Below are 55,659 nucleotides of genomic sequence, written 5' to 3' on the forward strand. Positions count from 1 at the left end.
GGGTTTTTTGTTATGCTTCCTTTTCCCCCCGTTCCCCCAATCAAACCTCCCCCCCTCTGCGGCGCGGGGCCTGTTGTTTTTTTTGGGTTTTTCCCCAAAACACCCCAAAAAACCCCCACGGCTCCTGATTTTTACTATCTTGTTGCCACGCATTCTGCTCCACCTATGAAGAGATTATACGCCCTCCCCATGCTCCTGCTCCTGATTTACCTGGCCGGCTGCGCCGTGAAACAACCAGGCGCCACTGCAGGCAAGGGCGGGGTAACCGCTTTGGTGAACCCGTTCATTGGCACCGGCGGGCACGGCCATACGTATCCGGGGGCAACCGTGCCGTTTGGCATGGTGCAGTTGAGCCCGGACAACGGCACCCAGGGCTGGGACTGGTGCTCCGGCTACCATTACTCAGACAGCCTCATTGCAGGCTTCAGCCACACGCACCTGAGCGGGACGGGCATTGGCGACTACTGTGATATCTCAGTGATGCCGTATTATGCCTCGGCCGTGGGCCGAAAGGAGCGCCAGAAGTTCAGCCACCAGCAGGAGACAGCCACCGTAGGACTGTACCGGGTCAAGCTGGACAACCAGATAGAAGTAGCCCTGACCGCCACAGAACGGGCCGGGTTGCACCAGTACACCTTTCCCAGAGACTCTGTCAAAGCGGTCTCACTGGATCTGGGTTTCAGTATCAACTGGGACCGCCCCAGCCAGACCCGCATCACCCAGGTCAATGACACCCTGATCACCGGCCTGCGCAAGTCTACAGGGTGGGCCAACCAGCAGTGGGTGTACTTTGCGGCCGCCTTCTCCCAGCCTGTCCAGAAAGCAGTGCTGTACCAGGAGGGCTCGGCCGTTGCCGGGAAAGAGGTGAATGGCACCAGAACGCGGGCGGCCTTCTGGTTCGCCCCGGGCGAAAAACCGTTGCTGCTCAAGGTGGCCCTCTCCAGCGCCAGTGAGGCCGGGGCCTTACAGAACCTGCAGCAGGAGCTGCCTTCCTGGGATTTCAATGCTGTGGCGCAGGCCGCCAACACAAAATGGGAGCGGGAGCTGCAGAAAATCACCGCCACGTTTCTGCAGCCGGGGCAGGACACCATCTTTTATTCGGCGCTCTACCACACCAACCTGGCACCTACTCTGTTCTCAGACCTGAAGGGGCAGTACAAAGGCGGGAAAGACCAGGTTAGAACCGCCAACTTTAACCGCTACACCGTCTTCTCCCTCTGGGACACGTTCAGGGCGGCGCACCCGCTGTACACCATCACCCAGCCTCAGCGGGTGCCAGACATGGTGCGTTCACTGCTGGCGGGCTATCAGGAAATGGGGCTGTTGCCGGTCTGGGAGCTGGCTGCCAATGAAACCAACACCATGACCGGCTACCACGCCGTACCCGTTCTGGCAGATGCCCTGCTCAAAGGCCATGTACCCCAGGAAAACCAGGAAACCCTCTACCAGGCCATGCTGGCCAGCGCTGCCCAGAACATCAGAAGCACAGATGTCTACCGCACCTACGGCTTTATCCCCGCTGACAAAGGAGGCCAGTCTGTGACCAAGACGCTGGAGTACGCCTATGATGACTGGTGCATTGCGCAGGTGGCCCAAAAGCTGGGAAAGGTAAAAGATTACCAGGCCTTCTCCCAACGCGCAGCCGCCTACCAGAACTTGTTTGACCCCCAGACCCTGTTTATGCGCGGCAAAAACGCAGACGGCTCCTGGAAAACGCCGTTTGACCCCTTCTATTCTGAACACGGCGAGGAGGGCATGTACATTGAGGGCACCGCGTGGCAACACAGCTGGTTTGTACCGCATGATGTGCAGGGGCTGGTTAACTTGTTTGGGTCTGAGGCCAGGTTTGTGCAGCACCTGGATTCCACCTTCAAGGTTTCCTCTAAAATGACCGGTGCAAACGTGTCACCAGACATCTCGGGGTTGATAGGCCAATACGCCCACGGCAACGAGCCCAGCCACCACATTGCTTACCTGTACAACTACGCCGGTAAACCCTGGAAAACACAGGAAAAGGTGCGGGAGATCCTGCAGAAAATGTACTTCAACCACCCAGACGGCCTGTCTGGCAATGAAGACTGCGGTCAGATGAGTGCGTGGTACGTGTTCAGCGCCCTGGGCTTTTATCCCGTGAACCCAGCCGACGGGAAGTACGTGCTGGGGAGCCCGCTGGTGAAAGAGGCGCGCATTCAGGTGGGCCAGGGCAAAACCTTCCAGATCACCACTGAAAACAACAGCCTTGAGCATAAGTATGTGCAGCAGGTTTTTCTGAACCGGCAGCCGCTCCGGCGCACGTACATCACCCACCAGGAAGTGATGCAGGGCGGGCAGCTGAAATTTGTCATGGGGCCTTCGCCCAATAAAACCTGGGGAGCCTCGCCGGCAGCCTATCCGCCGTCTATGTCACCTAAGAAGTAGAAGGCTATTAACTCTGCCGTCTCTCTCCCGTAAACAGGTAACACAAGAATTGATGTTTCATTCTATAACCTGAGATACCATGGCAGAGGAAAATAAAAACCAAGACACGCCGCAGATGAGCGGCAGTGGCAGCAACAATAGCCAGGACGGAAACCGTGGAGACGGCACCTTCGCAGAACATAACTACGGCACCAAGGCAGACGGCGGCAACACCGCCAACTATGACAAAGACGGCAACCGTGACGTCAATGATGCCGGCGGCCGTCTGGATGATGGCCAGGCGCATGATGACAGGAACGGGGGCGGTGACATCTTAGGCCGCCAGGGCGGAGGCTACGGGGAACGCACCCAGATGCTGGGCAAGACCCCCAATGAGCACCAGGGCCAGTCAAAGCATGACGCAGAAAGCGACAAAGACACCGGGTATGGCACCCACGCCGGCGGCCTGGGAGACAGCCACAGCGGTTTCAAAGGCAACCACAACGGCAATGACGGCACCGGCGGCGGCAGAAGCAGCGGGCATGCCGGCCACGGCGGTGACCCTGATGATCAGAACTACTCCCCCGGCGCCAAAGGCGGCCGTGATGACAACGGTGACCCCAATGTGGCAGGCCGAGGTTCCAGAAACAGCCAATAAAGTAACTTGCAAGTAAAAAGAAGCGCCTGACTCACCTGGAGTCAGGCGCTTCTGTTTTCGGGCTGTTTTTAAGAAAACAGCCCGAAAACAGAAACTGCAGTTGTTAGATTTTCTGATCACCCCCCCCCTCTTGGGAGAGGCTCTGGGGAGGGGCTACGCTTTGGTGATTTCTCTCCTGCAGATGGTGGGAATTTCCATCGCCCCAGATTACGAAGAGCAGATGCTCCCCCTCCCGTTCCTGCCAAACTACAAGCTGCACTTTCCTTCTGCCCACGTTTGTCAGGTTGATCTTTGCTGCTCAACGTAACTAAAAGAATCAAGCCGCCCCTGACTCGCTGCCCCCGCGGTTCCATCGCTGCGGCGGCCATTGCTGACTTCCTCCGTCTGCCCGGGCCCCCGCTAAGCTCCCAGGCGCCTTCGGCTTTCCCTTCGCCCGCTCCCGCAGGTGAGGTGGGTTGCGTTTCGGGGCTGTTTTCCTGAAAACAGCCCCAAAACGCAAAGAGTAGCCTCTGCTATATGGCTGTGGTATAAAATGTTCTCTATGGCGCGGGAGGTACGTCTGTGCCTTCAAGGCAGGTACCTGTGCGCTATGCTGACAGCAAGTCCTCCTTTTCAAATGCCTGTTTCCTATGCCTGCCGCCTCTGCTGTGCCGCCTGTACGGGTGATCATTCCTGTTTTGGAGCCGTTTTTCTCAAAACAGCGCCAAAACAGCGTACAGCATCTGGGCCCGTTCTTCCGTAAAAGGCTGAAAAATGGTGAGGGAGAGGCCGGGCATGCCTGCCCCCTACCTCTGCTAACAAACACTGCTATGAATCCATTAGAAGAATATAACCAGAAACGCCACTTTGACCAGACCCCGGAGCCTGAGGGCAAAGAAGCCAGGCGAAAGGGCGCATTGCGTTTTGTGGTGCACCGGCACCAGGCCTCCCGGCTGCACTATGATTTCAGGCTGGAACTGGAGGGCGTGCTTAAAAGCTGGGCGGTACCCAAAGGGCCGTCATTGAACCCGGCAGACAAACGGCTGGCGGTTGAGGTAGAAGACCACCCCTACAGCTACCGCACCTTTGAGGGTGACATTCCTGAGGGAAACTATGGGGCCGGGCACGTAGAGATCTGGGACCAGGGCACGTTCCACGCCGTGGGCACCGCCAACCGCGCCAAGGGCGAGCAGCAGATGCTGCAAGAGCTCAAGGCCGGGGGCCTGCACTTTGTGCTGGAAGGCAAAAAGCTGCAGGGCGAGTTTACGCTGGTGAAAATGAAAGGCCGCCAGAAAGACGCGTGGCTCCTGCTCAAGAAAGACGATGCCCACGCCGTGCATGAGCCGTATGACGCGGAAGACTTCACAGACACCGCCGCCCCACAGAAAGCCCCCGCCCAACCCACTGCCAAAAAAAGCGCTTCGGCGGCCGCCGAAAAAAAAGGAGTAAAAGGAAAGCCAGCAGCCCTGCCGAAGCACATTTCCCCCATGACCGCCAAACTCACCAACGGCCCCTTTGATGACCCAGACTGGCTCTTTGAGGTGAAGTGGGACGGTTACCGCGCCGTGGCCGAAGTAGAAAACGGACAGGTGCAGCTTTACTCCCGCAACGGCAAGTCGTTCAATGCGAAATACAGACCGGTGGCAGAGGCGCTGGCGCAGCTGCCGCACCAGGCCGTGTTTGACGGCGAGCTGGTGGTGCTGGACAAGAAAAACAGGGCTGATTTCCAGGCGCTGCAGAATTACCAGAACACACCCTCAGAACATCTGTACTACTACATCTTTGACCTGCTGTACCTCAACGGCGAAGACCTGCGGGCGCTGCCCCTGCTGGAGCGGAAGGAAAAGCTGGCCCAGGTGCTCTCCAAAGCCAAAGACCCGCTGCGCTACAGTGACCACCGCGTAGGCAATGGCACCAAATTCTTCAAAGAGGCGCAGAAAAACCAGTGGGAAGGCATTATGGCCAAAGCCGCCCAGAGCAGATACTATGACGGCAAGCGGTCGCAGGAGTGGCTTAAGATCAAGACGCACCTGCGGCAGGAGGCCGTGATTGCCGGGTTCACAGAGCCGCAGGGCAGCCGCCAGCACCTGGGGGCGCTGGTGCTGGGCGTGTATGAGGGCAAAGAACTCAAGTACGTGGGCCAGGCCGGAAGCGGTTTCAACAAGAAAAGCCTGCAGGAACTGATAGAGAAGCTGGAGCCGCTGGTACAGGAAAAATCTCCGTTCAACCAGAAGGTGGCGCTGAACCGGAACGTGACGTGGGTAAAACCAGAACTGGTCTGTGAACTGTCATTTGCAGAGTGGACCACTGACGGGCAGATGCGCCAGGCCATCTTCAAAGGGCTGCGGGTTGACAAAAAGGCCCAAGAGGTGGTGCATGAACAGGCGGTCCCTCCGCAAGAGGATCAGCAGCGGGAGGCGCCTTCCCGTTCAGGGGCTGGAAAAGCCAAAACAGCCCCAAAGCAGAAGAAGGAAAAAGACACCACGGTGCTGGAGCTAAACGGGCAGCAGGTACCGGTTACACACCCAGACAAGCTCTATTGGCCAGAGGAAGGCATCACCAAGCTGGAGCTGGTGCAGTACTACCAGACCATGGCTGAGGTAATTCTGCCTTATCTGAAAGACCGGCCTGAGTCGCTGCTGCGCTTCCCCAACGGTATTACCAGACCCGGCTTCTTCCAGAAAGACGCGGGAGACCATGCACCAGCGTGGGTGCAGGTGGCTTCTATCAAAGCCGAGTCTACAGGCAAAGACGTAGACTACCTGGTCTGCCAGGATCAGGCAACGCTGGCCTACCTCAACAACCTGGGCTGCATTCAGCTCAACCCCTGGAACTCCCGCCTGCCGCACTTAGACAAGCCAGACTACCTGGTGCTGGACCTGGACCCCGGTGAGAACACTTATGACCAGGTGGTAGAGGTTGCGTTGGCGGCCAAGCAGGTGCTGGATGCGCTGGAGATGCCGGTATATGCCAAAACCTCTGGTGCCACAGGCATGCACCTGTACGTGCCGCTGGGGGCGAAGTGGCCGTTTGAGCAGGTAAAAGAACTGGCCCTGTTGCTGGCGCAGCAGGTGCAGGCAAAGCTCCCCACCCTCACCAGTCTGGAGCGCAGCCCCAAGGAAAGAAGAAACCAGGTGTACCTGGACTACTTGCAGAACGCCATTGCCCAGACCATTGCCGCACCGTATTGCGTTCGGCCAAGGCCCGGGGCCACCGTCTCCACCCCATTAAAGTGGGAGGAAGTGACAACCGGATTGCACCCATCACAGTTTACTATAAAGAACGTGCCGCAGCGCGTGCAACAGCTGGGCGATCTTTTCAAACCCGTGCTGGGCAAAGGAATTGACGTGGCGGCATACCTGAAGAAACTGAAAAAATAGAACCATGGAAAATAGAACCAAGAAAAACCTGCTTTTGGCCGGCGCTGGCCTGGGGGCCGTGTTAGCCCTGCGCTCCTTCTCCCGCAAAAAAAGGGAATTCGCGTTTAAAGACCGCACGGTGCTCATCACCGGGGGCAGCCGCGGGTTAGGGCTGGTGCTGGCCAGAATGTTTGCCGAACAGGGTGCCAATATTGCCATCTGCTCCCGCACAGAGCACCAGCTGGAGGCAGCCTGTGAGGAGCTGAGAAACGGCGGGGCCACAGTCTTGTCTTTCAACTGTGATGTGAGTGACCAGGCGCAGGTGAAGCGCATGATTGCTGAGATCAAAGACCGGCTGGGACCCGTGGAGGTGCTGGTCAACAATGCCGGCATTATTGCCGCCGGTCCGCTGGAGGAGATGACGGTAGAGGATTTTGAGCAGGCCATGAAGGTACACTACTGGGCCTCGCTCTATACCATGCTGGAGGTGATCCCAGAAATGAAAGCCCGCGGGGAAGGCCGTATTGTGAACATCGCCTCTATTGGCGGAAAGATCAGCGTGCCCCACCTGGTGCCCTACAGCGGCAGCAAGTTTGCGCTGGTGGGCATGTCTGAGGGGTTCCGGTCTGAGTTGCTGAAAGACGGCATCTACGTAACCACGGTAAACCCCGGGCTCATGCGCACGGGCAGCGCCCGCAACGCCTTTCTGAAAGGGCAGAACGAAAAGGAGTACACCGCTTTTGCGCTGCTAGACGCCAACCCCATGATTTCACTGGCCGCAGACAACGCCGCCCGCCAGATCATGGATGCCTGCCGCTACGGCAAAGCAGAGGTCACCCTGGGGTTGAACGCCAAGCTGGCCAGCCTGGTACACGGGCTTTTCCCGGGGGTGGTAACTGACTTGATGGGGTTTGTAAACGCCTTTCTCCCCGGTCCGGGCGGGGTGGGCAAAGAAGCCGTGCGCGGCTATGAAAGCGAAACCAAACTCACCCAGTCACCCTTGAACGCGCCAAACCAGAAGGCGGCTAGGGAGAACAATGAGCTGTAACCGTACTTTACCGTTCAGCGCGCTCTCCATTCAGGCCGAAAGGCATTTGCAGTAATTCCTGTTTCCGGGCTGTTTTCCCAAAAACAGCCCGGAAACAGGAATTTTAGTTGGGTGGGGCAGCATCAGGTTGTAGTCTATGTGCGGGTTTTCATGCGCGTAAAAACAGAGGGTGCCCAGTTTTGCCAAAGAAGGTATAGAACAAGGGGCAGCCGTAACAGCTGGAAGATGGCAACTAGGCCGGGGTGGTTGGGGGCACTGCGGCTACCGGTCACCTGGCGCTGCCAGACTACCTGCTGACGTTGCGTTTTCAGGCTGTTTTCTCAAAAACAGCTCCAAAACAAGATCATGCCCGCCAGGGAATAGCCAGAGGCGGTTTTCAATATGGGGTGGTTCTCAGTTCCTTGTCAAAATTAAATTCCTTCTTGTTAAACTTTTGTTTCTATTTATGGCTTTATGAGTTAGATGTATGGGAACCTGTTAACTTTGTGGCCCCATCAGACCGTTAGAAAAGAACCATATTTTGGAAAGCATAGGTAAATTTGACTTTGAGCAGGCGCGCATCAAACATGTGCTCTTTAAATCAAAAATCAGAGCCATGCTGTATGGGGCCAACATTGACATTGAGCCGGTTATCTCCACCACCAAGTGCTCCCTGGGGCAATGGATCTATACGGTTGCCCTGCCGCGGTTAGGGCACCTGCCCGAAGTGAAAGAGCTGGAAAAAGTACACCAGGACATGCACACCATTGCCCGCCGGCTGTGGCAGCAGTACCAGGCCGGTGAGCAGGAGCAGGCGCTGGGTGGTCTGGACCTTATTGATGACACGGCGCAGAAACTCCTGCAGCTGTTGAGTGACATTGAACGGAAGGTGACCTCATAGGCATTTCTCAGCGGGGTGAGCCAACAGATGGAATAACTTTTTGCTTTGGGAGCAGTACAAGAAGTAGCCCCCGGCAGTGGGGGCAGATGTAGTACTTAAAGCAACGAAGGTTATGCCAGACAAAATAAACAACACCAGCCATTCTGAAGACGAAAACCAGACCCCAAACGCCAATGGGGGAAACTTCTCAGTGAACAACACCAACCAGGGCATGCAGTCTGAGCAGGATAAAGACAGTATGAGTGACAATGACTCGTACAAAAAATCCATGACCGGCTATGATTCCACCAAACAGGACGTGAATTTTACCGGCACAGAGAAAACCGCCTCGCAGAACAGCATAGATGAGCGCGACCCCAATGACGGTGACGCCAACCAGGAGAACAACTACTAAGAGCATGGCTCAAGGTTAGATGTGTTAGCTTAGCAGGCTGAGGTATTCCCATGAAGCAGTTTTTGAGCCTGGCAGTAGCGCCCCAAAGGCTATAAAGGCATAGCATCAGGTACCTTGCAAGAGCATTGGCAGCACAAAGAATCTATTTCAAACCTGCCCGTCCAGAAGGCCCTGTGGTAATCAGCCACAGGGCTTTTTTGGTAGCAGATGGGAACTAAAAAAATATTTTAACTCATTCCTTCGGCCGGGCAGGTTGCCGGTACGTTTATAAAAAACTGGCAGAGAACTTGCTATAGAATAGAAAGCAATGAAAGAGCAGTTGACACGTTGAATCAATTGGCGGTATCTTCTGTTTTTACTATATACATGGGAAAGCATATGAAAAAAGTTCTTTTATCAATCCTCACTGGTTTTGTGATGGTCGGTTCTTCGGTGGTGCTGCCGGGGCAGGCTGCCGCCGGCACTGTGGCAGAAAGAGCGTACGTTGCCCCAGCGGCCTCTGGCCGAGACGTGATCTCAGAGATCATTGACGTGGTGGGGCTAAAAGCCCGCTTTGAGGTACGGGCGGCCAACGTGCCCAACGCCGCCGCGGTTATTCTGAACGGCAAGCGCTATATCTTATACAATGAGCAGTTCCTGAGCCAGGTGAACAACGCACTGCGCACAGACTGGGCAGGCATTAGCATTCTGGCCCACGAAATTGGCCACCACCTCAACGGCCACACCCTTTCTAAAGGCGGCAGCAACCTGCAAGATGAACTGGAGGCAGACGAGTTCTCGGGGTTTGTGTTGCGCAAGATGGGGGCCAGCCTCAGCGAGGCCCAGGCCGCCATCAGACTGTTGGCAGAGGAGCGTGACTCCTACACCCACCCAGGCAAAAAGAATAGATTAGCCGCTATCAGCAAGGGTTGGGGCAATGCCCAGGACCAAATAGTAGCCAGCGCCAAAGCCGGAACACCAAGCCGAACCGTAGCGGCGGCATCTACCTCAGCCATGCGGGAGACACCGGTGACCACCACGGCCAGACGCTCTGTTTCCAGAATGCCGGCGCAGTACATTTTGCGTCAGGTGAAATTGGTCAGTGCGCCGCAGGAGCGTATTTACGTAACCACGCAATTCAACCTGGTGCGGGAGACCGAAGACGGCATTGAGGTGATTGGCAAGCTGCAGAAAACCAATAACCGCAACTACCCTTATGTGCTGGAAAGCCGCTACTTCTCAGACTTGTTTGTGAACACCAACGGCCTTCTCCTGAATGAGGACGGGGAGCGGGTAGGCGTGTTAACCACCACCTAGCCTTTTGCCATCATATGAAAGCAGAACGCCAGCCCCGCAGGGGCTGGCGTTCTGCTTTGTAGCCAAGCGTCATGTTAAAGTTTGGCAGGTGAGGGGGATTTGCTCAGGTTGTACTCGTCAATGAGTAGTTGCAGGTCTTTAAACTGGTACTCCTTTGACTTTACCTTCTTGAGGATCTCTTTGTTGTCAGAGACCAAGGCCATTATCTGCTCATTGAAATTCTTGGGAATGGCCATTCTGTAAAGCTCTCCCTCTTTTTCTACAAAATGCGTCAGTACGTTTCGCCTTCTGGGCGTGTTTGCGGTAGCGTAGTGCAGATAGTAACTTAAGGGGCCAGATTTTACCACCCGCATAAAGTCTTCTGGGAGCTGGTCATGGTTGTTTATGCTGAAATCCCTCTTCACGGTAAAGCTGTCCTGGCCTATTACAAAGGCCTGCACCTCTTGTACGGTCAGTTTTTGCTCTTTCGCCTCTGGCGTGGGTTTAAAGTAAAGATAGTTGGCGGGGGCTCCCTTTACCGGCTGGGTAAAGGCATGGCTTAAGAGCCCGTCTACCCGCTGGCCGCTTCTGTCATAATAATGCCCCGCCAGGTAAGCGCCGTTAACCGGTATGGCTGTCTGGGCAAAGCCGGAAAGCCCCGCGGTTAGTAAAAATAAACTTAAAAAGATGCGTAACATGTAGTGCGAATGGTGGTTGGTAGTGTAACTGCCTGAGCCGTGAATTTAGTATAAAAATACTGCGCATTTGGCATGTTTGAAAGCCAGGGCGCCGCCGGGGTCCAATTTCCTGAATTGCCCCTGCAGAGGGTGCTAACAAAATAAATTCACTAGGTTTGCAGTTCAGGCGGCAGTAGAAGTAGTAGCAGGTTTTAGTTTTGTCTGAAGGGCGTTAAAACGCTGACAAAACTTAAAAATGGGTTAGGGCATGTTTAATTTTGGGGTTCAAAAGCTATAACGGCAAGAGTGGGGTTCTGCCAGAGTGGTAATAGTGGTGTGTAGCGGCGCTACACAGGTGATAAAGGGCGAATAGCTTTTTGCAGCACGTAAGCAGAATTTTAAACACGCTCTGAGAAGAGCAGGCAAACGCAACGGCACATGATCAGAAGTTTCTATTTAGAGAAAGGTGAACTGCATTGGGAGAAGAACCCTGAGAATTTTCAGGCAGAAGGGAACGGCCGCATTATCTGGATAGACCTGCAATCACCCTCAGACCATGAGCAGCGGCGGGTAGAGGAGGAGTTCGGGATAGAGTTCTTCACCCAGCAGGAGGCCGCCGAGATTGAGAGCAGCTCCCGTTACTTTGAAGACGATAGCGTGTTTGAGGCCAACGCAGCCTTTGTCATGCACCAGGACGGCGGGTACATGACCCGGCAGGTTTCATTCATTCTCAAAGACGAGATCCTGTTCACCCTGCGCCGTACGGAGATGAAATCTTTTGGTGAGACGGTGCGCAAGATGAAAACCTTCAAGGGCACTACCATCAAAGCCATCCAGATCTGGCTGCTGCTCCTGGAAACCCAGATTGACAATGACGCAGACTTTATTGAGCTCCTCACCCGCAATACCAACGTGATCAGTAAGCGGCTGGTGAAGCAGAAGTCAATTGAAGAAGAGGTGCTGATCAGGATTACAGAGCTGCAGGAAAACACCATCCAGATAAGGGAGAGTATTGTTGACAAGCAGCGCCTGGTGTCTTCCCTGCTGCGGTCGTTCAGTGTAGAGGAGCCTGAGAAGGAGCGCCTGCGCATTGTGATCAAAGATATTAACTCTCTGCTGCAGCACACGCAGTTCAGTTTTGAGCGGCTGGAATACCTGCAGAATACGTTCCTGGGGTTAGTGAACATTGAGCAGAACCAGGTCATCAAGATCTTTACCGTGGTGACGGTGGTGTTCATGCCGCCCACCCTCATTGCCAGCATCTACGGCATGAACTTCAAATTCATGCCTGAACTGGAGTGGCTGTTTGGTTACCCGTTTGCGCTGGTAGTCATGTTGCTGTCCAGCATGGGCTTTCTATGGTATTTCAAGCGCAAGAAATGGCTGTAGCCGTAAAACGCGCAGTGCTGCCCTCCACACTTTTTTCCCAAAACCACCTTGCATGGATTTCTCCAACATCAAACTCATAGCCTCTGACATGGACGGCACCCTGCTGAATTCTCAGCACCAGTTGAGTGATACTTTTTACCCGGTCTACCTTGCGTTGAAAGAGAAAGGCATTCTGTTTGCCGCCGCCAGCGGAAGGCAATACCATAACCTGCTAAACCTTTTCCAGCCTATCAAAGATGAAATCATCTTCATGGCCGAAAACGGAAGTTATGTGATGTACAAGGGCCAGGAAATTCTGGTGCAGGCCCTGGAGCCGGAGCAAGTGCCCGCTCTGCTGCAGAAGGCTAAATCTGTACCAGACACCCATATTGTACTCTGCGGCAAGAAAACGGCGTACGTAGACAGCAGCCATCCGGCCTTTCTGGAACAGGTGGAGTTGTATTATGATGAGGTGCAGGTGGTAGAAGACCTGCTTCAGGTCACAGATGACCAGTTTCTGAAAATAGCCATCTGTGACCTGGCGGGTGCCGAAGAAAACAGCAACACCTATTTCCAGGAGGAGCGGGAGTACCTGCAAGTCACGGTTTCCGGTAAAATCTGGCTGGACCTCTGCCACCGGCTGGCCAACAAGGGCCACGCCATGGAAATAATACAGAAGCAGTTTGGGGTGACCGGCGAAGAGTCCATGGCCTTTGGCGATTTCCTGAATGACCGCCAACTTCTGCAAAAAGTGCACTACAGCTTCGCCATGGCCAATGCCCACCCAGAGATCAAAGAGGTGGCCCGTTTCCAGACCCAAAGCAATGATGAGAACGGCGTGCTTGCTATTTTGCAGCAGGTGGTAACCGCCTGACATACGCCCAGCTGTCCTGTTTTTGGGCTGTTTTCTGAAAAACAGCCCAAAAACAGGACAGCTGGGCGTATGTATATAATCGGCAAAACTAAATGTACACTTTACGCAAAACAAAAAGTACATTTAAAAACAATTTAAACGCCGTATTAAAACAGATGTAAAAGCCCTCTAATGTGAGGGTTTACATCAACTCACTACCTGAAAACTCATGCCTGAGAGGCTTATTCTCACCTCGGTCTGGTTATCAACCGCTGTCTCCATTGTGAGACGAACCTCACCGTCTGGATGAACCAATATCCTGTACAGTTGCCCATCCAAGGATCTGCTTAAAAACATCACTACCTCTGCTGGCCTGAACCCCAGAGGCAGGGTCGCTATCCTAACGGTGGTAAGGGGGAATACACCGAACGGCTGCAGGTTTCTGACACCTGAAAGATGAACGGTACCAAGTGAATCCCTTCTATACTTTGCCGCTGGCCAGGAACCATAATCACTCCCATGATCATAGGACAGCAGCATCGGCTCTGCCTGCTCGGCAAGAGCGAACCTGTCAAGGCCCAGCAATCCCAAATACGTCTTCACATCAGCATAGTCCGCAACGCCGGAACCGGCAGCACCGGCCTCCAGTTCAAGCGTCCTGACGGCATGCACGTTCCTCAGCTGGAAGTCGGTGAACATCACCGGGTCACCCCCGGCAAACACCTCCCTTACCTTCCACACCCCGACCTGCCCAGCCGGGGCTGTGAAGGCCGCAGCTGGCACCAGGTAGATTTCGCCCTGGTAGAATGCAGCGCCAGCCGTGACTGTGAAATCCTGGCCGTTCCTGGACACCTCGGCACCGTGCAGGATCACCACCCCGGCATGGCCGCCGATGACACCCCTGGCCAACGCCTCCAGTGCCTCGGCAAACCCCTGCTGGAGGTGCTCAACCGAGCGCTTGCCCATCGGCTGACGGGCCCCAACCTCAATAAAATTCGTGTTCAGCTTTTTCATCTGTCAGTATGTTTTGATGGCATACCTGGTGCCATGCAGTTTGTAATTGTCAATGAGTGCCCGTATGGCCGGGTCTGTCAGGAGCGCCCCCAGGCGCTGTGGGACGAAGACGGTGAAGTTCACCGCCTCCGGGTTGAGCTCCCGGTCAACGGCCAGATAGCCGCCCGACTCAGCGTCAACCCCCAGGTAGAACTGCACGGAGTCCTGGGGGTGGGCAAGGTAGACGCCGTCCGCCGCCACCACGTGGTTGGTGATGTAGATCTGGGACAGCAGCGGGTCGAAGCGCTCGTTCAGAAGGTGCCGCAGGCAGATGGTCTGCCCGTTGTAGCCCACCATGCGCCTCCTCTCAACCGTGAAGGCGAGGAAGGCGGCGTGGATGGAGAACACAGGGGCCAGAACGCAAGACAGGAGGGAAACCATCACCGGCTGCCTTAACAGGGGGCTCAGATAGTCTTTGAAAAGCCTCTTCCCGTCAAAACTGTAGATGTTCAGGTTCATAGCTCCGGCTCCATTGCAAGGGTGAGGGAAAGCGGGTTGTCCGGGTCAATCTCCAGCTGGCCGGAAACGGGGTAGTACAGGCGGCTCACGGCCACCTCCTGCCCCCCCCTCAAACTTGGCGGTCACCCCGGCAGCCGCCACGTCCTTGACGCCCGGCACGGCCTTCACCGCGTCCAGGAGCCTTGACAGGTAGAAGGCCCCGTTGAAGGGCAGGGTGGTGATATGGGCCTCCACGGCGGCCTCCACCGCCGCCCGTAACGCGCCCACCTCATAGAGTGCGTCATAATACACCACCAGAGGCAGCCTGATCAGGTCCGAGCCCTTGGAAATGATGCTGATGTTGGAGCCGGGCACCTGGAACTCGTTCACGTATGCGGTCAGTGCCGTGATTTCCTCAATGCCCAGCGGCCCGTCTGCCTTGCGCACCTTCACCAGGGCAATGCCGTTTGCAGATGTCACCGCCACCTGCGTGATAATGCGCTTGGCGGGGTCAACCACCGGGTAGTAGTAGCGCCACGTCTCAGGGTCGAAGCTGAGCGGGTCACCGTACTGGAACCTGGCCACCTCATTTGCAAGCCAACGGTCGGTGAACGGCACCGACTCGGCTATCCGCTGGTCCACCTCCTTTTTGAAGGTGGTGAACAGGTTCTCCAGCACCCAGGCCAGGAAGGCGAAGGTGTCCCTGATGTTCTTCCACACGCCCGTGGCGCTGGCGGTGTTGATTCCCTCCAGTTCCGGCTTAGAGGCTTTCTCAGCCTCTATGAAGTCCTGCCACTCTGCTATTGTCTTTCCCATATTTCTCTTTGTCTGTTTACATGCCAAGGAACCTGAAAGCCAGGTCCGCGTCAATGTCCTCCTCATCCTTGTCCAGCTGCGCCTGCGTCTGCCCCAGGTCCCTCCTCCTGAACACGATGTCATAGAAGGAGCAGGACAAAGCATTACTCCCCAATACCACTTGTTCTGATGTATAGGTTAAAGCACTCTTTGGCGCGGTTGAAGAGGTTCCCTGCGCTATCAACTCATAAGCCAACAGAGTCCTGACGCCGTTCGCATCTGCCGCCACCCTTCTTCTGTACAAGTAAAAGTAGTTCGTGGAACCCACCCGCCTTGCCTTCACTTTAATGATCGTATCACCGGAAGGGAACCCGTTGTTGGCTGTTTCCATGAAAAGAACACCAGGTATACCGCATGACATCCGGTTGACCCCAGAGGCATTGTTATGGTTTACATAGAACCCAGTATTGCCGCTTGAAGACAATATCATAATATTCACAAGGGAATTAGTGGCCAACGCAGTTCCTGTGAAGTCTTTAAGGCACATCCAGAAGTCAAAATCAACACCTGTGCCCAGAAAATTGAATTTAAAGGACGGAGCCAAATTGTTGGCTGCGCTTCGCAGGTAATGGCCCCCATTGCGTGTTTTAATGAGCGGGACACCGTTTTTATAAACCAGCTCTGGCCTTGAATTGATCGCCTGCTTCTGTAAGACAATACCTGCAACCATATCTGTGGCACTAGCTATATAGTTACCGCTGGCCAGTTCCACTTTATTGGCAGGGTTTTCCCAATACACGACACCCCTCGCATCCTGTATGGTGAAGCCCCCAACAGTAAAACCCGTTGCCTCAAACCCGGTGTACTCTGAATAGTTGGCCATCTCAGTATTTCATATTAGGGCAGTAGACCTTCCATTTCAATGCAGTCGCCACACCGGGCGTGATGGCAAGCACGATCCCAGTGCCGTCACCGCTCACCTCAAAAGTTGCCGAAGGTGCGCCCGCCGCCCCGTAGGTATGAACTTCCGCTACCCTTGAGTCTACGCGGTGGATTCCTGCCGCACCGCGCTGCCAGGTCTGCGAAAGGTGAATATCAACCCCGACTTCACCCTGATCATCCCCTGCCACGATCCAGCACTCCGCTTTTATCCAGTTCCCGGCATTCGCAACAGGGAAATTCACAACCTCGAACACGCCTGCATGTGTATCCCTTCCGGCAAATGCCTTGGCCGTGGAGGCAGTGTCAACATAAACCTGACGCTCCCTCACCGGGGCATAAATCCCACCGTTCAGCTCGGAGCTTTGCAAGGTGATTGTCTTCTCATTATTGCTTGTTGTGTCAATCTGGAATAGAACGGTACCGCTCTTGGTGCGGAATGTGATGGAGTTGGGCATGTTGTCATTGATGACAACCTCCCAAGGCAGACCGTCCTGGATGGTCCATTTGGCAGAGGCATTGCCGTAAACCCGCATCAAAGCGGGCAGGTCAACAGAACCCAGGACAAACTGCCTAAGCGCCTGATTCCATAAAAGCAGGTCAGTTCCCGTGACCTTCCCGTCAACACCCCTGGTTTGAAGCGCCCCCTCCACAGACCCGCCTGCAGTTGCAATCAGAGCCGCCCATACCAACCCAAGAGAAGCATCCGAAGTAAGGGCTTGGCCTGGGGAGGTCGGGGCTGGCAATTTCCCTTGCTTACCCGCCAGGTCATTGGCATACTGGATCAGGAAGGCCTCGTAAACAGACTTGTCCAGCTTGTTGGTGGTGACGGAGTCTATGAGGTTCTTATTGGCCTTGATGTACGTCACCAATTCCTGCACCGTGTCCAGCGTGAGATCATCACTGGCAATGGCCGCCTGCAGCTGCGCTACTTTGGTTTGCTCAGCCTCGGAAACTGTCTGGAGCGTACTGATCAGCGCCCGCAGCTTGGCCAGCGTGTCGCCGTCCACTTCCACGCCGCCCCTCAGCCCTTGCAGCAGCTGTGCCGCCACCCCCTTGGCCTCAAACAGATCGCCCAGGGCGGTGTTGAGAGCCTGCACCATTCCGCCCCACTTGATGTGCAGGAACTTGCCCAACCCCACGCTCCAGAAGGGGAAATGGTCATTGGCGCTGGGTGCGCCGGGGTCAAACTCGTTTCCTTTCCTTACTTCTGCCATTACTGTACTGCTATGTATGCGTTATCAAAGTCAATTATGAATTTCCCGTCACCGTCCGCCAGAAGCACACCGTCTGGCAGGCCGCCCTGTGCCGTCTGGCCTGGGGTGTGGGTGTTGATGCGGATTCCCCTGGTGTTGAAATAGTTTGCCACTGCGTTAGGGGTGATGCCGTGAAGGCTTATGCTCTGTCCGATGGCCAGAGCCGTGGTGAGCCCGAATCCGTTCAGCTGTGCTACCTCAAGGGCTTTCTCCAATGTGCCGCACTCCCGCAACAGCACATCCAGGAAACTCTGCCCTTCGCTTACGACAGCTTTTCTGGCAATGAACATTGGCACTGATGGAAGCTTTGGCACCACCGGGGGGGGTGTGAAATCAACCGCCTCAAGCACCTGGCCAGGCACCAGCTCAGCGCTCAGGCCTAGTCCATTTCCCTGGCAAAAATTGAAATAAGCTTCCAGGGTGCCGTATGTCTTCAAACAAAGGTCTATCAAGCTATTTCCGTCTGCCGCTATCATTCGTAATATCCCTTAGCTTTAAATTGCCCGTTGTCGTTAAATTCAAATGAGACCCCCTTGCACCCATCCAGTTCAAGGTGTTTCTGAATCGCCTGTTGTAACTCAGACAAATTAGTCTCATCCAGAAGGAAACCAGCTAAATCTGGCCCTAGCAAAGGGGTGTCTTTCCAGAAGCCAGGAGCGCTCAATGTTACCAGCTTAATGTGCTGCTCTTGGCTATCACCAATAACCAGGTCACCATTTTCAACCCGCAAGTCCCCATCTTCAGTAAGTAATAAGTCTCCAACCATTAATGTTTCACTTTAGAATCTTCTAAACCATCGAATGAACCTAATTGATGGGCTCCAAGCTTTGTAGTCGCAAAGGTTTTAAGTGCCGCGCCCCCGTCACCAAATACTGGCACAAACTGAGTCAGAGCTTCTGCGATGGCCTGAACAAAAGAGTTGGTTTTATTCAATTCTTCTACGAGACTTGGCCAGTTCACTAAACCACCGTTATCCCCGGAGTTGAAGCACCAACCTTCTTTATCAAGCTTTGCCTGGTGCTGCCCCACTTTAACCTGGAAAGTTTCTAATTCAGTACAGCTGATCAGTAAGCCATCATTCTCATCTATCATCAAAACGACCACATGGGCTCCCTTTGCAGGTGTTAGATTTAGCCCTGTGTCTTTCCCGTCAACTAGCGGCCTCAAACGCACGTCCAGAACATCAGCACCACCGTCCTCAGGTGATATGTCGCAAGTTCTGTCCTGATGATTTAACTCAGTCACGGTGCCCATTATTACCATTCCAGGCACGTCCCCTAGAATCTGCTTAAGTAAGCTTTTAACCTTTTCTGCACTCATATTAAACCGCTTTGCCAATTTCAATTTCACGCCTGAAGCCGTCCACACCGAAGGTTGTGTTGACACTGTCTACAACATAGCGTCCCGCTCTCTGAGGGTATCTGGAGTCACGCAATTCAATTGTGCCTGAATGAGAGATGTATGGTAAACCAAATCCAGTAAAACTGCCTCTGTACCCTTCAAACTTATATTTCTCAAGCTCCCGTTCTGCCAACTTTCTCAGTTCTGATTCATTTGCGCTTGCATTCCTAAAGGTTAAGGTGCGAAGCTCCCCATCCGGGTCACCCACCTCTATTTGTTGCCGAGTGTTATTTTTAAGTATGTTAACTACCTTAGCTCTGAGCCGAACATCCTCTTTATTCCGGTAGGTTAGGCTCCCTTCAGAAGCTATGTTCTTGGCGAAATCATAAATGGCAGCACCGCCTGGCACACCGCTTTGACTTGAAAATTCAGTATAAGGCAGACCAACAAACAACCTTCCATCTCTGAAGTAGGCGCACATTAAATATTCTTCTTTGAGTTTTCTCAACGCATCAGCAACTGTCACCTTATTCAACCTGAATGGAGATAGAATGACATTTGGAATATTTGCACTAAGAACAGCATGGGGCATCAGGTACTCTAGTAAATTTCTAAGTGATATACTTCTCCAGGAATTATTGACCGTTTTCCGCTTTAGGTGGTACACTTCATCTTCACACTCTACCTCAAAGGGAATCTTAGGGCTAATTGAACGCACATAGCCACTGAACTCTTTCCGTAGAATACCATCATACCCTAGCCAAACTTCTACTGGCATACCTGCAGTAATTGCTTGCTCTAACTTTCCCTTTAAGTTGTAAAGGCTAATAGTGGCTTCAGCACCTAATTCCTTCCAGGTATTTTTAATTTTAACCTTGTTTATCTTTCTGAAGACATAAGGCCCAATGTAAATTTCACAAGTCAGAATGAATGCCATTACCTTACCTCCCCGGCTTTAGATTTAAGTTCCAGTTCTACCGGAGCATCACTTATTGCATTGATTTCATAAGGCACAAAGCCTTGGGCACCTGGCACGGCTGGAAAGTCAATGCCTTCCACTACTAATTGGTTAATGTTGAAATAGCTTAAAAGCTGGCAGCTTACCTCTAGCGCCTCGTTCCTTTCATACATTTCCCGCAGCTTTCTGACCCAATCTTCTGGGTAATCAGAAGGCACTGTGCCACTGATAGCTCTCTGGCCAGGCGCATTGGTTGCAACACCCTTAATATTTATCTTGTAGTCATCAAGGCTAATTATTTCCTTCACACTGAAATTCCCTCCCGCAATCTTTGTTTTCACAATATCTTTTGCCCCAGAAATAGTAATCAAAGGGGTATTAGGAAGCTTCAGACCGCCGATGGTGATTTCAAAGAATTGGGGTGTACCCAGCATGGAAAGAGGCACCCCTTCATAACCTATTCCTTCAGCTTTGCTTTGAGTAAACTCAGCCTTATTGTAAGCTTCCTGAAGACGTTTTGCAGCCGGGAACGGCAGGTGCTTCCAAACCGCATTATAGATATCCAACAAGTTGATATTAAACTCAGCTGGTTGTTTAGACACATTTTCCATATTAGTCTCTGGCTACCTGGTTTATCCCATTTACCACCCTGGTCAAGCCTTCTTCAAGCATACTTACAACATCATTTACACCCTCTTTCATGTTGGTTGTATGTACCTCAATCTTGTCCTGAAACTTTTGGATAGTAATATTGATGTTGGTAGGTTTTGAGCCGCTGCCTGAGATAGAGTTTAAAGAGCTGGCCACACTGGAGTTATTACCAATGGCATCAGGTGTTGCCCCAGTGCCTGATCCTGTTCCGGCACCTGGGTCTTCAGCTGCAAAAAGGCCTTTGTCTATTGCCGGGACATTGAAGGTGCCTAAACCAAGCATGGGAGCAATCTTATCCCAAATAAACTTCACCTTCCCAAACAGCTTCCCCATGAAAGAAGTGAACATCTCCCAAATTTTATTGAACCAGGTGCGCAGCCCAGGGAAAATGTTCATCAGGCCCGTTACCAGGAGGGTAAAGGGGTTGAACTTCAGAATCCATTTGCCCATGTTCAACAACCACACTTTTACAGTGTCCCAGTGCTTTATAATCATATAGACCGCAGTACCGATGGCTAACAGACCTACAATGATGGCTCCAATTGGGTTTGCCGTCATAGCAGCGTTCAAGCCCCACTGGGCAGCCGTAGCCGCAAGAAACCCGGTAACCAATGCAGGTAATCCTGTGATACCAGCCCAAAGCCAACTGGCACCGGCCCTCATTGCTGCCACACTGCTTGACCACAGCCCTGCAATGAATGCCTGGAAGGAAAAGGCTTTAAGCTTTGTTTGGAAAACTACCAATGCCATTGTAGCCTGAAGTCTGAGGCTGGTAGCAAACATGCCAGTGAACGCTGTACCCCTGACCAAGCTTATTATGAAAGACCCAACACCTTGCACTGAGGTAAGAATCATTTGGGCAGAAAATCGTAACGCGGCCAGTGAAGCCTTGCCCAGAGAAACCATGTAACCCCAAAGCTGTATTCTGGCCCAATTGAGTCCTTGGCCAGCCAAGAGCAATACGGGGTAAAGTTGTGAGGTAGCCAATGCCAGGAAACCCATTGCCTGTATGTAGGGCAGGTAAGCTTTCAGCGCCTGAAAGGCGGCAATTGCTGTGTTCTCAAATGCGGCCTTCACCCTGTCCATCTTGCCTGCATGGGTGTCCATTATGATGTTAGCAGCATCTACTGCGGCATTGGTTCCGGTCAATTTTGTTTGAAATTCGCCCAGGGCAGGTATCCCTTTAATCAAAATATTGGCGGCATTCATGTTTTCAGCGCCAAAGAGCTTAGTAACCAAAGCGCTGTCAGTTGCTATTTTATTAAGTTCGGAAAGTCTTTCAGTGAAGGGCAATGTTTTATCAGACAGCCTGGCAATGTCTACACCAGCTGCCTTCAGCTCTTTTAAGGTGTCTTTAGGAAGGAATCTTCCTTCACCCAATTTAGCGATAACATTACGCAGGGCAGTACCCGCCTCGGCACCTTTCAGGCCACCTTGGGCTAATACCTGGATGGCTGCGTTTGTTTCAATGAAACTAATACGGGCACCGCTTGCGGCTACACCTGCCACCCTTAGGGCATCTGCAATCTGGGGCACCTCAGCAGCACCGGCATTGGCACCAGCTGCCATGACGTTCATTTGGAAAGTCATGGCTTTAGCTGCCTTCTCAGGGTTCTTCAGGTCTACATTGAATTGCTGGAGGCCAGTGGTAAGTGCCTTCATTGCACCTAAAGTGTCTCCAGACATTGACTTGGACAGAATATTTACTGAACGCCCCATGCTCTCCAGAGCCGGGGGGCTGTCTGCTATCTGTGGCCCTAGTTCGCCTAAAACACCTTTGAAAGAAAGAAGGTTCTTGGATGCTGAACCGCCCATCACTGAAGCCATATCAATGGCACTTTTTTCCATGAGTCTCAGCTGTGCATCAGTGGCACCAGTAATGGCTTTTACTTCAGCCATCGTGCTTTCAAAGACCTCACCAGGTTTGACGGCTTGGGATATTGACTGTTCAACACGTGAGAACGAGTCAGCCACCATGTTAACGCTGCCTAGCTGGTAAAACAGCATACTGGCAGAAAGGGCTGTTGTCTTCATTGTCCTGCCCATGCCGTCAGCTTTCTCCAGGATACGCTGCATTGGGGCAGTTGCCTTATCTACCAGGTTAATTACCCATTGATAGTTATTCATGGTGTCCTTTTCCTTTTAGGTTTCGTTTAAGCCTGTATGGGCGCAGCAGATTTACTAGGACTGGCACTTCTGGGCATTATCACCTTTGCCTTCATCAGAAGCGGTCTGTTTATGTTACAAATGATTTCCCCTGCCTTCTTTTGGGTTTTAGGGGCAGGGGTTCTCATTTTCTTCTTAGGGTGGTGGAGCCTTCCGGCAATTGGGATCTTGGTATTCGGCACTAAGATGATCCGCCGAGCATAGAGGCAGTCATCTGGGCATTAATCCTAGCCTGGTGCTTCATCTCCTCTTCCCGAATGTACTGGAGGTCTGCAAAATGCTCTGCCCACTCCTGGTCACCAAGGTCATCTACCTCTTTCTGTGACATCCTGAAATAGTAGCGAATCTGGGAGTCAACGAGGCGAAGGAAGCTGGTTTGCTCGGTGACCTTCGCCTCGTTTATTAGTTTTTTACTTCAGCTACCTTAGAGGTCACAATCCAGTCAACTTTTGACTGAAGGGTGAAGTAAGTTTCATCATCATTGTCAACAATGTCCTTACTGTTCAGTAGGCAGTTTGCAATGATGATGTTTGCGTAATCATCCGGGCTTTTGGTTTGTACCAAGGTCTTATTGGCAGCTTTAACCGTAGCCCGGCTAGGTTGTTTGAACAGGAACAGGTTCCCATCAACTTCAACCTCTTTTACTTTGCCGCCATTTTCTTCTTTGAGCTTGGCGATTTCTTCTTTAGTAATGTTTTTATACTGTTGTTCCACGGTTATAACTATTTAGCTTTAAAATCAATGTCAGCAGCCTGGTATGAAAGAGTGATAACCTGATTAAGGTCACCAGCCTTAGAGCTGAATTCAAACTCCTCAAGTAAAACAGCCTTAATTAGGTGCTTCTTGATAATTGGATTGTCTACATCTGGGATATACATCACCACAATGTCAAAGGGGGGCAAGGTGGTCACTGAACGCCCGGCAGGCACTGAGTCAATCAATGCCTGCATTTCACTTTGGATAAAGCCCACGGCTCCCGTGTATTCAGTTTCACCGTCCGCATAGGCACTGGCCTTGCGTGCGTTCCCCCTGATGAATTTGCGGTCAGTTTTCTCCTTATAAGTGATTTCCTGAAGGCAGCCTATCTGCCTTCCCGCGAACCAAACCTGTATGTCCTGAAAGGAATATTCTTTACCGTTAATCATTTGCAGAAGGATTAGAGTACTCTACTTTGGTTTCAATTTGCTCATTGGTGCCCAGGGGCACCACCCGCAGGGTAGCTTGGGTTTTGTTGGTTGCCAGTACATTCTGATCAGCCGAAAACTCAACTTCAACACCTGAAACTTCACCAGCCATTTGAGTGCTTATGGCGTTTTCCAGAGTGTTCTGGAAACCTGCAACCACAATTGCTAACAGCTTACCGGAGTCTGGGTCAACCTGAAGCTCATCAAGCAACTCCTCTAGGTAAACAGCACGGGCAATGCGAGAGGCCTTTTTGATAGTTCGGCTACGGCTCAGCGTGCAGTAGTCATCTGTTTTAGGGGCGCAAGTGCTGTCATAATTGAAGAAATAGCCGTCTTTCCCGGCGTGCATCAAGTAGAAGATGTAGCCCTTATCAGTAAGAACATCTAAATCAGCCTCACTCAGAGAACTCATCAAATCCCCTCCTGACAAAGCTGCCTGAGCAACGCCTGGCACCGCACCGTCTTTCACCCTCCCAAGGTTCCGGTGAACTGGAATAGAGGCTGCTCTACCCAACGCCTTCCCAAGCTGGGCATAAGCTACATTAGTGTGCCCAGCCAGAGTAAGTGCAGCAGCCCTTAGGGCATCTTTCCCGATGACAATGGCAACCGAATTTGAATTAAGCGTTTTCAAGTCTGTGGCTTGGGCTGCTGTGGTGTCAAACTTGCGTCCCTCTAACAGAATATCTAGCGGGCGATGCAAGCTAAACTCCTTTAGGGCAAACGCCTGAGCCAAAGGAATAGCCGCAGCCAGGTCAGCACTGATACCAGCAGCTGTGGCCACTTCTGCCACCGCAGGGTTCAAGGCAACCCCAAGCATCCTGATGCGTCCGCTCTTGCTGTACAGGTATTGTTGGACTTTGGCGTAAGCTACATGCGCCTCTGTGAAGGTATTGGTGAGGGTAACGGCAGAATCCAGGAGAAGCACGTGCAACTCAGTGCCCAACGGGGCCAGCTGGTAAAAATCGTTGATGTGTTCCCACACCAGGCATTGTTCAGCCAGGTCATTTGCCTCTGTGATGGCCACCAACTCGGCATCCTTCGGCTGAAGGACTACAAGACCGTTTGAAGCACCTGCTCTAGCCGCTTCCACAGTTGCGATATAATCAGCGGTGGCCCCAATCACCAGAAGACAAACGCCATCCAATGAGGTGGCAACGGTACCTAGGGTACCGTTGCCTAAAATCACTTTAACATTCGGTCTCATTATTCAGCTTCCGGGTTAGGTTGTGAATCGGTGGCGCTACCAGTAGAAGCAGGAGCTTCGGTAGTTGCTGCCTTACCTTTTGATTTCTTTGGTGTGGCTGGCACTTTTGGTGCCTTCTCTTTGGTGGCTGGGGCTTTGGCTTGTGTCTCAGGCTTTGCAGGTTCTTCTACCTCTTTGCGCGTGATTTCTTCCACCTCCACATTGCCCCTTTTTGCGTTCAACTCTGCATAATCTTTCCGGCTCGGCAGAAAGAAATTTGCATCATGGCCGGTGGCGTATAATACATCCACCTCAGGATTGGAGTCAAAGTACTCTTTGGCCATCCGCACCAATTCTTTCCTATTATGGTTCATCTGGCAAGATTTAGTTTGACTTAAGTTTCAGAACTGCCAGGTGTACCAGGGTATCAATCTCTGATTCCTTTAACCCACCCTTTATACCTGGTTTGAGTTGGGCCATCACGGTAGCTGTTTTAGCAATCACAGAGTTCCGTAGAATCGGCGGCAACCCCCTCAGGTATTCCACGTAGCAGTTGATTTTACCGTCCAACGTGGTAGCCTTGGCAGCGCATTCAAGTGGAAGGTCAAGTACAGAGATAGCCCTGCCAAGCCAAAAGCGAAGGCTTGCAAGAGCCGTGTCATCAAACTTGGTTGCTGTGAGGGTAGTCAGCACATCAAGCGCCGGGTTGTCAGCCAACTTCTTGATGACAGCCAGGAAGTCTACAGCTGGCTCTACATTTTCCTGCATGAAGCGCTTAGCCTCATTGCACATCAAGCCTAAAAAGGCAATAATTCTTTGGATCAGTTTTTTCACGTTTATAGTGGTTAGGTGGAAACTAAGAGTAGTAGTGGAAGGCCACTTCCTGTGGAAGGGTGGGATCATCATCTGCGTGGATAAAGCCTTTCCCAATTCCAATGCGGGTAAATCCAGCTGCAATGAGCGCCTTCAGAATCTTGAAGCGGGTGGTACTGGCATTGGCGGCAATGTCTACACCGTGCCCCCTTGTGTGTGCACTCAGTGAGGTGCCACCTACTTTTTTATTGTGGGCAGGAGTTCGGTAACCGCTATTAATGGCAAAAGGAATACCTGCCAGTGTTCTGGCAACTTGTAACCTGTCCAGGGTGTCAGGCTTCATGTATTTGCCGGAGCCAGGCTGGTCAGGAGAATCAAACTCTTTCAAGTCAAAATTCTTCAGGTCAACCTTGGTGCCACAAGCCAGGAGGCAGACCCCCGCTGTTTGGTAATTAGCCACCAACTCCCCGTCTGCTGGGGCAAACGGGAACAGTTGGTATACAATGGCAGAAAGAACCACAACTGCCGCTACGGCAATCAAGCTCACTAACAATACTCTTCTAGTTGAATTTCTCACGGGATTAATAGTTTAATTGAAAAGTTTGTGCCCCGCCGCCGGGTGTGGCCTTACAGGGCTAGCACCGGGCGGCAGGAGGCACCTTTGTTAATTCTGTCCCGGCACAGGGACTGCGGGTTTGAAGCCCTCGGTGGCGGGTTGCGCCTTAGGTTGGGGAAGCGGTTTCATGTGCTTATCAATATGCCGCTTCACATTGCCCTCTGAGCGCCGTATCTGTTTGATTGTTTGCTGGTGCCTCACCTCACTCTGCTCACTCAGTTCCCGTAGCACCTTAGTGTGCTCCGTGATGGCTTCAATTGACTTCCCAAAGAGGTCGGACTGGGCCTGCTCACGGCGGTCAATGTTGTTGGTGAAGCTTTTCATCATGCTTCGGATAACCAGCACCAGAATGACCAGCACAGACCCGTAGGCACCGAAATTCCAAACCTGCATTGGTAAGCCTAAATCTTCCATCACGGAGCCTCCTTAATTATGCCGCAGCTTTTTCAACAATGGCTACAACACCTTTTTCATCAGTTCGGGCCTTGCGGCCACCGGCTCTAACTAGCGCAGAGAAAACATCGCCGTAGAACTGAGGGTCAGCTTCTTTCTCAAAAATCTCTATACCACCATTTGAGGTAGCTCCCACGGCCCTGCGAACGAAGTTCTGATGCCAGGCAAGAACACCTAAGTTGTCTGCAATGGCGGTAGCAGCACCAGGAGCCTTTGCAACAGGTGTTCCTGCATTATTGTAAACAATGCCTCTAGATCTCACAAACAGCTGGAAAGTGAAGATTTTACCGATGGCACCATTCACCAGAATATCAGAGCCTAGCTTTTCAACTTTCATGAAATCCTCAATTTTGAGGACATCAGAATACAGGTCTGCATCAATCAGGGCGAACCGCTGAGCAATTGGAATGTCCATTCTGTTGAACAGTCTGTCAAGCTCAATAAAATCCGCTTTGGTCAGTGCTAATCTGTTCCCAGTTTGGCTAGTCAAATAAGGAGCTCTAGACTCCCCAGAGGTTCTGATGATGTTGGTCGCGGCAGAAGGTGCCCATCTGTGTGCCAATTGGTCAGCCACTGACTCTTTCAAAGTTTCAGTATGGTCAAACAACACTGACTGGCGCTTGTTGTAGCTGGCCTCAATCTTCTCAGTGTGCTGAATTACCACTGGATCAGTAGTGAACTCATCTACTTCATAGTCCCCAGTGGTGTCCTGGCGTTTCTGGACAGCAGCTGGGAGAGATGCTCTGTTTATAGCCACGTTGGGCTTTGCCCCAGCCTGTGGCAGGTGCACTTTTTTCCCTTCCAAAAACTCACTGTCATCACGTGAGTTTAGGTAGAAGCTGTTGTCTGGGTAGATATTTTCAGCAATATCCCTGGCCCAAATCTCTTTTTGAATTGCCATTTATATAATCTTAAAGTAGAACACTTATTTAGGGGTGGTGCCGTACTCAGCTTTGAAAAGCTGGTTGTAACGCTCACGGTCATTCTGTTTCATTGCCAGGAGGCCGTTAGAGTCTTTTTTCTCCCAGTCGCGCATGGTCCAGGCTGCTCTAGGGTCATTAGGAGTATTTTGGCTGTTGCTACCCCCTGCATTGAGCCTGGCAATTTCCTTAAGTGCATCTGCCAGTCGTGGCTCAGGTTTTGAGGTATCCGCAGCCAATGGCTTCTCCTCAGAAAGGAACTCCAATGCTAAGGAAGCATCAGCCTGGGCAAGCTTTTCAATCCTGGCTTTGTTCTTATCAGTTACCAGGCCGGTGGCTTCACCCACTTTCACCAAGAGCTCAGCTTGGGAAGTTTTGAATTTTGCGGCCAGCTTGCCGATGTGCTCGGCTACCTGATCCTCATTGGCATCTTCTGCCAAAGTCAATGCAGGGTCTAGGCTGGCACCCAAAAGCGCCAGCGCTGAAATGATTTTTTTCATATCAAATGAAGGGTTTAATTGAGGTAATACACTGTTGAGGAATTGGGTGTCAACGTCACCGGAAAGGGAAAGCCCCTTGGATGGAAAGTTTAATTTGATGGCGTTTTTGTTGCCAGGTATGTCCACTATAGAGGCTTCCAGCAGTTCTGATTTGGTGACGGTAGCCCTTGATTGGCCAGGCAAGAGGTATTTAGTGTCTTCAGAAAGCTCGGTCACATCAAAGCCAATGCTAGTTGCGCTCAGTATCCCCTGGTCAACCTTGCTCTCAATGGACTGTGCAAATTCATCTTCCTTATCAAAAACGGCTTCGGCAGTCAGGGTGCCATCAGCTTCCTTTCTGATATCTTCCCATTTACCGATGGGTACACGTCTCCTGTCGTGCATGTAAAGCATGACGGGATTCTTTTTAAAGGCCTTGATATCAATCCCGGCTGTTAGCACCCGGTAGCCGTAGCGGTTGACGCTTTCATCAGATAAAATGAATCTAGCCATTGTGTGAGGTCATTGTGCCCATAGAATCAGTCAGTTGTTGACATTGTAGGGCACAAAGGAAGCCTCATTCAGAGCCTGTTGTAAAGGCAGTTTCCCCATGATGGGTGCCAAACAGCACCCATCATGGGAAATAGTTACAACCCACCCCTGCCGGAGCCACTTTCTTTGTGGCTCTATTAATTCCAACTAAAACACACGCATGATTAAAACCCCAATCACTTACTATGGCGGTAAGCAGATGATGCTACAGCACATCCTGCCGCGAATTCCGCATCACAACGTCTACACCGAGGCCTTTGCCGGGGGTGCTGCCGTTTTCTGGGCCAAAGAGCCCGCTAAAGTAGAAGTACTGAATGACCTGAATGGGGAGATTGTGAATTTCTACCAGGTACTTCAGAGCAAGCCAGGCAAGCTTGCAAAGTTTATCAATGCCACACTGCACAGCCGGAAGGTTTACAAGTCAGCCCTGGCCATCTATGACACACCTGAGTTATTCGGAAGAACTAAGAGAGCCTGGGCCTTATGGGTACTGACCATCCAAGGGTTTGCCAGTAAAATCGGAACCTGGGGATTTGACAAAAGCTCCAACAGCCTGGCAAAGCGTGTAATGAATGCTAAGGACAGATTTAACCGGGAAGATTACACCAACCGCTTGAGCCATGTGCAAATTGAGTGCAATGAGGCTCACAAGGTTATCCAGAGCAGGGATTGTACCGATGCTTTCCATTACGTTGACCCGCCATACTTCAACAGCGACTGCGGTCACTACGGCGGATATTCTGAAGCAAACTTTGAACGTGACCTTCAGGTGCTGGAGAAAGTGCAGGGCAAGTTCCTATTGAGTAGCTACCCTTCAGAAATCTTAACCAGGTACGCCCAAAAGAATGGCTGGTACCAGGTGGAAATAAAGAAAGCGGTCGCTGTCAGCAAACACGTCAAAAAAACCAAGGTGGAAGTACTTACCGCCAATTACCCAATCTAAACCAAAACAAGGAGCCCGTAAGCTCCTTTCATTCTTTCCGGCTATGGCTAAGAAAACCGCAAAATCAGAGAATAGGGAACTGGCTGAAGCGCTGTACCTGAACACAAACAAAACCCAAGAGGAAATTGCGGCCCGCGTTGGCGTAACTCCTAAAACCATCTGTGCCTGGAAGGAAGCTGATGAGTGGGAAATGAAGAAGGCTATCAAGAACAGTGGCCGTCAGAATATCATTAGGCACTTCTTCCTGGAGATTCAACAGATACAGCAAAGCGCCCAAGCCCAGGACAACCGCATGCTGACAGATAAGGAGGTTCTGCGCATTAAGAACCTGACCAAATCCATAGCTGAGTTAGATAAAAAATTAGCCCTTGACACCTATGTAGAGGTGTTTGAAGAGTTCACCCATTGGCTTTTCAATACAGATTCCCTGGCTGCTAAAAAAATGATTGGGCACTTGGATCAATTCATTGATAAGAAGCTGTCAGACCTAAGCAAGAGTTAAAATGTGTTTAAACCCTGTTTAAATCGCGCCACACCGTTCCCGCCAGAATAAATCGCCCTAGCACCCCACTTTATCTTAAAACCCGTTAAAACGCCTCTTTCACGTGAGCCTGTCCAAGAAGAAGAACCTGCACAAAAGATGGAAAGACCTGGTACAACAAGTCTCCAGGGCGAGCACTGCCGATGCCTTTGAGACACCCGCCCAACAGAAGGCCAGGAAGGAACGGGCAATGGTAGACTATGACTTCTTTGTCACCACCTATTTCAAGCATTACACCAAAGACAAGCTTGGGAACCTGACCCACTGCGGTGACTTCCATATTGAGACAGCCAATGACGTGCTCAATGACCCATATCTTAAAGGGGTGCTTGAGTGGGGGCGCGGTCTGGCCAAATCAACACACGCAGATATTTTCCTTCCACTTTGGCTCATGATACAGGCTCCTATCAGGCAGCTGAATTTCATGCTGTTGATAGGAAAGAACTTCAGGACAGCCAAACGCCTATTGCAGGATGTTCAGGTCGAACTGAGCCACAATGCCCTGTTTATCCATGACTGGGGTGAACAGAAGAAAGAAGGTTCCTGGGAAGAAGGCGAATTTCAAACCTTGCAGGGGGTGGCTTTTGTTGCATTGGGCATGGGCCAACCCCCACGGGGTGCCAGGTTCGGAGCCGACCGCCCTGACTACATTGTACTAGATGACGGTGATGACGACAAACTGAAAAAGAACCAAAGCCGCATCAGGGAAATTGTAGAGTGGATTTTTAGGGCAGTCATTCCTACAATGGACATAGGTATCCAGCGCTTTTTGCTAGTGAACAACCGTATCTGCAAAAACGGTATCCTGGCCACCATTCTGAAGGAGCGCCCCCACTGGTACCACAAGAAAGTAAATGCCCTCAATGAGCAGGGTGAGCCCAGCTGGCCGCAGAAGTACACCAAAACATACTACGCCAAGCTCCGGACAGACATCGGTTGGAAAGCCTTTGAGACGGAATTCCAGAACAACCCTATTGAAGATGGCGGGGTGTTTCTGTCGGAGTGGGTAAAGTATATGAAGGCGCTGCCGCCAGAAAAGTGGACCGAGTATGATGCCATTGTCATCTACGGAGACATGAGCTACTCCACTTCAGACAACTCAGACTTCACCGCCATCAAGTGTTGGGCCAGGCAGGGCCAGAACCGCATTTGCCTTAAGGCTTACGTGCGTCAAAAGGAAACCCCGGCCAAAGCCATCCGGTGGCTGTTCAATTTTTATTACAGTTTGCCTGTGCCAGTACAGAAAAAAGTAAAGTGCTGGGTAGAAGCAAACGCCACCCAAAAGGAGTTGCTGAAGCCGATTATTGAAGCTGAAGCTGAACGACTCACTGCCCAGCAATTCATACGGTATGACAAAGAGAAGAAGGGAGACAAAGATGACCGGATTGGTTCTATGTCTGTGCACTACGAAAATGGTTCTGTTTTCTACAGTGCCCAGGAAGAGGAAGACCCAGACATGATACTAGGCATTGAACACCTCACTGCCTGGGAAGAAGGAGCCTGGCCAGATGATAGCCCCGATGCTGACGAATCTGCCTGGCAGAAGCTATTCAAGAAAGGCCGGGGCGGCACCAGGAGCGCCCGAAGCGGCAGGTACAGTTTAAGCAATTCAAGAGCATTCTAATATGGCATTCTTAACAGACGAAGATTACAAAGGACTCATCGACCAGGAAGATTTAGAGGCATTTTCAGAAAATGACCCGGAAACCCGGCGTAAAGCTGAGCGGCAGGCCCAGGAAGATATCAGCTCTTACCTCCGGTCACGGTTTGATGTAGCCGCCATATTTGCCACTGAAGGAGAATCGCGAAACTCCAAGATAGTGGAAGTAATGGCAGACCTTTCTATTTGGAACCTCATTCCTTCCGGCACTTACCGTGATGTCTCAGACATTAGGGAAACCAGGTACAAAGCCGCCATCACCTGGCTCTGCCGGGTCCAGAAGGGGGAGCTATTGCCTGAATTGCCCCGGTACCAGGAAGAATCTGGCAAAGGCCGCACCTTCCGTTGGGGAAGCCAGTCACTTAGGGAACAGCTATAAATCAATAATATGAAATTCAGCTTTAACAAACTTCTTTCTGGGGAGTGGCCTATAACAAATAGGCTAGCCGCCCAGACCTCCAGCAAGCCAAAGGACAGGCTGCGCAACCGTGTCACCAAAGAGAAACCAACTAAGGTGACAGCTGATATGGCAAACTATAAGCGTGCCGTAGATACCGCCAAAAACCCTGAAAAACCCAGGAGGGCACAACTGCTGGCTTTGTATGACCAGTATATGATTGATGGCCATTTGAGCGGCAATGTCAGCAAACTAAAGAATAAAGTGTTGGCAGAGCCCTTTGTAGTAGTTGATGAAAACGGGAAAGAAGATCCGGATGCCCTAAAGCTATTTTTGCGGCCTTGGTTCTATGACTTCAATAGTACCATCTTGGACACTGAGCTCTATGGCCACACCCTGGTAAACTTTGACTATCCTGATTCTGAAGGTGATTTCAAAGGGGAATTCACCCGTTTTGATATCATACCCCGTGAGCACGTGGTCCCAGAACTGGGCCAGGTATTATTGAGCTTAAAAGATGAGGTAGGCTTGCCTTTCCGCGAAGGAGGCGACTTTACAAAGCTACTCCTGGAGATTGGCAAACCGGATAATTTGGGGCTGCTCATGAAGGTTGGCCCAGATATAACCTGGAAGAGACATGCCAGGAACGACTGGGCCAGAAGAAGTGAGAAGTATGGCCAGCCGTTGGTAAACCTGAAAACGGAAGAGACTGATGATGATATTCTGGATAAAAAGGAAGCCATGTTGCAGAACCTCGGTTCTAATGGTTACATCATTACTGACATTGATGAGGAGCTAGACTTACTGGAAGTGAAAGATAAAGATGGCCATCTGATCTATAAGGAGATTGGCTTGTACTCCAATGACGAAATATCAAAGCTTCTAACCGGGCAAACCATGACGAGTGATGCCGCCGGTGGCCAATACAAAGGCGAGGTTCATGAGCGTGTGGAAGAGCATTTTATCCAGGCTAAGATGAGGTACATGTACTTCTACTGGAATTTTACCCTATTACCGTTCCTGAAGGATTGGGGCTACCCATTGCAAGGCAAGTTTATTAAGTGGCGTAAATGGATTGATGAGGAGAATGAACGGGGTAACGGAGGCGATGGCAACAAGAAGAAGCCAGACCCGGAAACTGACCCAAAGAAGGGAAAGGAGGAGAAAGAAGCCCTAAATTTTAACCAGCCCCATTCCTTAGGGGGTGGGGTTGACAGCTGCTGTGGCCAGCTGATGTACACGCTATCAGCCAAGTCAGGAAAACGGCTTCTTCAGAGAACAAAGGCATTGGCCGCGCTCTTGCACGCAAACCCAGACAAACAGCCTATAGACTTTCTTGAAAGCAAGGAATGGAAGGCAGTACAGGAGCTTGTGAGGGTAGAGCTATTCAGTGCAGTGGAAGATGGATTCGGAAAAGGCCTGGCTGGGGTGAAATATAATTCTCCAGACTACCTGTTCCTGAAGAAAATGGAACAGAACGTCTTTATCTTTTCTGCTTTCAAGAACTACCAGCTGCTGATGGATTTAAACGGCTTGCTCAAGAATGAGCAGGGTGAACTGAGGCCTTGGAACTCTTTCAAGAAAGAAGCGCTTCTGAAACACGAGGAGTACAATGTGCAGCATTTGGCAGCTGAGTACAACACAGCAGTAGCCTCAGGCCAAGGTGCTGCCAAGTGGCAAAAATTCCAGGAGAACAAAGAATACTATTTTCTTAAGGTTACTACAGCCGGTGACAACAGGGTACGTGGCTCCCATAGGAAATTTGAAGGCATTACATTGCCTCCTGACCATGACTTCTGGAAAACCCATTGGATTCCCTTTGACTGGCAGTGCCGTTGCAATATTATACGGGTGCCAAGGGCAGGACGTGAGGCAACTGATATTACAGCCCTGGAATTGCCAGCCTTGCCTAAAATGTTCTCCCATAATACAGGAATAACGGGTGTGGTTTTTCCAGAGTCTCACCAGTACTTTGACGTGAACGGCCAGGAAATCCATGATAAGATTAGGAGGGCTGCATAATGGAAGATTTTTCTGAAGACGTTCACAGAATGGCCAACCAACTGAGGCAACTGGTGAAGGTTCTGCCGGAACTGGGGGCAAATGAGGTGATGGCCAGCATTGACCAAAACTTCCAGAAGGGCGGGTTCTACGGTGACCCCTGGGAGAAGCGGAAAAATGATGAAGACCCGGACAGGGCCATCCTGATTGGGAAGGGCTCAGGTAGGCTAAGGCGCTCCATTGATTATGAAGTAAAAGGTAAGACCATATACTTCAAAACAGATGCGCCCTATGCCGAAATCCATAATGAAGGTGGTCAGATAGCGCAGGAAATCACCATCACAAATGCTATGCGCAAGTTCTTCTGGGCAAAGTATTATGAGACTGAAGACGACAAATGGAAGTATATGGCGCTCTCTAAAAAAGCTTACCTGGAAAGGACTATCAATATGCCCCAAAGGCAGTTTATGGGCGACAACCCTGAGGTGGACAGGATGCTAAATTCCCTCTTGGAACATGAAATAAATCGTATATTTGGTTAATAATATACTATGCGAGACCAAGAGCTGAACCGGGAGCGTAACACCAGGATAAGGAGGGACTTCCAAAAACTCAAAGCCGAGCCAGTGGCCGTTGAATATGCAGGAGAAAAGGTATTCATTCAACTCCAGCCCCAGCAGATCATGCAGGTACTTGAGCGCCGTTATTTCATTACTGCCCGTACTATTGAAAACGTAATTTATAACCAGTCATGATTGAGGTAATTCAAGCGCTGAGGCAACATATCACTTCAAAGATTCCTTCCATTAAGAAAGTGGAACGTTGGAACAACCAACTAAGCAACGAAGGCAAAGGTGTTATTTCACGCCTTGATGTAGTATACCTAGAGTTTGCCAATATTACTACTGTTACTGTTTCCCGTGGAGTGCAACACTGCACAGTGGCTCCTTTACGGGTGCGCCTGCCAGGCAAGGGCACAGAAGATGGTGACGTTCTCTTAGGCCGTGCCCAGGAGCTTTACAAAGTACTGCAAGGCTTTTCCGGTGGCCCGCTTTTGACACCGATGGAAAGGGTTAAAATCTATCAGGACACAAAGCATGACAGTATTGAGCAGATGGTTCAGGATTTCACTTTTAAGTACACAGATGATTACAAAGCCGTGGGCCGCTCCCAAAGTATGACCCCAGAGCTAGAGGTAACAGCATAAAAAAAGCCACCTAATAGGTGGCTTTTTCACTTTTAAAGTTAATTTTATTGGAAGTCATTTATTTGAGCCATAAGGGCTATCTCTTGTTTTGTTGGCTTAACACCCGCTTCCTGTACTGCCTTCTCCTGATCCCAGTATAACCGTTCCCCATCTTGTTTTAAAGCTACCAGGTAAGAGCTCCTCTTCTTTGCACCAAAGTCATTCTGGGCATCTACCACCACATGCACCACGTAAGCAGTATCCATTGTGCCACCAACTATTTCAGCACTAATAAAATCAGCTGTATCCGGAGATTTAAGCCTTTCAGCTACGCGCTCACGGGCTGTTTTCTCAATGATTGCCTGCTTGCCATCACAAGAATATAAAGCTAAAAGAATGAGGGAAATGAACAGGTACTTTTTCATAAGAGTATCATTTAATAGATGTTTTTAATTCTTAATAATTCAATAATTGCTTTAGCATCAGGAACTGCCTTGTGTATAACCTTAGTTTCTATTAAGCCAGCCCTTCTTTTACACTCCTTAAGGTCAGGCGGCTTCTGGTCAGTCTTCACATCTATGTAGTAGGCGCAAGGATCATAAGCCCAATTATGGAATCTGATATTTGCTTTCCACTCAGGTAGCTTCTCCAGTCTAGGTCGGTCAAATCTTGTAAAGTTTTTCCCTGCCGCTAATATAACAACCTGCCCCTCATCACCAGGAACAAAGCCATTTTCAATTAAGAAGCTTCTAAACATAGATGCTACTTTTTCAGGCTGTGTTAACAAACCTTGGGCTTTTGCTGCCTCCCATTCTTCCAAAAGACCACTTTCCTTATGTAACCCCTGAGCTACTTCTTCCCAGTGCAGAGTATCATAATGAAGCATAGCCCTAAATTCTGGTAGCTCCTCTAGAGGCACAATATTCACAGGGTCTTCTATTACTGCCCCAATCTCTATCACCTGACACAAGTTGATGTCAAGGCCGGTTGTTTCTATGTCAATGGAAACTATTTTCATTGTGTTACAAGTTAGTTTTTTTCTCTTTCCAAACAGTACCAGTAGTGCCGTTATATTCTTTTACCCAGCCTTTACTGTAAAGATGGGCATGGTACTGCTGAATTTCCTCCCGCCCGAGCTTTCGTTCAAAATCCCTATCATAGTAGTCAGGCATCTTAGTCGCCTGGGCACCAGGCAACCCATTCTTCAGGTAGTCTTTGGTGATGTTGATCCGGTTAATGTAATTCTGGAGGGTGAAGTTCTGAAGACCGTCCTCAAAGAACACTTTCAATAGGTCTTTATTCACCGGAATGTTTTTAAGATTAGCTTTCTCCAACTGCTTAGCTACGTAGCTCACGCCTCTGTAGGATTTATAGAACTGGCAGAACAGTATAACCTTATCCTGTACACTTTTGGCCACCACTGGGGTAATTTTCAGGTTTGCCTGGGTTAGTTCGTTAATGTTAGCTTCTCTTAACGGGAGCCTCTGCCTTAGGTAGTGCCATTGGTCATCTGTCAGAGGCACATTCAATTCGCTTGCAAAGTTATTTAGGATACCATCTTTGAAACCTAGGTACATGGCACCGTTCAATTTGTCGCTTTTCAATTTATAGACACTTACGTTCATGGCTATTTCCTCAATCCTTCCAGGTAAGACTTGTATACTTTCCCGAACTGTGTTACCAGCTTGGGCAACTCATTATAGGTGTAGTCATTGAAGCCTTTGGCTGGTGCTCCATACTTGCGGCACCAGGCATCTATTCTTGCTATGTCTACCTTTGTCCCATCAATTTGCCAGCGCATCTTATGGGCCATGCTGATGATTTTCTTCCGCATTTTATCTGCCTTCTGATTCAGGCTTTCCAGGTGTTTTATAAGTTGGTCAGCTTCAGACTCCAGTAACTCAGTTGTGCTAGATTCCCTGTTCTTAGTGAACTGTTCAACTAGTTTGACTTTATCTCCCGAAATACCGAGTCTATTTATCAGATGGTGAATTTTGATGCTTTGGCCGGGGGTGCGCTTCATCTGTAATTTATATGAGGTAAAGAATTATATATTCTACAATCTCTAGAATGACATCAAGAATTAATGAGGCAAACAGACCTTGAGCAAATCCTTTCCACCAATGTTTATTCCTATTTCTCATTTACATTCTTATTAATGTATTTTTCAATTAGTTTAATCACTGTTTGCCTAGGTTGGGGCTTTGCCTTTTCATTTTGAATGGCAGCCTCTAGGTGTTCTAAACTGTAGTTATTAAGCTGAAGGCTTATTCTGACATCATCAAAATTTCCTCTTTGGTTTACTAGCTGTGGAATCATGATTACTTTTCAGTTTCTTTAATCTTCAGGCCAATTAAAACTAATGCAAAGGCGATGCCTCCGAATACTGGCTTAACCACAGCAATTACAAAGGCATTGTCAAAGTCAGGAAGGGCAAGGGTGACCGCAATAAGTAGCAACGCCACTAGGAAGGGGTTAGGCTTATTGTCACTTTTCAGCGGAGCTTTTCTGGGTGTTTTCTGTAAAAGTGCTTTCATTTTATCTTAAGATTAGTTGAGATTCTCTTTTGTGGGGCAATACATATTCCATGTACAGGAGGTCAAAAAGGTCTTTTTCTTCACGTACAGGTACCAGCTTTCCATATTTGGTTAACATGCCCCCTTGCCCCTGATAACCCAACCTGAGCCACTTCTGAACCAACGCCTGGGAAAACTCTGCTGGGCCTGTTCTGATAGCCATCTGATATCCCCAAGTACATTCCCTGGCTGTGAAAATGTCTACTTTGATGTCACAGCTGTCTATGTATCCCCTGAAGTACTTTGCTTCATTCTTCAGTGGCCAATCAATTATTTCACTTGTGCCAGGTTTAATCCATCTGATTTTGGGTACTCGTTTCAGACCTTCGCAAAGCATATTTACCTGTAGTGCCGGTGCCGTGACATTGCCAAAGAGGTCTTGGATGGGTTCCCCACGGGTTTCCCGTTTAGGTATGGCCAAAAGCTCTATATCTTTCACATCGGCTTTCCCTCTGCGTACAGAACCAGCAATAGCTATGCGTTCGCAGTATGGTGCCAACCCCTTGCACAGGTAATTGGCTATTTTCAGCGCTTTTTGTAACTCCATGACGTTCTGAAGTTGATTTGCTCCCGGAGGCGGAATCGAACCACCTCAAGGGCCACCGTGGCCGGGATTTATTCTACTACCGAGGCAAGCTCTAATGCTTCCAGGTGTTCTTTAATTTCTACCACCGTTGTAAAGCAGGCTTCAAAAATCTTGTACATCAATTCGGGCTCACCACCGGCTAAAAGTGCAATGGTTGGTTTGCCCATCCCTTGCATCCATCCGGCTTCAGTATGCGCTGACCGGCCACAAGGCAGAACTAAAACACAGGCATCAGCCCAGTGCATGGCATCAAAGTCACTTTTAAATCCAGCCACAGCAATTGGGTGGTTCAATGCCTCCAGGTACTGCTCATCAGTCCATTGTTGCCAGTTAGGGTCAATCTGTGACCAACTGAAACCAGTGTTCCCGTGCGGGTTTTTGAAGTCATAAACCTCATGGCCAGCGGCTCTGAGTAAGGCCACAACGGCTGGCTGGATATCATTTCTCCAGCTACTTGCTACATAGATTTTCATTGCTTATAAATTGATTTGATTAATAGTTGAGACTAGCGAAATTGAGGCTGAGGGGCTGAAGCTTCCCGTTTTCATCAGCAAGAAAGAACCGCACGTAGTTGGTGGTTTTCTGTTCAGTGTAGCTCTCTTTGAACAGCCGTATAGCCTCTTTCCAGTCTTGGTTGTCAAAGTCTTCTTCCATCTTGTAGAGACGGTTGATGAGCTTGATATCAAAGTCCCCAGTGACGGCATTTCTCTCTAGGAGTGAAGTGACCATCTTGTACATCCGTTTGTCTTTCACTCTCACAAAAGACTCCAGGAACATTTTAAGCCGTTCCTCTGCCAGGCTTGCACGGGCGTCAAACCCTTTTCCTACCTGTTTTGAGTATTCAACTTTCATCAAACCATCAGCTGACTTGATGCTGAAGTTGCCTTTGTTGGCTTCTGATACACCGCCGTAGGCTTTCAATTTCTCATAATGCTCTTTGAGCCTGTCAAAGCATACCTTTTTAAATCCGGCAAGAGCACCATGCAGCTTATTGGCATTTTCTGTTAGGTGAACCACTAGCTGGTGTTCCTCAGCCTCGTATTGTTCCCGCTGGCGCTGTTTCTCAAATTTCTCTTCTTGCTTGCGCAGGGCCAGTAGGCGCTCTAGTTCCTCAGTAGGTACTTCTTTAAGTGCTTCTATTTGTGTCATGGTTTTAGTGTTTAATTATTAGAAATTGTTTTGATTGTCTTATGTCTTGGTCAATTCCCTCCAGCACGGCGGTTTCTGGAAAGATTTGGAGCTTGTTGGGTTGGTGGTAGAACCTGTAAAAAATCCTGAAATGCTCGGCGGTGCTGAGGGTGCGGCAGCTACGGGAAAGCTGCCCACTGGCCAGTGGGGTTTGGTACACCAGTTCCCCATTTACCATTCTCAGGTTGTTAAGCAATTCAGTATCCCTGAGCTGCCACTGGTTGAGCCACCAAGCCCAGAATACAGGGCTTGCCTGTATGTATTGGTTGTCACTTTCGTCCAAGTTCAAAACATCCCAGATGTAGGCTTTTCCGGCATCAACCCTAAACCAGAACAGCCACCCAAAATCAACCCTCAGCAGGTTCAGAACTTCTTTCTGCTCTGCCTGGCATTGCTCCCTCATTTGCTGTATGTGTGTCATTTGTCAGATAAGTTTTTGGTTTACTTTGCCCATTAGGGCTTTCACTAACATTTCCTCGCCAACTGAAGGCGAAGCCGAATAACAGACCCAAAGGATTGCTGCTTCTGACTTGGTGAGAGTTAGCACGTGTTCAGGTGCGCTGGAGAAAGTGCTGATGAAGTTTTGCTCTATTTGCTTCAGCAGAAAGAAGAAACTGCGTATTAACATGCCTTCTTCAGTGGCCAAAGTATTTTCATAAGCCAAGCCAGCGGTGTACTCTGCCATCTTCCAAAAGACCTCCTCAAATTCCACCCGCTGGGCAGTATTCATTGTTACTTTCACTTTGCCCTTTGCGGTGATTACTACTGATTTGTCAAGCTTCACCTTAGCCACGGGCCACCTCACTTTCTTCAAATTTCATTAGGCGTGGGACGGCTTCTTTGTATAGCTTTTTATGGGCTTTATATCTGTCTGCCCAATATTCCAGTTCTGCCTGGTATTCTTCAGGTGAGGCAAAAGCTTCCATTCTAAGGTTTAGCATTTGCCTGAAAGCAGACTCCATCCCATTCTTGAGAAGTGCTACTTCTTCAGCTGTGGCTTGATAGGCCATATCCATTGTTCTGGCTATTTCTTTCACTCGGTTGAAGTCAATATTTGGGGTGATGTTTGATAAAATTTTCATGGATTAATGTGTTATAAGGGTTAACTGTTCTCCGGTCTTAGGCTTTCTGTTCCAGATGGTGAAGGTTCCGAAGCCCCCGAACCTACTCACCGCTTTTGCCTTGAAATTTTCCACGTGAACTACAATGTCCATCATGTATTCAATGTCCCTGGCATACTTTCCTGCTGGTTTGCCAGCTTGCTCCCAGCACACAATGATGAAGGCCTTTTTGGGGAATTGTTTCTCTAGGCGCTTATACTGCTCAGTAGTAAGATTCATGTAATCCCTGCTGTCAATCACCACCACACGGGGTGAGCCGGGACGCTTCAACTTTGCCACCATTTCTTGATAGGTGTCTCTGTTCCCTAGCATCCACTTACCAGCCACTTCCTTCAGATTGTGCCGAAGCAAAGATTCCTTCAGTGTTTGGCTCTTGCCCTCCTCAATGCTGTTGTAGTACACGGTGGTGAAGGTGGCCAGATACTTCGTGAGCTGCATGAGGTAAGAGGTCTTCCCATTCTTTGGGTGCCCATATACCATCATTTTGAAGTTCTTGGCAGGTTTACCCAAATGCTCTGCCCACGGCTCTACCAATTCCCAGTATTCAAATTCGGTATTGATGATATCCATCACGCCGATGGAATTCCTGTAAGGCTGCTCTGCCTTCTTTTTAGATGTTTTCACTTCCATATCAGGTGGTTTTAGGCTGCGTTTGAAAGGAGGTCATGATCATTCCTGCGGGCGCGCAGGGCATTGAAAATGTCTCTGAAGTCACTTGAATTGTCGTAGAGCCTGCGTATCTCGCGTTTGTCTGTTACCCCAAAAGAGTTGCCAATCATTTCGCACTCTTGATAGGTAGGCGGGTTCAGGTAAACAGGGTTATGCCTGAAGCGGCTGTACAACTGAGGGAAAGGCGTTCGGCCAGATTCCGCTTTCTTCTTCAGTTTCTTCACAAACTCATTGGCACCGATTAGCACAAACCCCACTTTAAATTCCATTTCATCAAAAATGTCTTTGACAGCGCCCAATGAGGCATCATTCAGAACTTCTGACTCATCAATGATTAAGATAGGGTTAGTCTCACGTGAGAGCTTAGAGGCAATCGCTACACACATTCTGTAGCGGTTGGTGTGGTCTGGCACTCCAACAGTCCTAGCCACTGCGGCAATGAAATCACGGGCGGTCATTGTGTTGGCCGCTTTGACCAAATAAGTTTCTTTAGGGTGAATCTGCGAGAAGTGGGTAACAGCGCAAGTTTTGCCAGCCCCAGTTCTACCGTCAATGATGCGGTATTCCTTGCGTAGCTTGGCATCCATTAGGGCCGTGAACACGTCCTTGTAATTTTCTGTCTCAAATACCTCAGTCTCCAGGCCTAGCTTTTCCTTGATCCTCAGGAATACTTTGTCACTGATGGCGCTGGTTTTGTTGTCACCTACCGGCACGGCATTCCAGTTGCCGTTTATGATATGGGAGATATATCCTTTGTTTACCTCACATAAATCAGCTATTTGAGTGTAGCTGACACCTTTGTCTGCCTTGTATTGCTCAATACCTTTGGCAATCTGAATTTTCTGCTGTTCAGTCATTGTTTTTCTCTAATTTTGGGTTCGTTAATTGTTTTTCTCAAAAGGCTGTCGGGCTCCTACCCCCGCCAGCCTTTTTTTATTCAGTCAAAGCTTAGGTTCTTGTAAGCTTGGTACTTGCGTTGATTAAGGTCTTTGGGCGGCATCACTGGCACAGGCACCAGTTCATCTTCTTCTGGCTCTAGGGCAGTTTTTCTATTGAAACCTTCTAGGTAATCAGCCTCCGCATTGTTCAGAGCTTCCTTATCCACAAAGCTGTGGCCCAGCTTCACCAATTCTTCAGAATCGAATCGCTCTGTGATATCTGAAAGTCGCTCTTGTGTTTTCTGTTTCTGCTGCTTTTTGACATCCAGGCGGATGTTGATATTCTCTCTGTCTCCAGGTTGGTAACTCACCACTGTTGGCTGCATTAGCTCCTTTTGGAAGGCATACCCCACAAAGCGGCGGTCTTTACCTATGTACAGAGCAACCCTGTCTCTCAAGTTGTCAGGGTCGTACTTAACCCAGAATTCCTGCCCAACATTACGCTCATGGAAATCAACATCAGGCACCATGAAACCTTGCGGCGTGAGGCTTGGAGTGTAGCCGTCTGAGTTCATGACTACTGCCTCGTAATTGTATTTCTTGCCATTGAAGATTACCTGTAAGCCGGTGCGGTAATAGGTATTAGGTCTACCTGCGTTGTTTTCGTCATTCCACTGCCAGAACACGTCTTGAGCGTCTCTAGTGGTAAAGAAGGTTGGGTGAGGGTGCTGGCTTTCCTGGTACAATTCCTTGCGGGTTTTCCCATCCTTTACCTTGGTGTTATTCCAGATATGGAAGTCCATTTCTGCTTGCCGGAGAACCGCAGCTAGGTCAGGTAAAGTGTTCTCTTTTTCCAGTTCCTTCAGGATGGCTTTGTTTGCCTTGCTGTCAAGTTCTTTGGCGGTGATATTCTGGCCGGTGAAATAGCGGTTCTCACGCATCACCTGCTGTTGAAGGCGTTTGAAGGCGCTTTCTATGGGCTTTGATTGCCCGTTGTTAGGCATTGCCGGAAAATGCAGGCCAGCCATTTCTTTGAAGAACTTGACGTTACCTGAGCCGTTGTCATATTGGAACTGACTGGGCTTAATGCCACCGCTGTTCTTCACAGCCATTTTCACGGCATTTGCCACCTGTAGGTGGTCTTCTTTGCCCGTAGTGAATGACCAACCAAGCCAGCACTCACTGAAAGCATCTAATACAGCTACCACTTGGAGCTTGGCTGCTGTTCCCTTTTCAGTTCTGTAATAGTAGTTGACCTTGGTGCCGTCAATACTCCAGAGCGCATCACGGAACGGTGGCTTGTAGCGCAGCATGGTGTACTCATATAGCTCTTTCCAAGCCTCAAACCCATGTCTGGCCATGTACCAAACGGGCTGCACATCAGGCTGGAGAAGGTTATTCTCTACGGTTCTGACGGCTACGCTCTTCCAGTCTGTGCGGAGTTGCTCTACTGCGTTGTTGTACCACTTGGTGACTAAGGCAAAAGATGGCTTGCGGTCATCTGAGTACAGCTTTATTAGATACTCAAGCTGTTCCTGTCCAATCTTCTGGGTGCGGGTGTTCCCGAAATTTCTATTTACAAGGCAAAGTGCCCCATGTTTTTTGTACTCAGCTACTTTCTCCTGCACTTTCCTGAAGTTCTTTGGCAATGCCACACCTTCAGCTGTGTAAAGGGTAATGCATGCTTCGTAAAAGTCCTTTAGGGTTTGGAAAGTTGGGGAGATACGGCAGCGGAAATCTTTGTTTTTCAGTCTCTCCTCTGCCATCAATGCCAGCCAGCGGCAGGCCTGACCATACGCGTTTATCTTTGCTTTTGGTAGGGCGCTAACCTCTTCTAAGAAAACTTCACCAGTGTTCAAATTGGCTTGTTCCCGTTTGATACGAAAGTCCTGAAGGTCTTTTTTGTCTTTGTCTGAAAGTGGCTTAAGCAATGATTGTATGGCGAGGTCAATATTTTCTTTTTGACCATTTTCATACTCTTCTAAAAGGACTTTCTTGGTTGGTATCCCTTTGTTTGCAATAGCTGACGCTGGAATTGAATCATAGGAGATAAGGCATTTGCGACCATCGTCTGGGTCACTGATATTGGCATAGGCTTTAGCCTGGCCAGAACGGTATAAGCTAGTAGCCTTCTTGAGATAGCCTATAGTAAAGCCATACTCAATAAGGTCTGCAAACTCAAAATAAAGTTTTCCGTCAATTGGCTTCATCAGTCTACTCTCCAGTCAATTTTCTACTGTAGCTCAGGGGAATTGAATAGTTGTTTTCTCTCTGCTCTGTCTGCTAGAAGTTTTATAAATGCCTCAAGCACCAAGTCATTCTCTCGGATGCCATTAACTACTTTCCGCACCATGCTTGGACTAAGCTCTACTAGTTCAGCGACCTCAACGTAATCGCCTTTTCTAGCCTCAGTTTTTATTTTGTTTCTTATTTCGGTTGCGTTCTGCATCTTTGTGACACTTAAGTAGGACAAACATAGTCAAGGAACGTGAACAAGTCAAGAAAGTTGACCTAAATATGTCAAGTAACTTTACCGGCTTTGGAGAGCGCTTGCGCGCGGCTAGGGAGCAAAAAGGCCTTAGCCAGTCAGATTTGGCTGAAAAGCTGGATATGAAGCGGAATACTGTGTCTAATTATGAGACAGAGAAAAGCTATCCGTCTCTTGACCTTCTTCTTCGGTTAGTCGATATTCTTGACGTATCAAGTGACTACTTGCTTAGTGGGTCTGAAAAAAAGGTTACCAATGATGAGCCTGAGAAGGAGGGTAACCCGAATGGTAACCTAAATGGTAACCTAAAGCCTTTAGGAAAAACTAAAAGTACACTTACTGTTCTAAAAGACGCGCCTGTACCTTATGCTGGTATGAGAGTCGCTCACATCAGCAAGCCAACCAAAGGTGAAGTTCTAGTAGCCACCCAAGATATTAGTGAGAACATCACTGTGCCTATGGTGAATGTGAAGGCGGCTGCAAACTATGTGCAAGGGTATCAGACACAAGAATACTTTGAACACTTGGAGGCTGCTGTATTACCACGTGTCTTTACCAGGGGGAAGCATTCTATATTGTTACAGGTTGATGGTGATAGCATGGAGCCAACTTATCATGACGGCTCCTGGGTGCTTGGAAACTACGTAGAGCGTGCCAATTGGCTTCATATCCCAGATTTAGAGGCTTGTATTGTTGTCTCTAACAGAGGTATTCAAATAAAAAGAATCAAAAACAGACTTGCTGAAGGCTTTTTGAGGTGTAGAAGTGACAACAGGAAGAAACACCCGCCTTTTAATATACAGTACGAAGATATTCTTGAAATATGGCGTGTAACCGCCTATATAACCAATTACATGCCTAATCTGGCTGAAGACCTGTTCTACAAGGTTGACCACATTGAAGAACAGCAACAGGATTTAAGGGAAATGTACGAAGAGATGCAGGCCCAAATGTTAGAGCTGATGCGTAATCGACTACCGCCGCAAGAGTAAATATAAAAAGCCGTTTAAACGTTGATTACACCACGTTTAAACGGCTTTTTTCGGCAATTTTTTCTCCTAATTAACCTTTTGTAAGGTGTGGAGGCGAAACCAGCCCGCAATATTTACCATTTATTAACCTCCAATGCACCTTTTGTTTTTCGGCGCAATTTTTTCTAAAGTGGCTAAAATCTGCCCAATTCGTTCAGAAACGCAATTTTTTCGGCAATTTTTATCTAAGGTCATTGTGTACCTTTAGTTCTACCCCCATCATGTATTGTCATAAAAAAAGCGCTACTATGTGGGTAGCGCTTTTTTTATGACAATATAGGAAAGGCTTATTCATCTGTGCCTTTTACTTTCTCCACTCCCTTTTTGGTGGTTTTTTTCACAGCTTTACCTGCTTTCTTGGCCCCTTTGGCAGTGGCTTTGGCCCCACTCACGGCCAGGTTCTTCGTGCCTTTTCCCACTTCTTTGGTGCCGTGGCCCACTTCGTTTACCCCTTGCTTTGCCCGGGCTTTGTTGGTGGTACGGGTAGTGTCTTGTCCCACACCGTTGTGGGCGTGAACCGTAGGTATCTGCAACATGGCGGCTACCGCCAACGCTGCTACTAATTTCAGTTTTTTCATTTGTAGGTAGAATATTACTTCTGTAAAACTTCTATAGAAGGATCAAACGGGATTAGGTGCTTAGAGTTGCATTTTGCTGAGGGGGTAAGAGGGGGAGCATGGCCGAGCAATAGCTGTGTTTCCATTTGTATTAACTCAGCATAAATGGTCTGCGTACTACGGGTATTTTGAACGGAGCGATGCTGTGCAACGCCCCCCACTAGAACCTGTTCTCTCTGCCCATGAAACAATTGAAGTTAGTAGGTCTCTTTTGCTGCCTGGTTTATCTGAGTAGCTGCGGGCAGTTCCCCAAAGATCCGGAGAAGACGCTCCGGCAGGTGACAAATGGCACGTTGAAAGTAGGGTACTCACAAAACAAACCCTGGGTCATGGGCCAGATGGGAGTGCCAACCGGGGTGGAGGCGGCGCTGGTCCAGGGCTTTGCGCGGTCTGTAAATGCCCGAGTGCAGTGGGTGAACGACACAGAGCAGAACCTGTTTGAGAAACTGGAGCAGCAGCAGTTGCACCTGGTCATTGCCGGCACCACAGATGACACCCCCTGGAAGAAGAAAATAGCCTTTACCCGCCCTTACGCAGAAGTAGGCCAGAAGAAGCATGTCATGGGGGTGATAAAAGGTGAAAATGAGTTTGTAGTGGCATTAGAGTCTTTCCTGCACGGGCAGAAACAATCCATAGAAGCACAGTGGCGCCATGAGACCCATAGATAACTTTGAATACCCCGCAGAACTGAAGCCGGTTTTTGAAAAAGCCAAAAAGCTGGAGTGGATCACGGTGGCCTACCTACTGTCAACGGCCGCGGTGGTGTACCTTACCATGGGCAACTCGCAGGCCATGAAAACCGCCTGGTTTGAAGATATGCTGAGTTTAACGCCTTCCCTGTCTTTTCTCATAGCCTCGCGGGTGTTTCACAAAAAGCCTAACAAGGACTTCCCCTACGGTTATCACCGGGTGGTGAGCATTGCCTACCTGTGCAGCGCGGTGGCCCTGTTTGCGGTGGGGGCTTTTCTGATTTTTGATTCTACGGCCACACTCATTAAGCAGGAACACCCCACCATTGGCATTAAAGTGATTTTTGGGCAGGAAGTCTGGTTGGGTTATCTAATGATTGCGGCTATGCTGTACGGTACGTTTCCGGCCATGATCCTGGGGCGCATGAAACTGCCGCTGGCGAAAAAACTGCACGAGAAGAACCTCTACACAGACGCCGAGATGAACAAAGCTGATTGGATGACTGCTTCGGCGGCCATTCTGGGTGTTCTGGGAATTGGCCTGGGCTGGTGGTGGGCAGACGCGGTAGCAGCACTGGTGATTGCCTTTGACATTCTGAAAGACGGCTACTCCAACCTGAAACAGGCGGTTTTTGACCTGATGGATGAACAGCCCAAAACCGTAGATGACCAAAAGACAGACCCTTTACTTCACCAGGTGCAGGCAATCCTGAAGCACCAGCCCTGGATACAGAAGTTCAGCTTTAGAATGCGGGAGGAAGGCCATATTTACCTGGGTGAAGCCTATGTGGTCCCCTCAGAAGAAACAGGGCTGGTGGCGCGCCTGGAGCAGCTCTCTGAAGAGCTGGAAAACTTGCACTGGCGCATTCAGGAGATCGTGATCATGCCTGTGCGTGACTTGCCAGATGAGCCGGGGGCCGGGGGAGGCCTTGTGTAAGAGGGTCTTTGGTGTTGCCAAAAGAACTGGTGTTACAAGCACTCCTCACCGGCAAGCTGTTCAGGTTTTTCCCATCTGGCGCATGCGTGGCCGGTTGTGCTGTTATGGGGAGATCAGGGTCTGTTTTCGGGCTGATTTTCTGAAAACAGCCTAAAAACGGAGGCCCTTGCACTCAATTGCGCCAGAAGCCTGCTTTCAATCAAATTTTGAGCCGCTTACCTGGTCACACTCCTGCGTTGCCGGGTTTTGCTGCTCTGCTGTCTCTCTTGCACCAATAGCCCTCCTGCCTGCACTTTCTGGTAAGCAAAGGTGGTTTTAATGCTCCACTGGCGCCGGCAAAAGATTCTGTTTTCGGGCTGTTTTCAGAAAAACAGCCCGAAAACAGAATGGTCTTACGCCTGCTTGAACCAGACCTTGAACGTGGTGCCTTCCCGCAAAACACTTTCTACGGTGATCTTTCCGCCCATGGCCTCTACCTGAGTTTTTACCAGATGCAGCCCCAGGCCTTTGCCTTGAATATGGAAGTGGAACCGTTTGTAGAGCTTGAAAATATTGTCTTTCTCTTTGGGCAGGTCTATGCCCAGCCCGTTGTCTTTGACAGACAGGCAGAGGAATTCACCTTCGGTTTCAGTATAAATCTGGATCTCAGGTTTTCTGTCTGGGGAGCGGTACCTGATGGCGTTGGTGAGCAGGTTCTGCAGAATGCTGGTAACATAGCTGCGCACGGCAAAGATATGTTGTCCGCCGGTGAGGTTTACCGTAGCTGTTGCCCCGCAGGCCTCCAGCTGCTGGTGAATGCTGTTGAGGATATTCTCCACCTCAGTGGCAAGGTTGATTTCCTCTTTCAGTTCTACAATCTCCTGGCGTACGGTCAGAATCTGGTTAAGGTCTCTGATCACGGTGTCTAGGTGCTGTGCGGCCCCCTGCAGATTCTTGATGACCTTTTCTGAGGCGGTGGGGTTGGCCGCACTTTGGGACAGCAGGTAAACCAGCCCCAGAATGTTGGCTACCGGGGAGCGTAGGTTATGGGACACAATATACCCAAACTGGTGCAGGTCCCGGTTCTGGCGCAAAAGGTCTTCTGTGAGTCTCAGGTTTTCCTGTTGGGCCGTTTTGATTTCAGTGATGTCAGTGGTGACCGAGACTACCCGCTGCAGGTCACCTTGCTCGTCTAAGATGGGCGTTAGCTCCAGGTGAATCCAGGTGAGGCTGCCGTCTTTGTTGTAGCGGAGCAGCTCCTCACGGGCCATCTCTTTTTTGATATTCACCTTTTCGGCTATGCGGCGGTGGGCTTGCATCTCCGTTTCTGGGCCGCTTAGAACCTCTGCGGGCCATTTGCCCTGCACTTCTTCCAGGGTGTACCCAGACTCATGGGTGAAGGCTTCATTGGCCCATTCAATTTTGCCGTGCTTGTCTGTGACCAGAATGACGTTTTTCACCTTGCTGGCTACCTGTGAGAGCTTCTGGAGTTCACGTTCATTCTTTTTGATCTCAGACACATCCCGCACAATGGTGTAGACCCCTTCTATTTGCCCGTCTACGTGAATGGGGATAAGGGTAAGGCTCACATCTACCCGGACTTCAGATTTGGTCAGGTAAACGGTGTCTAGGTATTGGGCGGTGCCCGTGATGCTTATCTTAAAGAGGTTCAGGCAATGCTCCAGCTGCCGGGCGTGCAGAAACCTGGTGAAATGCTTCTGCAGGATCTTTTCTTCTGGCTGCCGAAGCAACTGGCACCCCATGTGGTTCACTTCCTGTATATAGCCTTCGCGGTTGAGGGAGAAAACAGCATCTGGGTGGTATTTGAACAGAGACTCATACCGCTGTTTCTCCGCATGCCGGCACTGTTCAGCCAAGATCTGGTCTGTCATGTCCCGTGACTTGAGCACCACGCCCTGTATGGCCGGGTTCTGCAGCTGGTTGGTCACGGTGGTCTCCAGCCAGCGCCAGGAGCCGTCTGCGGCCCTGAACCGGAAAGGGGCTGAGGGGGTCTGGTCGCCGTGGAGCTGGCTCTGGAAGAAGGCTAGTACCCGGGGCAGGTCATCTGGGTGAATGTACGCAAACCCATTCTTGCCAAGCAGGTCTTCCTGGCGGTGGCCCAGGATTCTGGTGACAGATTCACTGACAAAGGTATATTCCCCTTCGGCTGTGACAATGTTCACCATGTCATAGCCATTGTCTAGCAGCGCGCGGTATCTGGCTTCAGTTGTCTGAAAGGAGAGGACGGCCGTGTCTGGTGGGGAGCATGGCCGGGCCACGGCGTACGTGCGTTGCTCTTGCTCTACATACCGGGAGCTCCAGTGCAGCTGCACCAGGTGGCCGTCTTTTCTGAGGTAGTGGTTCTGGGTTTCTACCGGCTCTCCCAACCGGGAGAAAGTGGGCGTCTCCTGCTGTTGGTCTGCCTGGTTTCTGGCGTGTAGAAAATCAGAAAGGGGTTTACCCGTCAGCTCCTCCGGCTGGTAGCCCAGCAGCCCAAAACTGGCGGCGCTGGCAAAAACAAACCTGCCCTGATTATCAAAAACGCAGTGAAAATGAGAAGTAAGTGCCAGAAAATTCTGGTAAGAAATTGGTATTCTTCGCCCCGCTGGTACCTGACCAGTTAAATCATCCATGGTTTCGTTTCTATAGCCTGCCGCTCAGACACATAGGCTGTAAAAAGCAAGCCGGTCAGAAAAGCAGGTACCTGTCAGAAAATAGTAGGGGAAGCGCTAAAATACAGTCTTTTAGCTAAAATTACTATTTTTTAAGGCAGATCTGTGAAATGACAGGTTGTAGTTGGGGTTTTTTAGGACTTAAAGAAGGTAAAAGGTGAATTTAGATAACCCTTTAGGCAAAAGCCCAGCGCGTAGCCTTCTGGGGTAGGACCTACTTTCCCCAATAGGAGAACTCTCTGGAAAACGCTAGGGCGTGCTGTGATCCTCCTCGGCTACGGAGTTGTAGTCTTTCCAGTGGGGAAGGGTGGCAAGCAGTTCCTCTACCAGGGGCTGTTGGGGCGGCTCATAGACCAGTTCGCCCCGTAGCAGGAAGCGGTTCACGTCTTGCAGCACCTCAAAGATGGGCGTGTGCACGTGCTTCGGGATTTTGAAAAGGCGTTCATCCCGCTTGTCAAACGGCGTGGAAACCTCTGCCTCAAACAGGTAAGGCCACAGCGTCTTTGAACAGCTAAGGGCAATGCGGTGTACCGTGTGCTCCTGAAAGTACTCCTGTAACCGGCCGTTGATATTGGCGAAGAATTCCTCGGTCTCCCCCAGCCGTACCCGGGACCCGGCCCGGGACTTGCCTTTGGTCTTGAGGTACTTGATCTGGCTCTTGCCCTGCTTCTTGCGCACCATGTAAGACCGGAACACCTTGTGGTGGAGGTTTACGCCGTCTTCAAAGTAACCCATGGCACAGTTTCCTGCCTGAATCAGCAGCACCACGTAGTTTATTTTTTCAGGCGAAAAGCCCGCCGGGGAGGAGACGGGCGGTGGCACCACCAGGGGGAGCCTGAAATGCACCAGCTCATTCCCGGCCTGGTCTAGCAGCGTGACTCTGTGTTTTTCAAAGTCATACGTCTGCTGGTGGGCAGCGGTGGACAGGTGCTGGAGCAGATCCTGGGCGGCATGTCTGGGAAGGAAACGGTTCATAAGTCTGGTACGGGCCCCTGCGGCCCCGCGAAATAAAGAAAATGTTTTTGAGGTAGCGTCATGAAGTCTTTGAAAACGAGTCTACATTTACCTGCTGCGCTGCCCGTTGCGGCAGAACGTCCCGCGTTTCTTGGTTTACGTACGGAACAAGAACGTAAACAGGCGCAGGAGGGAAACCAATTATGGGCAGTTCGTATACCTTTAGTCTAACCCAAACGCCATGGACGAGCATTTATTAACGGCTGTAAACGAGGCTGTGCAGAAAAAGAAATTCCTGAAGATACAGTACCAGACCGAGCTGCATGAGTTTCTGACCGTGACCACTATGATCAAAAAAGTGGGGGAGAAGGAGGGGCAACTGCACCTGGAGCTGGTAACCGGCCAGGAAATTCCCTTTGCCCAGCTCGTAAAAGTGGGCGATGTGGCCTCAGACAAATTCAACAGCCGCGACTTTACCTGTGACTGCTAAGCAAGAGGTTGCGTGCCGTTTTTCTTGCACCACTGGCGCCGGCATTTGCCAGCCACATCACGGCCAGCCTTCTGTTTTGGGGCTGAAATAGCAAAAGTAGCTTATAAACTGTAAACCTGGTTCAATGGCCCACAGCTGCCCTAGTCAAAAAAGGCAGCAGCCCCACCGGTGGGTTACCCAGCGGGCAGGAAAGTGTTCAGGAGCTAGGCTGCGTTTTCAATTCATTGTCTAACTGCCCTGTGCCGCAGAGGCAGGCGGCTCGCTCTCCCGTGGCTGGTTCCTGGGGCTATTCGCTTAGCCATTGCCCCGGCAAGGTTTCCCCCTCTCTTCTTACTTAATGCTCTGATCTGGACACACGGCTAAGTGAAACCTGCTGCCTGATGAATTGCCTGGGCAGAAGCCAACCTCTGCGGGAGGCGGTGTTTCTGTTTTCGGCCTGTTTTCTGAAAAACAGGCCGAAAACAGAAAAAGCTGCACCTGGCTGCTGAGACGTTTCCCGTTACTGAAGTAACCAAGCCTGCCTAGCTGCTGAAAGCAGGGGCGTATAGGTGAAAAGTAAAGCCTGGGTGCGGCATAAACGGGGGGCTAAGACAGACGCTCACGCCTTAGGAGTGTAGGGTTGGGGCAGCCGCAAGCGTCTATTTCTTTTTAGGGGGATATACTGGTTAGAATCATTCTATAGATCTTGGTGTTAATGTTTGAATAAATTTAAATTTTCTAATAAAGATAGAATTTAAGCAACCTTTGGTGATTTGGCTATTTTAATGTTTCTATATTTGATAAGAGGCAGTGCCAGAGGAGAGATAATAAAAGATAACGGGTAGATAGGTGCTGTAGTATTCATAATTTCGATAAAAAATTTATTAGTGTTTATATCAGCTGAAATTGTCTTATAATAATACACCTATTCTAAAAAATGAAACCCTTGTCCCCCGTATTCTTGTCTTTTATTCAGGTGCTGTCACCTGGGTCCCGGCTGGAAACTGCCAGAGCCTCCTTCGTCTCCCGTCTTAAACCGGTGAAACCATTTCTGTCTGCCCTTGCCCTGGGCGCGGCCTGCCTGACTACTTCAGTGGTGAGCGCCCAGTCACCCTATGCCGTGAACGCCATCATCACCGACTACAACGGCTTTTGGCGGTCTGGGGTAGGGAGCATTAACCCGGTAAAACCTGATAACAGCCACAACCTGCTCGCGTACACCTACAACGGAGTCACCTATTCAACGGGGGCCAATGATGCCAAACTCACCGCTAACGGCGTGGTGTTTATCCCGGGGCAGTACCAGGCTATTCCTGTAAGTACCTTGCCTGCGCCCGTTTCAAATACCAAGGTGGCGCTGGGGCAGCTGTATGATGGCGTTCATGCGGGGGCCAGTAATCCGGCGCCAGCCAGAGACATGGCCCGCTACCTCACAGACGGGCTCTCAGGGTTAGACATTGGCACCGGGGTGGCCAACCTCCCCGCCGGCAGGCTTACCTTTCCGTTTACGCAGATTGTGAAGGAAACCATTGGAGACGGCATGCCAGATGTTCTGGTGACCCAGATTGCTGACCCAGACCCTACCAGATCTGACGTGTACAAGTTCTTTGACGCCAACAACAACCAGGTGGGGACCTCTGTCAGTATTGTGTTTGATGCCACCAACATACCGGCGGTGGGCAACTGGCAGGCAGATTTCTACGAGGCCAGCCAAAACCCCATGACGCTGCAGAGCTCTTTTACCAACGGGCAGCGGAGCGTCAGGCTTTGGGCGGCAGACTTTAGTGTGTTTGGTATAACGCAGGCCAACTACACCCAGATCAGCCGTTTTGAGATCACCCTGAGCGGGAACAGTGACCTGGCCTTTGTAGCGTATAATACCGCCGTTGACCCCTCTGTGGTGGGGCCGCTGCCGGTGACTTTTTCCGGGTTCAGCGGGCGGCAGGAGAAAGGCCTGTCGCAGTTGTATTGGCAAACCGCCTCAGAAACCATGAATGACCATTTTGAGGTTGAGGCGGGCACTGACGGGAAAAGCTTTCAGTATATAGGCGAGGTGAAAGGCGCCGGAAACTCCACTACACTGGCCAGGTACCGTTTCACTGACCCTATCCCCAGAACAGGAATAACCTATTACCGCCTCAAACAGGTAGATGTAGACGGCAAATTTGAGTACAGCCGCGTGATCAGTGTAGAGGCCAAGGCTACGGCGGGCGGTACCGCGTCTCCCAACCCCGTTACCAAAGACTTTACCTTCACCCACGGCCTGGCCACCGGGCAGGAGCAGTTACAGGTTTTAGATGCACACGGCAGGCTGGTGCGGCAGCAAAACGTGGTGGCAGGCACCACCGCCACCCTGGTACCTGCCAAAACGCTGGCTCCGGGGCTGTACCATGTGCTCTGGATCAGTGAGAACACCCGTAAGGTAACCCGGTTGGTGAAGCAGTAAGGGGAGCAGGGCCCCCAAGCAAACAGGTTGATGTGGTAAAATAAATTAGAGGGAGATGCGTTTTCGGGCTGTTTTCAGAAAAACAGGCCGAAAACGCATTTATTTCCGCCAGTAACCAATGAGCAGGAAGATGCCGTAGATCCAGCTGTTGTAGAGTAGGGTGTACACCAGCCCGTAGCCCATGCTGGCCCACCCGCGGCCCCTGGTCTGGTGGCTGTGCCGAAACACCAGCCGCAGCGCCCGGTAGAAAATCCAGTACAGCATAGCCATAAACGCGAACAGCGCCACCAGCAACACTTCGCCGAAGAGCCACAGCACCACGCTCAATACCACGGCCGCCGCCACCCAGGCCAAGACCGCCAGAATTCCGGCCAAGCAGCCTTCATCCCCGCCCAAGTCGCCCACGTCAAAGCTGCTGTCAGTAGAACCCGAAGAACTTTTGTTTGAAAAACCGGAGAAGAAATCGCCCAGGTTAAGTAGGCTGCTTCGGTCACCGTTCTGTTTCTTGCGCCTGAACGGGATTCTGTCGGTGACCTTGCCCAGGGTGTCTCTGAGTTTGATGCCGCGGTACAGCCCCACGCTCACAAACCCGAAGAACACCACACTCAGCAGGGTAGTAGAGAGCAGCGAGTTCTGGAAAAACGTGTGGTGGCGCCCAAGCCCGAAAAGGTACAAGCCCAGCACCGTGAGCCCCAGCACCAGCAGGGTGAGGGTGAAGACGGTAGAGGAGTTGAGGAGGGGGCGGGAGGTTCTTTTGTTAAACATTCCTATCGTCATAATTCAGCATTCGTACTGATTTTATGAATTGTAATCTAAATATTGATAATCAAATAGTTGATATTTAAATAAAAATATTTACCTTTTCTAATATACATAATATACACTAATCTTAACAATACAATCATGGATTTTCAAGATGTAATCAAAGCGCTGGGGGAGAAGGTGT

The 55,659-nt window shown here is 50.3% G+C and carries 65 protein-coding genes (1 of these 65 only partly in view); 23 read left to right on the forward strand and 42 right to left on the reverse strand.

Translation table 11 applies throughout. The features are described from left to right. The first annotated feature begins 165 nt into the window (after nt 1-165). From FHS90_RS17380 to FHS90_RS17410, 7 genes are all read left to right on the forward strand, one after another. The gene (locus FHS90_RS17380; RefSeq protein WP_182513982.1) at nt 166-2,418 is read left to right on the forward strand and encodes a GH92 family glycosyl hydrolase; all 2,253 of its coding nucleotides are present in this window, start codon (nt 166-168) and stop codon (nt 2,416-2,418) included. A 79-nt stretch (nt 2,419-2,497) separates the two neighbouring features. After that, nucleotides 2,498-3,055 (forward strand): hypothetical protein, encoded by a 558-nt coding sequence (locus FHS90_RS17385; RefSeq protein WP_066836012.1) that lies wholly within the window; start codon nt 2,498-2,500, stop codon nt 3,053-3,055. A gap of 809 nt (nt 3,056-3,864) precedes the next feature. Further along, complete coding sequence (gene ligD, locus FHS90_RS17390) at nt 3,865-6,414, forward strand: DNA ligase D (RefSeq protein ID WP_066836027.1); 2,550 nt, start codon at nt 3,865-3,867, stop codon at nt 6,412-6,414. A 4-nt stretch (nt 6,415-6,418) separates the two neighbouring features. After that, entirely contained in the window at nt 6,419-7,441 is a 1,023-nt protein-coding gene (locus FHS90_RS17395; protein ID WP_182513983.1) for an SDR family NAD(P)-dependent oxidoreductase, read from the forward strand. Nucleotides 7,442-7,961: 520 nt separating this feature from the next. Continuing rightward, nucleotides 7,962-8,321 (forward strand): CZB domain-containing protein, encoded by a 360-nt coding sequence (locus FHS90_RS17400; protein WP_066836005.1) that lies wholly within the window; start codon nt 7,962-7,964, stop codon nt 8,319-8,321. A gap of 112 nt (nt 8,322-8,433) precedes the next feature. Next, a complete protein-coding gene (locus FHS90_RS17405; RefSeq protein WP_182513984.1) occupies nt 8,434-8,715 on the forward strand; it encodes a hypothetical protein in 282 nt (93 codons plus the stop codon). Between the two features lie 378 nt (nt 8,716-9,093). Beyond that, nucleotides 9,094-10,011, forward strand: coding sequence for a M48 family metalloprotease (locus FHS90_RS17410; RefSeq protein ID WP_066836001.1), 918 nt, complete (start codon nt 9,094-9,096; stop codon nt 10,009-10,011). Nucleotides 10,012-10,085: 74 nt separating this feature from the next. Here the strand turns inward: FHS90_RS17410 and FHS90_RS17415 are convergent, their stop codons facing one another. Then, nucleotides 10,086-10,688: a hypothetical protein gene (locus FHS90_RS17415; RefSeq protein WP_182513985.1), complete on the reverse strand. Its 603-nt coding sequence runs from the start codon at nt 10,686-10,688 to the stop codon at nt 10,086-10,088. A 417-nt stretch (nt 10,689-11,105) separates the two neighbouring features. Between FHS90_RS17415 and corA the strand changes: the two genes are divergently transcribed. Both corA and FHS90_RS17425 read left to right on the forward strand, forming a co-directional pair. Continuing rightward, the gene (corA, locus tag FHS90_RS17420) at nt 11,106-12,056 is read left to right on the forward strand and encodes a magnesium/cobalt transporter CorA (RefSeq protein WP_066835998.1); all 951 of its coding nucleotides are present in this window, start codon (nt 11,106-11,108) and stop codon (nt 12,054-12,056) included. Between the two features lie 52 nt (nt 12,057-12,108). Then, on the forward strand, nt 12,109-12,909 hold the full coding sequence (locus FHS90_RS17425) for an HAD family hydrolase (protein WP_182513986.1): 801 nt from the start codon (nt 12,109-12,111) through the stop codon (nt 12,907-12,909). A 186-nt stretch (nt 12,910-13,095) separates the two neighbouring features. On the opposite strand, the gene FHS90_RS17430 is transcribed toward FHS90_RS17425, so the two are convergent. The 21 genes from FHS90_RS17430 to FHS90_RS17530 form a co-directional block, all read right to left on the reverse strand. After that, entirely contained in the window at nt 13,096-13,902 is an 807-nt protein-coding gene (locus FHS90_RS17430) for a hypothetical protein (RefSeq protein ID WP_182513987.1), read from the reverse strand. 3 nt (nt 13,903-13,905) lie between these two features. After that, nucleotides 13,906-14,400 (reverse strand): hypothetical protein, encoded by a 495-nt coding sequence (locus tag FHS90_RS17435; RefSeq protein ID WP_182513988.1) that lies wholly within the window; start codon nt 14,398-14,400, stop codon nt 13,906-13,908. 45 nt (nt 14,401-14,445) lie between these two features. Further along, nucleotides 14,446-15,195 carry a hypothetical protein gene (locus tag FHS90_RS17440; RefSeq protein ID WP_182513989.1) on the reverse strand — a complete coding sequence of 250 codons (750 nt, stop codon included), beginning with the start codon at nt 15,193-15,195 and terminating at the stop codon, nt 14,446-14,448. A 16-nt stretch (nt 15,196-15,211) separates the two neighbouring features. After that, nucleotides 15,212-16,057, reverse strand: a complete 846-nt coding sequence (locus tag FHS90_RS17445; protein ID WP_182513990.1) for a hypothetical protein — start codon at nt 16,055-16,057, stop codon at nt 15,212-15,214. A gap of 1 nt (nt 16,058) precedes the next feature. After that, nucleotides 16,059-17,330: a hypothetical protein gene (locus FHS90_RS17450; RefSeq protein WP_182513991.1), complete on the reverse strand. Its 1,272-nt coding sequence runs from the start codon at nt 17,328-17,330 to the stop codon at nt 16,059-16,061. Further along, a complete protein-coding gene (locus FHS90_RS17455) occupies nt 17,330-17,806 on the reverse strand; it encodes a hypothetical protein (protein WP_182513992.1) in 477 nt (158 codons plus the stop codon). The genes FHS90_RS17450 and FHS90_RS17455 overlap by 1 nt, the downstream gene beginning before the upstream one ends. A gap of 35 nt (nt 17,807-17,841) precedes the next feature. Then, nucleotides 17,842-18,135: a hypothetical protein gene (locus FHS90_RS17460; protein ID WP_182513993.1), complete on the reverse strand. Its 294-nt coding sequence runs from the start codon at nt 18,133-18,135 to the stop codon at nt 17,842-17,844. After that, nucleotides 18,135-18,719 (reverse strand): hypothetical protein, encoded by a 585-nt coding sequence (locus tag FHS90_RS17465; RefSeq protein WP_182513994.1) that lies wholly within the window; start codon nt 18,717-18,719, stop codon nt 18,135-18,137. Before FHS90_RS17465 ends, FHS90_RS17460 begins: the two co-directional genes overlap by 1 nt. Further along, nucleotides 18,691-19,647 carry a hypothetical protein gene (locus FHS90_RS17470; RefSeq protein ID WP_182513995.1) on the reverse strand — a complete coding sequence of 319 codons (957 nt, stop codon included), beginning with the start codon at nt 19,645-19,647 and terminating at the stop codon, nt 18,691-18,693. The genes FHS90_RS17465 and FHS90_RS17470 overlap by 29 nt, the downstream gene beginning before the upstream one ends. After that, the gene (locus FHS90_RS17475; protein WP_182513996.1) at nt 19,647-20,279 is read right to left on the reverse strand and encodes a DUF6046 domain-containing protein; all 633 of its coding nucleotides are present in this window, start codon (nt 20,277-20,279) and stop codon (nt 19,647-19,649) included. The genes FHS90_RS17470 and FHS90_RS17475 overlap by 1 nt, the downstream gene beginning before the upstream one ends. A gap of 1 nt (nt 20,280) precedes the next feature. Next, entirely contained in the window at nt 20,281-22,446 is a 2,166-nt protein-coding gene (locus FHS90_RS17480; protein ID WP_182513997.1) for a phage tail tape measure protein, read from the reverse strand. Nucleotides 22,447-22,666: 220 nt separating this feature from the next. After that, nucleotides 22,667-22,813, reverse strand: a complete 147-nt coding sequence (locus tag FHS90_RS17485) for a hypothetical protein (protein WP_182513998.1) — start codon at nt 22,811-22,813, stop codon at nt 22,667-22,669. Nucleotides 22,814-22,887: 74 nt separating this feature from the next. After that, on the reverse strand, nt 22,888-23,199 hold the full coding sequence (locus tag FHS90_RS17490; protein WP_182513999.1) for a hypothetical protein: 312 nt from the start codon (nt 23,197-23,199) through the stop codon (nt 22,888-22,890). An 8-nt stretch (nt 23,200-23,207) separates the two neighbouring features. Then, nucleotides 23,208-23,630 carry a hypothetical protein gene (locus FHS90_RS17495; protein WP_182514000.1) on the reverse strand — a complete coding sequence of 141 codons (423 nt, stop codon included), beginning with the start codon at nt 23,628-23,630 and terminating at the stop codon, nt 23,208-23,210. Then, entirely contained in the window at nt 23,623-24,873 is a 1,251-nt protein-coding gene (locus FHS90_RS17500; RefSeq protein ID WP_182514001.1) for a DUF2586 family protein, read from the reverse strand. The genes FHS90_RS17495 and FHS90_RS17500 overlap by 8 nt, the downstream gene beginning before the upstream one ends. After that, nucleotides 24,873-25,196: a hypothetical protein gene (locus tag FHS90_RS17505; protein WP_182514002.1), complete on the reverse strand. Its 324-nt coding sequence runs from the start codon at nt 25,194-25,196 to the stop codon at nt 24,873-24,875. Before FHS90_RS17505 ends, FHS90_RS17500 begins: the two co-directional genes overlap by 1 nt. 40 nt (nt 25,197-25,236) lie before the next feature. Next, nucleotides 25,237-25,686, reverse strand: a complete 450-nt coding sequence (locus tag FHS90_RS17510; protein ID WP_182514003.1) for a hypothetical protein — start codon at nt 25,684-25,686, stop codon at nt 25,237-25,239. A gap of 22 nt (nt 25,687-25,708) precedes the next feature. Further along, a complete protein-coding gene (locus FHS90_RS22800; RefSeq protein WP_343049767.1) occupies nt 25,709-26,242 on the reverse strand; it encodes a D-Ala-D-Ala carboxypeptidase family metallohydrolase in 534 nt (177 codons plus the stop codon). 87 nt (nt 26,243-26,329) lie between these two features. After that, complete coding sequence (locus FHS90_RS17520) at nt 26,330-26,674, reverse strand: hypothetical protein (protein ID WP_182514004.1); 345 nt, start codon at nt 26,672-26,674, stop codon at nt 26,330-26,332. 37 nt (nt 26,675-26,711) lie between these two features. Continuing rightward, nucleotides 26,712-27,635, reverse strand: a complete 924-nt coding sequence (locus FHS90_RS17525; RefSeq protein WP_182514005.1) for a phage major capsid protein — start codon at nt 27,633-27,635, stop codon at nt 26,712-26,714. A 24-nt stretch (nt 27,636-27,659) separates the two neighbouring features. Further along, on the reverse strand, nt 27,660-28,646 hold the full coding sequence (locus FHS90_RS17530) for an HK97 family phage prohead protease (protein WP_182514006.1): 987 nt from the start codon (nt 28,644-28,646) through the stop codon (nt 27,660-27,662). 199 nt (nt 28,647-28,845) lie between these two features. Between FHS90_RS17530 and FHS90_RS17535 the strand changes: the two genes are divergently transcribed. The 8 genes from FHS90_RS17535 (at nt 28,846) to FHS90_RS17570 (ending at nt 35,434) form a co-directional block, all read left to right on the forward strand. Then, entirely contained in the window at nt 28,846-29,628 is a 783-nt protein-coding gene (locus FHS90_RS17535; protein WP_182514007.1) for a DNA adenine methylase, read from the forward strand. Nucleotides 29,629-29,671: 43 nt separating this feature from the next. After that, entirely contained in the window at nt 29,672-30,130 is a 459-nt protein-coding gene (locus FHS90_RS17540) for a terminase gpP N-terminus-related DNA-binding protein (RefSeq protein WP_182514008.1), read from the forward strand. A 103-nt stretch (nt 30,131-30,233) separates the two neighbouring features. Beyond that, the gene (locus tag FHS90_RS17545; protein ID WP_182514009.1) at nt 30,234-31,793 is read left to right on the forward strand and encodes a hypothetical protein; all 1,560 of its coding nucleotides are present in this window, start codon (nt 30,234-30,236) and stop codon (nt 31,791-31,793) included. 1 nt (nt 31,794) lies between these two features. Continuing rightward, nucleotides 31,795-32,208 (forward strand): phage protein Gp36 family protein, encoded by a 414-nt coding sequence (locus FHS90_RS17550; RefSeq protein ID WP_182514010.1) that lies wholly within the window; start codon nt 31,795-31,797, stop codon nt 32,206-32,208. Nucleotides 32,209-32,355: 147 nt separating this feature from the next. Further along, on the forward strand, nt 32,356-34,248 hold the full coding sequence (locus tag FHS90_RS17555; protein WP_182514011.1) for a phage portal protein family protein: 1,893 nt from the start codon (nt 32,356-32,358) through the stop codon (nt 34,246-34,248). Then, a complete protein-coding gene (locus FHS90_RS17560) occupies nt 34,248-34,769 on the forward strand; it encodes a phage virion morphogenesis family protein (protein WP_182514012.1) in 522 nt (173 codons plus the stop codon). The genes FHS90_RS17555 and FHS90_RS17560 overlap by 1 nt, the downstream gene beginning before the upstream one ends. A gap of 9 nt (nt 34,770-34,778) precedes the next feature. Beyond that, complete coding sequence (locus FHS90_RS17565; protein ID WP_182514013.1) at nt 34,779-34,982, forward strand: hypothetical protein; 204 nt, start codon at nt 34,779-34,781, stop codon at nt 34,980-34,982. After that, entirely contained in the window at nt 34,979-35,434 is a 456-nt protein-coding gene (locus FHS90_RS17570) for a hypothetical protein (RefSeq protein WP_182514014.1), read from the forward strand. Before FHS90_RS17565 ends, FHS90_RS17570 begins: the two co-directional genes overlap by 4 nt. 44 nt (nt 35,435-35,478) lie before the next feature. On the opposite strand, the gene FHS90_RS17575 is transcribed toward FHS90_RS17570, so the two are convergent. The 16 genes from FHS90_RS17575 to FHS90_RS17650 form a co-directional block, all read right to left on the reverse strand. Continuing rightward, nucleotides 35,479-35,838 (reverse strand): hypothetical protein, encoded by a 360-nt coding sequence (locus FHS90_RS17575; protein ID WP_182514015.1) that lies wholly within the window; start codon nt 35,836-35,838, stop codon nt 35,479-35,481. Between the two features lie 11 nt (nt 35,839-35,849). Then, entirely contained in the window at nt 35,850-36,431 is a 582-nt protein-coding gene (locus FHS90_RS17580) for an exonuclease domain-containing protein (RefSeq protein ID WP_182514016.1), read from the reverse strand. 4 nt (nt 36,432-36,435) lie between these two features. Beyond that, nucleotides 36,436-37,038 carry a hypothetical protein gene (locus FHS90_RS17585; protein ID WP_182514017.1) on the reverse strand — a complete coding sequence of 201 codons (603 nt, stop codon included), beginning with the start codon at nt 37,036-37,038 and terminating at the stop codon, nt 36,436-36,438. A 2-nt stretch (nt 37,039-37,040) separates the two neighbouring features. Beyond that, nucleotides 37,041-37,247: a hypothetical protein gene (locus FHS90_RS17590; RefSeq protein WP_182514018.1), complete on the reverse strand. Its 207-nt coding sequence runs from the start codon at nt 37,245-37,247 to the stop codon at nt 37,041-37,043. A gap of 299 nt (nt 37,248-37,546) precedes the next feature. Beyond that, nucleotides 37,547-37,732 (reverse strand): hypothetical protein, encoded by a 186-nt coding sequence (locus tag FHS90_RS17595; RefSeq protein WP_182514019.1) that lies wholly within the window; start codon nt 37,730-37,732, stop codon nt 37,547-37,549. A gap of 2 nt (nt 37,733-37,734) precedes the next feature. After that, on the reverse strand, nt 37,735-37,950 hold the full coding sequence (locus tag FHS90_RS17600) for a hypothetical protein (RefSeq protein ID WP_182514020.1): 216 nt from the start codon (nt 37,948-37,950) through the stop codon (nt 37,735-37,737). A 1-nt stretch (nt 37,951) separates the two neighbouring features. Beyond that, nucleotides 37,952-38,536, reverse strand: a complete 585-nt coding sequence (locus FHS90_RS17605) for a nucleotidyltransferase family protein (protein ID WP_182514021.1) — start codon at nt 38,534-38,536, stop codon at nt 37,952-37,954. 68 nt (nt 38,537-38,604) lie between these two features. After that, entirely contained in the window at nt 38,605-39,048 is a 444-nt protein-coding gene (locus FHS90_RS17610; RefSeq protein WP_220483102.1) for a hypothetical protein, read from the reverse strand. A gap of 19 nt (nt 39,049-39,067) precedes the next feature. Further along, on the reverse strand, nt 39,068-39,724 hold the full coding sequence (locus tag FHS90_RS17615; protein ID WP_182514022.1) for a DUF3164 family protein: 657 nt from the start codon (nt 39,722-39,724) through the stop codon (nt 39,068-39,070). A gap of 4 nt (nt 39,725-39,728) precedes the next feature. Then, nucleotides 39,729-40,184: a hypothetical protein gene (locus tag FHS90_RS17620; protein WP_182514023.1), complete on the reverse strand. Its 456-nt coding sequence runs from the start codon at nt 40,182-40,184 to the stop codon at nt 39,729-39,731. A gap of 3 nt (nt 40,185-40,187) precedes the next feature. Next, nucleotides 40,188-40,556: a hypothetical protein gene (locus FHS90_RS17625; RefSeq protein WP_182514024.1), complete on the reverse strand. Its 369-nt coding sequence runs from the start codon at nt 40,554-40,556 to the stop codon at nt 40,188-40,190. After that, complete coding sequence (locus tag FHS90_RS17630) at nt 40,549-40,845, reverse strand: hypothetical protein (RefSeq protein ID WP_182514025.1); 297 nt, start codon at nt 40,843-40,845, stop codon at nt 40,549-40,551. Before FHS90_RS17630 ends, FHS90_RS17625 begins: the two co-directional genes overlap by 8 nt. A 3-nt stretch (nt 40,846-40,848) precedes the next feature. After that, nucleotides 40,849-41,514, reverse strand: coding sequence for a hypothetical protein (locus FHS90_RS17635; protein ID WP_182514026.1), 666 nt, complete (start codon nt 41,512-41,514; stop codon nt 40,849-40,851). 11 nt (nt 41,515-41,525) lie between these two features. Further along, the gene (locus FHS90_RS17640; RefSeq protein ID WP_182514027.1) at nt 41,526-42,410 is read right to left on the reverse strand and encodes an AAA family ATPase; all 885 of its coding nucleotides are present in this window, start codon (nt 42,408-42,410) and stop codon (nt 41,526-41,528) included. An 80-nt stretch (nt 42,411-42,490) separates the two neighbouring features. Then, a complete protein-coding gene (locus FHS90_RS17645; protein ID WP_182514028.1) occupies nt 42,491-44,641 on the reverse strand; it encodes a hypothetical protein in 2,151 nt (716 codons plus the stop codon). 23 nt (nt 44,642-44,664) lie between these two features. After that, nucleotides 44,665-44,880, reverse strand: coding sequence for a hypothetical protein (locus FHS90_RS17650; protein WP_182514029.1), 216 nt, complete (start codon nt 44,878-44,880; stop codon nt 44,665-44,667). Between the two features lie 68 nt (nt 44,881-44,948). Between FHS90_RS17650 and FHS90_RS17655 the strand changes: the two genes are divergently transcribed. Then, nucleotides 44,949-45,911 carry an XRE family transcriptional regulator gene (locus FHS90_RS17655; protein ID WP_182514030.1) on the forward strand — a complete coding sequence of 321 codons (963 nt, stop codon included), beginning with the start codon at nt 44,949-44,951 and terminating at the stop codon, nt 45,909-45,911. A 326-nt stretch (nt 45,912-46,237) separates the two neighbouring features. On the opposite strand, the gene FHS90_RS17660 is transcribed toward FHS90_RS17655, so the two are convergent. Then, entirely contained in the window at nt 46,238-46,528 is a 291-nt protein-coding gene (locus tag FHS90_RS17660; RefSeq protein WP_182514031.1) for a hypothetical protein, read from the reverse strand. Between the two features lie 221 nt (nt 46,529-46,749). Here FHS90_RS17660 and FHS90_RS17665 point away from each other — a divergent pair, with 221 nt between their 5' ends. After that, nucleotides 46,750-47,235: a transporter substrate-binding domain-containing protein gene (locus tag FHS90_RS17665; RefSeq protein WP_182514032.1), complete on the forward strand. Its 486-nt coding sequence runs from the start codon at nt 46,750-46,752 to the stop codon at nt 47,233-47,235. Beyond that, the gene (locus tag FHS90_RS17670) at nt 47,219-48,193 is read left to right on the forward strand and encodes a cation diffusion facilitator family transporter (protein ID WP_182514033.1); all 975 of its coding nucleotides are present in this window, start codon (nt 47,219-47,221) and stop codon (nt 48,191-48,193) included. Before FHS90_RS17665 ends, FHS90_RS17670 begins: the two co-directional genes overlap by 17 nt. A 392-nt stretch (nt 48,194-48,585) precedes the next feature. Here the strand turns inward: FHS90_RS17670 and FHS90_RS17675 are convergent, their stop codons facing one another. Further along, on the reverse strand, nt 48,586-50,805 hold the full coding sequence (locus FHS90_RS17675) for a PAS domain S-box protein (protein ID WP_066835990.1): 2,220 nt from the start codon (nt 50,803-50,805) through the stop codon (nt 48,586-48,588). A gap of 288 nt (nt 50,806-51,093) precedes the next feature. Continuing rightward, nucleotides 51,094-51,819 (reverse strand): VLRF1 family release factor, encoded by a 726-nt coding sequence (locus tag FHS90_RS17680; RefSeq protein ID WP_182514034.1) that lies wholly within the window; start codon nt 51,817-51,819, stop codon nt 51,094-51,096. Between the two features lie 220 nt (nt 51,820-52,039). Here FHS90_RS17680 and FHS90_RS17685 point away from each other — a divergent pair, with 220 nt between their 5' ends. Together FHS90_RS17685 and FHS90_RS17690 are read left to right on the forward strand one after the other, a co-directional pair. Further along, a complete protein-coding gene (locus FHS90_RS17685; RefSeq protein WP_066835986.1) occupies nt 52,040-52,288 on the forward strand; it encodes a hypothetical protein in 249 nt (82 codons plus the stop codon). A 916-nt stretch (nt 52,289-53,204) separates the two neighbouring features. Then, complete coding sequence (locus tag FHS90_RS17690) at nt 53,205-54,713, forward strand: T9SS type A sorting domain-containing protein (RefSeq protein WP_182514035.1); 1,509 nt, start codon at nt 53,205-53,207, stop codon at nt 54,711-54,713. A 99-nt stretch (nt 54,714-54,812) separates the two neighbouring features. Here FHS90_RS17690 and FHS90_RS17695 read toward each other — a convergent pair whose 3' ends face one another. Continuing rightward, nucleotides 54,813-55,478: a hypothetical protein gene (locus FHS90_RS17695; RefSeq protein WP_182514036.1), complete on the reverse strand. Its 666-nt coding sequence runs from the start codon at nt 55,476-55,478 to the stop codon at nt 54,813-54,815. Nucleotides 55,479-55,616: 138 nt separating this feature from the next. On the opposite strand from FHS90_RS17695, the gene FHS90_RS17700 reads away from it, so the two are divergent. After that, on the forward strand, nt 55,617-55,659 hold the start of the coding sequence (locus FHS90_RS17700) for a type I restriction endonuclease (RefSeq protein WP_182514037.1). It continues 1,055 nt past the right edge of the window; 43 of the gene's 1,098 nt are visible here — the first part of the coding sequence; the start codon lies at nt 55,617-55,619; the stop codon falls past the right edge of the window.

Origin of the sequence: Rufibacter ruber (genome assembly GCF_014138425.1) — a bacterium.
GTDB lineage: Bacteria > Bacteroidota > Bacteroidia > Cytophagales > Hymenobacteraceae > Nibribacter > Nibribacter ruber_C.

Coding starts and splice junctions, on each gene's coding strand:
- FHS90_RS17380 (WP_182513982.1), top strand. CDS start 166: ATGAAGAGATTATACGCCCTCCCCATGCTCCTGCTCCTGATTTACCTG.
- FHS90_RS17385 (WP_066836012.1), top strand. CDS start 2,498: ATGGCAGAGGAAAATAAAAACCAAGACACGCCGCAGATGAGCGGCAGT.
- ligD (WP_066836027.1), top strand. CDS start 3,865: ATGAATCCATTAGAAGAATATAACCAGAAACGCCACTTTGACCAGACC.
- FHS90_RS17395 (WP_182513983.1), top strand. CDS start 6,419: ATGGAAAATAGAACCAAGAAAAACCTGCTTTTGGCCGGCGCTGGCCTG.
- FHS90_RS17405 (WP_182513984.1), top strand. CDS start 8,434: ATGCCAGACAAAATAAACAACACCAGCCATTCTGAAGACGAAAACCAG.
- FHS90_RS17410 (WP_066836001.1), top strand. CDS start 9,094: ATGAAAAAAGTTCTTTTATCAATCCTCACTGGTTTTGTGATGGTCGGT.
- FHS90_RS17415 (WP_182513985.1), bottom strand. CDS start 10,688: ATGTTACGCATCTTTTTAAGTTTATTTTTACTAACCGCGGGGCTTTCC.
- corA (WP_066835998.1), top strand. CDS start 11,106: ATGATCAGAAGTTTCTATTTAGAGAAAGGTGAACTGCATTGGGAGAAG.
- FHS90_RS17425 (WP_182513986.1), top strand. CDS start 12,109: ATGGATTTCTCCAACATCAAACTCATAGCCTCTGACATGGACGGCACC.
- FHS90_RS17430 (WP_182513987.1), bottom strand. CDS start 13,902: ATGAAAAAGCTGAACACGAATTTTATTGAGGTTGGGGCCCGTCAGCCG.
- FHS90_RS17435 (WP_182513988.1), bottom strand. CDS start 14,400: ATGAACCTGAACATCTACAGTTTTGACGGGAAGAGGCTTTTCAAAGAC.
- FHS90_RS17440 (WP_182513989.1), bottom strand. CDS start 15,195: ATGGGAAAGACAATAGCAGAGTGGCAGGACTTCATAGAGGCTGAGAAA.
- FHS90_RS17445 (WP_182513990.1), bottom strand. CDS start 16,057: ATGGCCAACTATTCAGAGTACACCGGGTTTGAGGCAACGGGTTTTACT.
- FHS90_RS17450 (WP_182513991.1), bottom strand. CDS start 17,330: ATGGCAGAAGTAAGGAAAGGAAACGAGTTTGACCCCGGCGCACCCAGC.
- FHS90_RS17460 (WP_182513993.1), bottom strand. CDS start 18,135: ATGGTTGGAGACTTATTACTTACTGAAGATGGGGACTTGCGGGTTGAA.
- FHS90_RS17470 (WP_182513995.1), bottom strand. CDS start 19,647: ATGGCATTCATTCTGACTTGTGAAATTTACATTGGGCCTTATGTCTTC.
- FHS90_RS17475 (WP_182513996.1), bottom strand. CDS start 20,279: ATGGAAAATGTGTCTAAACAACCAGCTGAGTTTAATATCAACTTGTTG.
- FHS90_RS17480 (WP_182513997.1), bottom strand. CDS start 22,446: ATGAATAACTATCAATGGGTAATTAACCTGGTAGATAAGGCAACTGCC.
- FHS90_RS17485 (WP_182513998.1), bottom strand. CDS start 22,813: ATGTCACAGAAAGAGGTAGATGACCTTGGTGACCAGGAGTGGGCAGAG.
- FHS90_RS17495 (WP_182514000.1), bottom strand. CDS start 23,630: ATGATTAACGGTAAAGAATATTCCTTTCAGGACATACAGGTTTGGTTC.
- FHS90_RS17500 (WP_182514001.1), bottom strand. CDS start 24,873: ATGAGACCGAATGTTAAAGTGATTTTAGGCAACGGTACCCTAGGTACC.
- FHS90_RS17505 (WP_182514002.1), bottom strand. CDS start 25,196: ATGGCCAAAGAGTACTTTGACTCCAATCCTGAGGTGGATGTATTATAC.
- FHS90_RS17520 (WP_182514004.1), bottom strand. CDS start 26,674: ATGCAGGTTTGGAATTTCGGTGCCTACGGGTCTGTGCTGGTCATTCTG.
- FHS90_RS17525 (WP_182514005.1), bottom strand. CDS start 27,635: ATGGCAATTCAAAAAGAGATTTGGGCCAGGGATATTGCTGAAAATATC.
- FHS90_RS17530 (WP_182514006.1), bottom strand. CDS start 28,646: ATGGCTAGATTCATTTTATCTGATGAAAGCGTCAACCGCTACGGCTAC.
- FHS90_RS17535 (WP_182514007.1), top strand. CDS start 28,846: ATGATTAAAACCCCAATCACTTACTATGGCGGTAAGCAGATGATGCTA.
- FHS90_RS17540 (WP_182514008.1), top strand. CDS start 29,672: ATGGCTAAGAAAACCGCAAAATCAGAGAATAGGGAACTGGCTGAAGCG.
- FHS90_RS17550 (WP_182514010.1), top strand. CDS start 31,795: ATGGCATTCTTAACAGACGAAGATTACAAAGGACTCATCGACCAGGAA.
- FHS90_RS17555 (WP_182514011.1), top strand. CDS start 32,356: ATGGCAAACTATAAGCGTGCCGTAGATACCGCCAAAAACCCTGAAAAA.
- FHS90_RS17560 (WP_182514012.1), top strand. CDS start 34,248: ATGGAAGATTTTTCTGAAGACGTTCACAGAATGGCCAACCAACTGAGG.
- FHS90_RS17565 (WP_182514013.1), top strand. CDS start 34,779: ATGCGAGACCAAGAGCTGAACCGGGAGCGTAACACCAGGATAAGGAGG.
- FHS90_RS17570 (WP_182514014.1), top strand. CDS start 34,979: ATGATTGAGGTAATTCAAGCGCTGAGGCAACATATCACTTCAAAGATT.
- FHS90_RS17575 (WP_182514015.1), bottom strand. CDS start 35,838: ATGAAAAAGTACCTGTTCATTTCCCTCATTCTTTTAGCTTTATATTCT.
- FHS90_RS17580 (WP_182514016.1), bottom strand. CDS start 36,431: ATGAAAATAGTTTCCATTGACATAGAAACAACCGGCCTTGACATCAAC.
- FHS90_RS17585 (WP_182514017.1), bottom strand. CDS start 37,038: ATGAACGTAAGTGTCTATAAATTGAAAAGCGACAAATTGAACGGTGCC.
- FHS90_RS17590 (WP_182514018.1), bottom strand. CDS start 37,247: ATGCGGAAGAAAATCATCAGCATGGCCCATAAGATGCGCTGGCAAATT.
- FHS90_RS17595 (WP_182514019.1), bottom strand. CDS start 37,732: ATGATTCCACAGCTAGTAAACCAAAGAGGAAATTTTGATGATGTCAGA.
- FHS90_RS17600 (WP_182514020.1), bottom strand. CDS start 37,950: ATGAAAGCACTTTTACAGAAAACACCCAGAAAAGCTCCGCTGAAAAGT.
- FHS90_RS17605 (WP_182514021.1), bottom strand. CDS start 38,536: ATGGAGTTACAAAAAGCGCTGAAAATAGCCAATTACCTGTGCAAGGGG.
- FHS90_RS17610 (WP_220483102.1), bottom strand. CDS start 39,048: ATGAAAATCTATGTAGCAAGTAGCTGGAGAAATGATATCCAGCCAGCC.
- FHS90_RS17615 (WP_182514022.1), bottom strand. CDS start 39,724: ATGACACAAATAGAAGCACTTAAAGAAGTACCTACTGAGGAACTAGAG.
- FHS90_RS17620 (WP_182514023.1), bottom strand. CDS start 40,184: ATGACACACATACAGCAAATGAGGGAGCAATGCCAGGCAGAGCAGAAA.
- FHS90_RS17630 (WP_182514025.1), bottom strand. CDS start 40,845: ATGAAAATTTTATCAAACATCACCCCAAATATTGACTTCAACCGAGTG.
- FHS90_RS17635 (WP_182514026.1), bottom strand. CDS start 41,514: ATGGAAGTGAAAACATCTAAAAAGAAGGCAGAGCAGCCTTACAGGAAT.
- FHS90_RS17640 (WP_182514027.1), bottom strand. CDS start 42,410: ATGACTGAACAGCAGAAAATTCAGATTGCCAAAGGTATTGAGCAATAC.
- FHS90_RS17645 (WP_182514028.1), bottom strand. CDS start 44,641: ATGAAGCCAATTGACGGAAAACTTTATTTTGAGTTTGCAGACCTTATT.
- FHS90_RS17650 (WP_182514029.1), bottom strand. CDS start 44,880: ATGCAGAACGCAACCGAAATAAGAAACAAAATAAAAACTGAGGCTAGA.
- FHS90_RS17655 (WP_182514030.1), top strand. CDS start 44,949: ATGTCAAGTAACTTTACCGGCTTTGGAGAGCGCTTGCGCGCGGCTAGG.
- FHS90_RS17660 (WP_182514031.1), bottom strand. CDS start 46,528: ATGAAAAAACTGAAATTAGTAGCAGCGTTGGCGGTAGCCGCCATGTTG.
- FHS90_RS17665 (WP_182514032.1), top strand. CDS start 46,750: ATGAAACAATTGAAGTTAGTAGGTCTCTTTTGCTGCCTGGTTTATCTG.
- FHS90_RS17670 (WP_182514033.1), top strand. CDS start 47,219: ATGAGACCCATAGATAACTTTGAATACCCCGCAGAACTGAAGCCGGTT.
- FHS90_RS17675 (WP_066835990.1), bottom strand. CDS start 50,805: ATGGATGATTTAACTGGTCAGGTACCAGCGGGGCGAAGAATACCAATT.
- FHS90_RS17680 (WP_182514034.1), bottom strand. CDS start 51,819: ATGAACCGTTTCCTTCCCAGACATGCCGCCCAGGATCTGCTCCAGCAC.
- FHS90_RS17685 (WP_066835986.1), top strand. CDS start 52,040: ATGGACGAGCATTTATTAACGGCTGTAAACGAGGCTGTGCAGAAAAAG.
- FHS90_RS17690 (WP_182514035.1), top strand. CDS start 53,205: ATGAAACCCTTGTCCCCCGTATTCTTGTCTTTTATTCAGGTGCTGTCA.
- FHS90_RS17695 (WP_182514036.1), bottom strand. CDS start 55,478: ATGTTTAACAAAAGAACCTCCCGCCCCCTCCTCAACTCCTCTACCGTC.